This is a genomic window from Stenotrophomonas thermophila (genome assembly GCF_001499715.1).
Taxonomy (GTDB): domain Bacteria; phylum Pseudomonadota; class Gammaproteobacteria; order Xanthomonadales; family Xanthomonadaceae; genus Stenotrophomonas; species Stenotrophomonas hibiscicola.
The window spans coordinates 1-51,815 of the sequence record NZ_CVIW01000022.1 but is presented as its reverse complement, the minus strand read 5'-3'; the positions used below and the strand labels follow the sequence as shown (position 1 = coordinate 51,815).

General features: G+C 66.8%; 40 protein-coding genes, 1 pseudogene and 1 riboswitch. Of the genes and pseudogenes, 22 read left to right on the top strand and 19 right to left on the bottom strand.

The window, feature by feature from the left end; translation table 11 throughout:
• Positions 1-22: 22 nt before the first annotated feature.
• The 5 genes from BN1263_RS11100 to prpB all read right to left on the bottom strand — a co-directional run bounded on the left by BN1263_RS11100 (position 23) and on the right by prpB (position 7,587).
• Complete coding sequence (locus BN1263_RS11100; RefSeq protein ID WP_058981169.1) at positions 23-1,483, bottom strand: bifunctional 2-methylcitrate dehydratase/aconitate hydratase; 1,461 nt, start codon at positions 1,481-1,483, stop codon at positions 23-25.
• Positions 1,484-1,554: 71 nt separating this feature from the next.
• The gene (prpF, locus tag BN1263_RS11095; RefSeq protein ID WP_058981167.1) at positions 1,555-2,733 is read right to left on the bottom strand and encodes a 2-methylaconitate cis-trans isomerase PrpF; all 1,179 of its coding nucleotides are present in this window, start codon (positions 2,731-2,733) and stop codon (positions 1,555-1,557) included.
• Positions 2,734-2,784: 51 nt separating this feature from the next.
• Positions 2,785-5,403, bottom strand: coding sequence for a Fe/S-dependent 2-methylisocitrate dehydratase AcnD (acnD, locus tag BN1263_RS11090; RefSeq protein WP_058981165.1), 2,619 nt, complete (start codon positions 5,401-5,403; stop codon positions 2,785-2,787).
• A gap of 97 nt (positions 5,404-5,500) precedes the next feature.
• A complete protein-coding gene (gene prpC / locus BN1263_RS11085; protein WP_005418357.1) occupies positions 5,501-6,658 on the bottom strand; it encodes a bifunctional 2-methylcitrate synthase/citrate synthase in 1,158 nt (385 codons plus the stop codon).
• A gap of 35 nt (positions 6,659-6,693) precedes the next feature.
• Positions 6,694-7,587: a methylisocitrate lyase gene (gene prpB / locus BN1263_RS11080; RefSeq protein WP_005418360.1), complete on the bottom strand. Its 894-nt coding sequence runs from the start codon at positions 7,585-7,587 to the stop codon at positions 6,694-6,696.
• A gap of 154 nt (positions 7,588-7,741) precedes the next feature.
• On the opposite strand from prpB, the gene prpR reads away from it, so the two are divergent.
• A complete protein-coding gene (gene prpR, locus BN1263_RS11075; RefSeq protein ID WP_058981164.1) occupies positions 7,742-9,325 on the top strand; it encodes a propionate catabolism operon regulatory protein PrpR in 1,584 nt (527 codons plus the stop codon).
• 185 nt (positions 9,326-9,510) lie between these two features.
• On the opposite strand, the pseudogene BN1263_RS11070 reads toward prpR, so the two are convergent.
• The 3 genes and pseudogenes from BN1263_RS11070 to pdxH form a co-directional block, all read right to left on the bottom strand.
• Positions 9,511-10,010, bottom strand: a pseudogene (locus tag BN1263_RS11070) (DoxX family protein).
• 158 nt (positions 10,011-10,168) lie between these two features.
• The gene (locus BN1263_RS11065) at positions 10,169-10,528 is read right to left on the bottom strand and encodes a YqfO family protein (RefSeq protein ID WP_058981162.1); all 360 of its coding nucleotides are present in this window, start codon (positions 10,526-10,528) and stop codon (positions 10,169-10,171) included.
• A gap of 9 nt (positions 10,529-10,537) precedes the next feature.
• On the bottom strand, positions 10,538-11,137 hold the full coding sequence (gene pdxH, locus BN1263_RS11060; protein ID WP_058981159.1) for a pyridoxamine 5'-phosphate oxidase: 600 nt from the start codon (positions 11,135-11,137) through the stop codon (positions 10,538-10,540).
• A 40-nt stretch (positions 11,138-11,177) separates the two neighbouring features.
• On the opposite strand from pdxH, the gene BN1263_RS11055 reads away from it, so the two are divergent.
• A complete protein-coding gene (locus BN1263_RS11055; RefSeq protein ID WP_058981158.1) occupies positions 11,178-12,005 on the top strand; it encodes a hypothetical protein in 828 nt (275 codons plus the stop codon).
• A gap of 6 nt (positions 12,006-12,011) precedes the next feature.
• Here BN1263_RS11055 and BN1263_RS11050 read toward each other — a convergent pair whose 3' ends face one another.
• Entirely contained in the window at positions 12,012-12,215 is a 204-nt protein-coding gene (locus tag BN1263_RS11050; protein ID WP_005410663.1) for a dodecin family protein, read from the bottom strand.
• 98 nt (positions 12,216-12,313) lie between these two features.
• Here BN1263_RS11050 and BN1263_RS11045 point away from each other — a divergent pair, with 98 nt between their 5' ends.
• The 5 genes from BN1263_RS11045 (at position 12,314) to mdtD (ending at position 16,986) form a co-directional block, all read left to right on the top strand.
• Complete coding sequence (locus BN1263_RS11045; RefSeq protein ID WP_058981156.1) at positions 12,314-12,856, top strand: shikimate kinase; 543 nt, start codon at positions 12,314-12,316, stop codon at positions 12,854-12,856.
• A complete protein-coding gene (aroB, locus tag BN1263_RS11040) occupies positions 12,853-13,965 on the top strand; it encodes a 3-dehydroquinate synthase (protein ID WP_058981154.1) in 1,113 nt (370 codons plus the stop codon). Before BN1263_RS11045 ends, aroB begins: the two co-directional genes overlap by 4 nt.
• A 170-nt stretch (positions 13,966-14,135) precedes the next feature.
• Positions 14,136-14,375 (top strand): WGR domain-containing protein, encoded by a 240-nt coding sequence (locus tag BN1263_RS11035; protein ID WP_014038141.1) that lies wholly within the window; start codon positions 14,136-14,138, stop codon positions 14,373-14,375.
• Between the two features lie 26 nt (positions 14,376-14,401).
• Positions 14,402-15,484: a uroporphyrinogen decarboxylase gene (gene hemE, locus BN1263_RS11030; protein ID WP_058981152.1), complete on the top strand. Its 1,083-nt coding sequence runs from the start codon at positions 14,402-14,404 to the stop codon at positions 15,482-15,484.
• A gap of 92 nt (positions 15,485-15,576) precedes the next feature.
• Positions 15,577-16,986 carry a multidrug transporter subunit MdtD gene (mdtD, locus tag BN1263_RS11025; protein ID WP_058981150.1) on the top strand — a complete coding sequence of 470 codons (1,410 nt, stop codon included), beginning with the start codon at positions 15,577-15,579 and terminating at the stop codon, positions 16,984-16,986.
• Positions 16,987-17,501: 515 nt separating this feature from the next.
• Here mdtD and BN1263_RS11020 read toward each other — a convergent pair.
• Positions 17,502-21,029, bottom strand: a complete 3,528-nt coding sequence (locus BN1263_RS11020; protein ID WP_058981148.1) for a hybrid sensor histidine kinase/response regulator — start codon at positions 21,027-21,029, stop codon at positions 17,502-17,504.
• A gap of 96 nt (positions 21,030-21,125) precedes the next feature.
• Positions 21,126-24,671, bottom strand: a complete 3,546-nt coding sequence (locus BN1263_RS11015; protein WP_058981146.1) for a hybrid sensor histidine kinase/response regulator — start codon at positions 24,669-24,671, stop codon at positions 21,126-21,128.
• Between the two features lie 164 nt (positions 24,672-24,835).
• Between BN1263_RS11015 and BN1263_RS11010 the strand changes: the two genes are divergently transcribed.
• From BN1263_RS11010 to BN1263_RS11000, 3 genes are read left to right on the top strand one after another with little or no spacing between them, the layout of a single operon-like run.
• The gene (locus BN1263_RS11010; RefSeq protein WP_058981144.1) at positions 24,836-25,468 is read left to right on the top strand and encodes a YceI family protein; all 633 of its coding nucleotides are present in this window, start codon (positions 24,836-24,838) and stop codon (positions 25,466-25,468) included.
• Between the two features lie 10 nt (positions 25,469-25,478).
• The gene (locus tag BN1263_RS11005) at positions 25,479-26,051 is read left to right on the top strand and encodes a cytochrome b (RefSeq protein ID WP_005410672.1); all 573 of its coding nucleotides are present in this window, start codon (positions 25,479-25,481) and stop codon (positions 26,049-26,051) included.
• A 3-nt stretch (positions 26,052-26,054) separates the two neighbouring features.
• Positions 26,055-26,627, top strand: coding sequence for a YceI family protein (locus BN1263_RS11000; RefSeq protein WP_021202032.1), 573 nt, complete (start codon positions 26,055-26,057; stop codon positions 26,625-26,627).
• A 71-nt stretch (positions 26,628-26,698) separates the two neighbouring features.
• Here BN1263_RS11000 and BN1263_RS10995 read toward each other — a convergent pair whose 3' ends face one another.
• Positions 26,699-26,929 carry a glutaredoxin family protein gene (locus tag BN1263_RS10995; protein WP_058981142.1) on the bottom strand — a complete coding sequence of 77 codons (231 nt, stop codon included), beginning with the start codon at positions 26,927-26,929 and terminating at the stop codon, positions 26,699-26,701.
• 100 nt (positions 26,930-27,029) lie between these two features.
• On the opposite strand from BN1263_RS10995, the gene BN1263_RS10990 reads away from it, so the two are divergent.
• Both BN1263_RS10990 and BN1263_RS10985 read left to right on the top strand, forming a co-directional pair.
• Positions 27,030-28,412 carry an L-serine ammonia-lyase gene (locus tag BN1263_RS10990; RefSeq protein WP_021202030.1) on the top strand — a complete coding sequence of 461 codons (1,383 nt, stop codon included), beginning with the start codon at positions 27,030-27,032 and terminating at the stop codon, positions 28,410-28,412.
• Positions 28,413-28,630: 218 nt separating this feature from the next.
• Complete coding sequence (locus BN1263_RS10985; RefSeq protein WP_058981140.1) at positions 28,631-29,626, top strand: alpha/beta fold hydrolase; 996 nt, start codon at positions 28,631-28,633, stop codon at positions 29,624-29,626.
• 105 nt (positions 29,627-29,731) lie between these two features.
• Here the strand turns inward: BN1263_RS10985 and BN1263_RS10980 are convergent, their stop codons facing one another.
• From BN1263_RS10980 to metX, 3 genes are read right to left on the bottom strand one after another with little or no spacing between them, the layout of a single operon-like run.
• Entirely contained in the window at positions 29,732-30,799 is a 1,068-nt protein-coding gene (locus tag BN1263_RS10980; RefSeq protein ID WP_058981138.1) for a homoserine dehydrogenase family protein, read from the bottom strand.
• Entirely contained in the window at positions 30,796-32,031 is a 1,236-nt protein-coding gene (locus BN1263_RS10975; RefSeq protein WP_058981136.1) for an O-succinylhomoserine (thiol)-lyase, read from the bottom strand. Before BN1263_RS10975 ends, BN1263_RS10980 begins: the two co-directional genes overlap by 4 nt.
• Positions 32,028-33,059 (bottom strand): homoserine O-succinyltransferase MetX, encoded by a 1,032-nt coding sequence (metX, locus tag BN1263_RS10970; RefSeq protein ID WP_058981134.1) that lies wholly within the window; start codon positions 33,057-33,059, stop codon positions 32,028-32,030. The genes BN1263_RS10975 and metX overlap by 4 nt, the downstream gene beginning before the upstream one ends.
• 76 nt (positions 33,060-33,135) lie before the next feature.
• Positions 33,136-33,254: riboswitch (SAM riboswitch) on the bottom strand.
• Between the two features lie 147 nt (positions 33,255-33,401).
• Here metX and BN1263_RS10965 point away from each other — a divergent pair.
• The 4 genes from BN1263_RS10965 to BN1263_RS10950 all read left to right on the top strand — a co-directional run bounded on the left by BN1263_RS10965 (position 33,402) and on the right by BN1263_RS10950 (position 38,805).
• Positions 33,402-34,286, top strand: a complete 885-nt coding sequence (locus BN1263_RS10965) for a M23 family metallopeptidase (RefSeq protein WP_058981133.1) — start codon at positions 33,402-33,404, stop codon at positions 34,284-34,286.
• 66 nt (positions 34,287-34,352) lie between these two features.
• Positions 34,353-35,957: a peptide chain release factor 3 gene (locus tag BN1263_RS10960; protein ID WP_019660067.1), complete on the top strand. Its 1,605-nt coding sequence runs from the start codon at positions 34,353-34,355 to the stop codon at positions 35,955-35,957.
• Between the two features lie 152 nt (positions 35,958-36,109).
• Positions 36,110-36,748 carry a PAQR family membrane homeostasis protein TrhA gene (gene trhA / locus BN1263_RS10955; protein ID WP_019660068.1) on the top strand — a complete coding sequence of 213 codons (639 nt, stop codon included), beginning with the start codon at positions 36,110-36,112 and terminating at the stop codon, positions 36,746-36,748.
• Between the two features lie 83 nt (positions 36,749-36,831).
• Positions 36,832-38,805: an AsmA family protein gene (locus BN1263_RS10950; RefSeq protein ID WP_058981132.1), complete on the top strand. Its 1,974-nt coding sequence runs from the start codon at positions 36,832-36,834 to the stop codon at positions 38,803-38,805.
• A 502-nt stretch (positions 38,806-39,307) separates the two neighbouring features.
• On the opposite strand, the gene BN1263_RS10945 is transcribed toward BN1263_RS10950, so the two are convergent.
• From BN1263_RS10945 to mtgA, 3 genes are read right to left on the bottom strand one after another with little or no spacing between them, the layout of a single operon-like run.
• Positions 39,308-39,739: a CBS domain-containing protein gene (locus BN1263_RS10945; RefSeq protein ID WP_019660070.1), complete on the bottom strand. Its 432-nt coding sequence runs from the start codon at positions 39,737-39,739 to the stop codon at positions 39,308-39,310.
• Positions 39,699-40,718 carry a glycosyltransferase family 2 protein gene (locus BN1263_RS10940; protein ID WP_058981130.1) on the bottom strand — a complete coding sequence of 340 codons (1,020 nt, stop codon included), beginning with the start codon at positions 40,716-40,718 and terminating at the stop codon, positions 39,699-39,701. The genes BN1263_RS10945 and BN1263_RS10940 overlap by 41 nt, the downstream gene beginning before the upstream one ends.
• 46 nt (positions 40,719-40,764) lie before the next feature.
• A complete protein-coding gene (gene mtgA, locus BN1263_RS10935) occupies positions 40,765-41,514 on the bottom strand; it encodes a monofunctional biosynthetic peptidoglycan transglycosylase (protein ID WP_058981128.1) in 750 nt (249 codons plus the stop codon).
• Between the two features lie 77 nt (positions 41,515-41,591).
• Between mtgA and hslO the strand changes: the two genes are divergently transcribed.
• The 3 genes from hslO (at position 41,592) to BN1263_RS10920 (ending at position 46,598) form a co-directional block, all read left to right on the top strand.
• Positions 41,592-42,485, top strand: a complete 894-nt coding sequence (gene hslO, locus BN1263_RS10930) for an Hsp33 family molecular chaperone HslO (RefSeq protein ID WP_021204702.1) — start codon at positions 41,592-41,594, stop codon at positions 42,483-42,485.
• A 116-nt stretch (positions 42,486-42,601) separates the two neighbouring features.
• Positions 42,602-43,450, top strand: a complete 849-nt coding sequence (locus BN1263_RS10925) for an XOO1806 family protein (protein WP_058981125.1) — start codon at positions 42,602-42,604, stop codon at positions 43,448-43,450.
• 385 nt (positions 43,451-43,835) lie between these two features.
• Entirely contained in the window at positions 43,836-46,598 is a 2,763-nt protein-coding gene (locus BN1263_RS10920) for a TonB-dependent receptor plug domain-containing protein (protein ID WP_058981124.1), read from the top strand.
• Between the two features lie 139 nt (positions 46,599-46,737).
• Here BN1263_RS10920 and BN1263_RS10915 read toward each other — a convergent pair whose 3' ends face one another.
• Complete coding sequence (locus BN1263_RS10915) at positions 46,738-47,340, bottom strand: TetR/AcrR family transcriptional regulator (protein ID WP_058981123.1); 603 nt, start codon at positions 47,338-47,340, stop codon at positions 46,738-46,740.
• A gap of 142 nt (positions 47,341-47,482) precedes the next feature.
• Here BN1263_RS10915 and BN1263_RS10910 point away from each other — a divergent pair, with 142 nt between their 5' ends.
• From BN1263_RS10910 to BN1263_RS10900, 3 genes are all read left to right on the top strand, one after another.
• Positions 47,483-48,400, top strand: coding sequence for an alpha/beta fold hydrolase (locus tag BN1263_RS10910; RefSeq protein WP_021204705.1), 918 nt, complete (start codon positions 47,483-47,485; stop codon positions 48,398-48,400).
• A complete protein-coding gene (locus BN1263_RS10905) occupies positions 48,397-50,874 on the top strand; it encodes an acyl-CoA dehydrogenase (RefSeq protein ID WP_021204706.1) in 2,478 nt (825 codons plus the stop codon). The genes BN1263_RS10910 and BN1263_RS10905 overlap by 4 nt, the downstream gene beginning before the upstream one ends.
• 75 nt (positions 50,875-50,949) lie before the next feature.
• The gene (locus BN1263_RS10900; protein ID WP_019660078.1) at positions 50,950-51,417 is read left to right on the top strand and encodes a hotdog fold domain-containing protein; all 468 of its coding nucleotides are present in this window, start codon (positions 50,950-50,952) and stop codon (positions 51,415-51,417) included.
• Positions 51,418-51,815 lie beyond the last annotated feature (398 nt).

Genomic DNA, 51,815 nt, shown 5'->3' with positions numbered 1-51,815 from the left:
AGGGCCGGCACTACCGATCGCCCTAGCCCGGCAGATACAGGTCCACGTAGTCGGTCACCGGCATTGCCGCCAGGGCCACCGGGTTCAGCGATGCGGCCAGGATGCGCTGCTGCTGGCTGGGCGGGGAGCGGCGGGCCAAGTGCCGGCGGAACTTGTCCATCAGCAACGGAATGCCTTCCTCGCGACGGCGCGCGTGGCCCAGCGGGCACTCCACCAGCACCTCCGGCAGCGCGGTGCCATCGGTGAAGCGCACGCTCAGGCCATTGGCGATGCTGCGCTTTTCCGGGTCCAGGTAATCGGCGCTGAGCTGCGGGTCTTCATGGCAGGTCATCTTCGCGCGCAGCGCATCGATGCGCGGATCCGCCGCCACATCGTCCTCGTAGTCCTCGGCCGTCAACCGCCCGTGCAGCAGCGCGATCGCGACCATGTACTGCACGCAGTGGTCACGGTCAGCGGGATTGTGCAACGGGCCCTGCTTGTCGATGATGCGGATGCAGGCTTCTTGGGTCCGGATCGCGATGTGCGCGATGTCCTCGACCCGCCGCCCCATCGCACGCAACTGCTGGTGCAGCATGACCGCGGCCTCCACTGCGGTCTGGCCGTGGAACTCGGCCGGGTAGCTGATCTTGAACAGCACGTTCTCCATCACATAGCTGCCCAGCGGTCGCCCCAGCGTCAGTGCCTGACCGCGCATGGACACGGCCTCGAAGCCCCAGGTTGGCGCGCTCAGCACGCTGGGATAGCCCATCTCACCGCTGGCTGCCATCAAGGCCAGGCGCACGCCACGGCTGGTCGCATCGCCGGCCGCCCAGCTCTTGCGCGAGCCGGTGTTGGGTGCGTGCCGGTAGGTGCGCAGCGCTTGGCCATCGACCCAGGCCAGCGACAGCGCATTGAGCATGCGCTCGCGGTCCAGCCCGAGCAGTTGGGCGACCACGGCCGTGGTGGCCACCTTGACCAGCACCACGTGGTCGAGCCCCACCCGGTTGAAGGAGTTCTGCAGCGCCAGCACGCCCTGGATCTCGTGCGCCTTGATCATCGCCAGCAGCACGTCGTGCACCGTGGGCGCCGGGCGGCGCAGGGCCTGCGCGTTGCGCCCCAGCCAATCGCAGACGGCAAGGATGCCCCCCAGGTTGTCCGACGGGTGCCCCCATTCGGCCGCCAGCCAGGTATCGTTGAAATCCAACCAGCGCACCATCGCGCCGATGTTGAAGGCGGCCTGCACCGGGTCCAGCACGTAGTGCGTACCCGGAACGCGCGCGCCGTTGACCACGCTGATGCCCGGCACCAGTGGACCAAGCAGTTTGCTGCAGGCCGGGAAGGACAGCGCTTCCAGGCCGCAGCCCAGCGTGTCGAGCAGGCAGTGGTGCGCGGTCTGGAACGCCAGGGGTGAGTCGATGCGCGCGTCGCGCACGTAGTCGACGATGCCCACCAGCAGCGCATCCCACGCTGCACGCTCATTGGATGGGGTGTGGTTGTCGGACATCGTCGATCTCCTCGTTCCGGTGCACGGTTGCCCGTGCACCATGCCAACCAAGGTTGGCATCTACCAGAGCACTATTCGGCCGGCACCCGCACCTTGCCTTCCATCAGCACGCGGGCGCTGCGGCTCATGATGGCCTTGGTCACCGTCCACTGTCCGTCAACGAGACCGGCCTGCGCGCCCACGCGCAACGTGCCCGAGGGATGACCGAAGGTCACCGCTTCACGTTCGCCACCGCCGGCCGCGCGATTGACCAGCGTGCCCGGAATCGCTGCTGCGGTGCCGATCGCCACGGCAGCGGTACCCATCATCGCGTGGTGCAGCTTTCCCATCGACAACGCACGTGCATGCAGGTCGATCGCCGAGGCCGGAATGGCCTTGCCACTGGACGACACGTAATCCTGCGCCGGTGCCACGAAGGCCACCTTCGGCGTGTGCTGGCGCGTGGCCGCATCTTCCAGGTTCTTGATCAGCCCCATGCGCAAGGCGCCGTAGGCGCGGATCTTCTCGAAGCGCTCCAGCGCCCCCTTGTCCTCGTTGATCGCAGGCTGCAGTTCGGTGCCGGTGTAGCCCAGGTCGGTCGCATTGAGGAAGATGGTCGGAATGCCGGCGGTGATCATGGTCACCTCGAAACTGCCCACGCCCGGCACGTCCAGGGTGTCGACCAGGTTGCCGGTCGGGAACATCGCGCCCGCATCGCCGTCATCGGACGGATCGATGAACTCCAGCTGGATCTCGGCGGCCGGGAAGGTCACGCCATCCAGCTCGAAATCACCGGTCTCCTGCACTTCGCCGTCGCGCATCGGCACGTGGGCGATGATGGTCTTGCCGATGTTGGCCTGCCAGATGCGCACGGTGCACAGGCCATCGCGCGGCACGCGGGACGGATCGATCAGGCCGTTGGCGATCGCGAACGGACCTACCGCAGTGCTGAGGTTGCCGCAGTTGCCGCTCCAGTCGACGAAGGCGGTGTCGATCGAGACCTGGCCGTACAGGTAGTCCACATCGTGGTCCGGCACCGAGGCGGTGGAGATGATCACGCACTTGCTGGTGCTGGAGGTGGCGCCACCCATGCCGTCAGTCTGCTTGCCATACGGATCGGGCGAGCCGATCACGCGCATCAGCAGCGCATCGCGTGCGGCGCCCGGCACCTGCGCGGCTTCGGGCAGGTCCTGCAGGCGGAAGAACACGCCCTTGCTGGTGCCGCCGCGCATGTAGGTGGCGGGAATACGGAGTTGCGGGAGGAAGGTCATGGATGTGTTCCTTGCAAAGAAAGACGGCCCGTTGCCGGGCCGTCGGATGTCTTACGCCACCTTGGCGCCTTCCAGGAAGTCCTGGGCGAAGCGCTGCAGCACGCCACCGGCTTCGTAGATCGCCACTTCCTCGTCGCTGTCCAGGCGGCAGGTCACTGGCACGATCACGTCCTGGCCGTCGCGGCGGTGGATGACCAGCGTCAGGTCGGCGCGCGGGGTGCGCTCGCCGATCACGTCGAAGGTCTCGGTGCCGTCGATGCCCAGGGTCAGGCGGGTGGTGCCCGGCTTGAACTCCAGCGGCAGCACACCCATGCCGATCAGGTTGGTGCGGTGGATGCGTTCAAAGCCTTCGGCCACGATCGCTTCCACACCTGCCAGGCGCACGCCCTTGGCGGCCCAGTCACGCGAGCTGCCCTGGCCGTAGTCGGCACCGGCGATGATGATCAGCGGCTGCTTGCGCGCCATGTAGGTCTCGATCGCTTCCCACATGCGCATCACCTTGCCTTCCGGCTCCACGCGCGCCAGCGAACCCTGCTTCACGCTGCCATCGTCGTTGCGCACCATTTCGTTGAACAGCTTCGGGTTGGCGAAGGTGGCGCGCTGTGCGGTCAGGTGGTCACCGCGGTGGGTAGCGTAGGAATTGAAGTCCTCTTCCGGCAGGCCCATCTTCGCCAGGTATTCGCCGGCGGCACTGGACGCCAGGATCGCGTTGGACGGCGACAGGTGATCGGTGGTGATGTTGTCCGGCAGCACCGCCAGCGCGCGCATGCCTGCCAGCGTGCGCTCGCCGGCCAGTGCGCCCTCCCAGTACGGAGGACGACGGATGTAGGTGCTCTGCGGGCGCCAGTCGTACAGCGGGCTGACTGCGGCACCGTTCTCCACGCGCACGTTGAACATCGGGTTGTAGACCTTGCGGAACTGCTCGGGCTTCACCGAGGCCTTCACCACCGCGTCGATCTCGGCATCGCTCGGCCAGATATCCTTCAGGCGCACCTCGTTGCCATCGGCGTCCACGCCCAGCACGTCCTTCTCGATATCGAAGCGCACGGTGCCGGCGATGGCATAGGCGATCACCAGCGGCGGCGAGGCCAGGAAGGCCTGCTTGGCGTACGGGTGGATGCGGCCATCGAAGTTGCGGTTACCCGACAGCACAGCCGTTGCGTACAGGTCACGGTCGATGATTTCCTGCTGGATCTTCGGGTCCAGCGCACCACTCATGCCATTGCAGGTAGTGCACGCGAAGGCGACGATGCCGAAGCCGAGCTGTTCCAGGTCCGGCAGCAGACCGGATTCTTCCAGGTACAGCTGCACGGCCTTGGAACCCGGCGCCAGCGAGGACTTCACCCACGGCTTGCGCAGCAGGCCACGTTCGTTGGCCTTGCGCGCCAACAGTGCTGCGGCGATCACGTTGCGCGGGTTGGAGGTGTTGGTGCAGCTGGTGATGGCGGCGATGATCACCGCGCCATCGGGCATCAGGCCCTGCGCCTGCTCGGCCTTGCCCGCTGCCAGCTTGGCCTCGTCGGCGATGCCGCGCTCGGCCAGCTCGGCGGTCGCCACGCGCTTGTGCGGGTTGGACGGGCCGGCCATGTTGCGCACTACGCTGGACAGGTCGAAGCGCAGCACGCGCTCGTACTGCGCGGTGGCCAGGTCGTCAGCCCACAGGCCAGTGGTGCGGGCGTAGTTCTCCACCAGCGCCACCTGCGATTCCTCGCGGCCGGTCAGGCGCAGGTAATCGATGGTCTGCCCGTCGATGTAGAACATCGCGGCGGTCGCGCCGTATTCGGGGCACATGTTGGAGATGGTGGCGCGGTCACCGATGGTCAGTGCCGCCGCCCCCTCGCCGAAGAATTCAAGATACGCGCCGACCACGCGCTCCCTGCGCAGGAATTCGGTCAGCGCCAGCACCACGTCGGTGGCGGTGATGCCCGGCTGCGGCCTGCCGGTCAGCTCGACGCCGATGATGTCCGGCAGCCGCATCCACGAGGCACGACCGAGCATCACGTTCTCCGCTTCCAGGCCGCCCACACCGATGGCGATCACACCCAGCGCATCCACGTGCGGGGTGTGGCTGTCGGTGCCCACGCAGGTGTCGGGGAAGGCCACGCCGTCCTGCACGTAGATCACCGGCGACATCTTCTCCAGGTTGATCTGGTGCATGATGCCGTTGCCCGGCGGAATCACGTCCACGTTCTGGAACGCCTGCTTGGTCCAGTCGATGAAGTGGAAACGGTCTTCGTTGCGGCGATCCTCGATGGCGCGGTTCTTCTCGAAGGCCTGCGGATCGTAGCCACCGCATTCCACCGCCAGCGAGTGATCGACGATCAACTGCACCGGCACCACCGGATTGACCTTGGCCGGGTCACCGCCCTTGTCAGCAATCGCATCACGCAGGCCGGCCAGGTCCACCAGAGCAGTCTGGCCGAGGATGTCGTGGCAGACCACGCGTGCGGGGAACCATGGGAAATCGAGGTCGCGGCGGCGCTCGATCAGCTGCTTCAGCGAATCGCCGAGCGTGGCCGGATCGCAGCGGCGCACCAGGTTCTCGGCCAGCACGCGCGAGGTGTACGGCAGAGTGGCGTAGGCGCCGGGCTGGATCGCATCGACGGCGGCACGCGCGTCGAAATAGTCCAGCGCGCTGCCGGGGAGGTTCTTGCGGTAATCGGTATTCATGGGCTGGCGGAATGCTTGGGGCGGGCCGGGTGCCGGCGGTGCGGCGGCGAAAGCATCCGGCCGGCACGCGGCCGGCCGGATGAGTACAGCAGGTGGATCAGACGCGCTTGTCGATGGCGACGAAGTCGCGGTCTTCCGGACCGATGTAATTGGCGCTCGGGCGGATGATCTTACCGTCGATGCGCTGCTCGATGATGTGCGCGCTCCAGCCGGCGGTGCGGGCGATCACGAACAGCGGAGTGAACATCGCGGTCGGCACGCCCATCATGTGGTAGCTGACGGCGCTGAACCAGTCCAGGTTCGGGAACATCTTCTTGATGTCCCACATCACCGATTCCAGGCGCTCGGCGATGTCGTACATCTTCATGCTCGACTGCTCTTCAGACAGCTCGCGGGCCACGTCCTTGATCACCTTGTTGCGCGGGTCGGACACGGTATAGACCGGGTGGCCGAAGCCGATCACCACTTCCTTGCGCTCGACGCGGGCCTTGATGTCTTCCTCGGCTTCATCCGGGTTGTCGTAGCGCTTCTGCACTTCGAACGCCACTTCGTTGGCACCGCCATGCTTGGGACCGCGCAGCGCGCCGATGCCACCGCAAATCGCGCTGTACATGTCGCTGCCGGTGCCGGCGATGACCCGGCAGGTGAACGTCGAGGCGTTGAACTCGTGCTCGGCGTACAGGATCAGCGAGGTGTGCATCGCCTTCACCCACGAGTCCTGCGGCTTCTCGCCGTGCAGCAGGTGCAGGAAGTGGCCACCGATCGAGTCATCGTCGGTTTCCACGTCGATGGCACGGCCGTTGTGGCTCCAGTGGTACCAGTACAGCAGCATCGAGCCGAGGCAGGCCATCAGCTTGTCGGCAATGTCGCGCGCGCCCGGGTGGTTGTGGTCGTCCTTCTCCGGCGCCACGCAGCCGAGCACGGAGACACCAGTGCGCATCACGTCCATCGGGTGTGCCGACGGCGGCAGTTCTTCCAGCGCGGCCTTCACCGCCGCCGGGATGCCACGCAGCGACTTCAGCTTGGCCTTGTACGAAACCAGCTCGGCGCGGGTCGGCAGCTTGCCGTGCACCAGCAGGTAGGCGATCTCCTCGAATTCGCTGGTGTTGGCCAGGTCCAGGATGTCATAGCCACGGTAGTGCAGGTCGTTGCCGCTGCGGCCCACGCTGCACAGCGCGGTGTTGCCGGCAGCGGTGCCGGACAGGGCGACGGACTTCTTCGGCTTGAAGGTGGGGGTTGCGGTCGTATCGTTCATGTTTCCCTCCGAAACTTGATGGTGCAGGGTACTGCTTATTTCTTGGCGGCGAACAGCGCATCGAGCTGCTGCTCGAAGGCGTGATAGCCGATGCGGTCGTACAGCTCTTCGCGGGTCTGCATGGTCTCCACCACGTTGCGCTGATGGCCATCGCGGCGCACCGCCTGGTACACGTTCTCGGCCGCCTTGTTGGCCGCGCGGAACGCCGACAGCGGGAACAGCTGGATGGCGACGCCGGCCGAGGCCAGTTCATCGCGACTGAACAGCGGGGTGGCACCGAATTCGGTGATGTTGGCGAGCACCGGCACCTTCACCGCGTCCACGAAGCGGCGGTAGGTGTCCAGATCGTAGGCGGCCTCGGCGAAGATGCCGTCGGCACCGGCCTCGACGCAGGCGATGGCGCGCTCGATCGCCTTGTCCACGCCGTCCACCTGGATGGCATCGGTACGCGCGATCAGGAAGAAGTCCGGGTCGGTCTTGGCATCGGCAGCGGCCTTCACACGGTCCACCATTTCGCCCTGAGAGACGATTTCCTTGCCCGGACGGTGACCGCAGCGCTTGGCGCCAACCTGGTCTTCGATGTGGCAGGCGGCCGCGCCTGCCTTGATCAGCGACTTCACGGTGCGCGCGATGTTGAACGCGCTCGGGCCGAAGCCGGTGTCGATGTCGACCATCAACGGCAGGTCGCAGACATCGGTGATGCGGCGCACGTCCACCAGCACGTCTTCCAGGGTGTTGATGCCCAGGTCCGGCAGGCCCAGCGAGCCGGCGGCAACACCGCCACCAGACAGGTAGATGGCGCGGAAGCCGGCGCGCTTGGCCAGCAGGGCGTGGTTGGCGTTGATCGCGCCGATCACCTGCAACGGCGATTCGGCAGCCAGCGCCTCACGGAAGCGAGCACCGGCGGAGAAAGGAGCGGAAGCGGTCATGCGGCGATCCAGGTTGAAGTACGGGACAGAGGGCGCAAGCCCCGTGCCAAGCTGCAAGCCTTTGATTTCACAGACATGACCACCCCGCAACAGTGAAACATATGAAACATTGAAACGGATGTATCATGAAACATTCCGACCAATTGCTGCCGTCATGTACCTGCCCCGCACCCCGCTGCGCCACGCCGATGCCGACCCCGGCCGTCCGGTGATCTGGACCGTCAGCGTTTCGCGCCTGACCGGCCTGCTCGGCGACGTCATCCCCGAGTTCGACCGCCGTGCGCGCATCGAGCAGATCAACCTCGGCTTCGAGGAAGCCGTGGACGTGATCGGCAAACGCCTGCGCCGTGAGCATTGCGACGTAGTGATCGCCGGCGGCTCCAATGCCGCCTGGCTACGCGGGCGGCTGGAGCTGCCACTGGTGCCGATCCAGGCCAACGGCTTCGACCTGATGGAAGCGCTGGCCCGTGCCCGCCGCATAGCCAGCCGCATCGGCCTGGTCACCCACGCCAGCGACGTGCCGGTGTTCAGCAACTTCCAGCAGAGTTTCGGCCTGGATATCGAGCATCGCCGCTTCGTCACCCGCGAGGACGCGCGCGACTGCATCGCCGACCTGCGCGCCAATGGCATCGAGGTGATCGTCGGCACCGGCATGGCCATCGACCATGCCGAGCAGGCCGGCCTGCCCGGCGTGCTGCTGTACTCCGCCGATTCGGTACGGCAGGCGTTCGAACACGCCCTCGAACTGACCCAGACCCTGGCACGTTCCGGCAGCAACCGCGCTGCACCGCGCCGGCGCCCGGCAGTGCGCAGCGACGCGCACGAACTGCTCGGCGACAGCGACTTGATGGCGCAGGTACGCGCTCAAATCGCGCTCTACGCACCGCATGACAGCACCGTGCTGGTCACCGGCGAAACCGGCACCGGCAAGGAACTGGTGGCGCGCCAACTGCACGCCGCCAGCGGCCGTCGCGGGCGCTTCGTGGCGCTGAACTGCGGCGCCATCAGCGAATCGCTACTGGAAGCGGAGCTGTTCGGCTACAGCGATGGCGCCTTCACCGGCGCACGTCGTGGCGGCCGCGTTGGCCTGGTCGAGGCCGCTGACGGCGGCACCCTGTTCCTGGATGAAATCGGCGAACTTCCGCTGCCACTGCAGACCCGCCTGCTGCGGGTGCTGGAAGAACGCGAGGTACTGCGTGTCGGCGCCACCGAACCGACCCCGGTCGACCTTCGCGTGGTGGCCGCGACCCTGCAGTCGCTCGAGCAGCGCGTGGCGGCCGGCAGCTTCCGCCGCGACCTGTATTACCGCCTGGCCGCGCTGCGCATCGCCCTGCCCGCACTGCGTGCCCGGCGCGGTGACATCCCGCTGCTGGCGCAGCATTTCTTCCGCCAGCTGCGTGGTATCGACGCGCCACTGGATGCGGAGGCGCTGGCGGTGCTGACCACCGCAGAGTGGCCCGGAAATGTGCGCGAATTGCGCAATCTGGTGGATCGGCTGCGCATCCATTGGCAACCTGGTGAAGGGCTGATTGATGCGGCGCGACTGCTGCAGCTGGCACCCGAGCTGGTGAATGAGGGCGCCGCTGCGCTACCAGTGGAAAGCAACGGCAAGCGCCCGCCGCGTGCGCAGTTGGAAACGCTGTTGCAGGAACACCGCAATGACCGCGAGGGGATGGCGCAGGCGCTGGGCGTGTCACGCACCACACTCTGGCGCTGGCTGCGCGCGGAGGGATTGTAACGTCCTGCCATCTGGCTGGTGCACACCGATCTCTGGCCGGGGCGAACCGATGCCGATGTCTGTTGAGGGCAACCCGATGCCTGGGCGGTGCGAAGCGATCCCCAGTGGGTGCGAACCTTGGTTCGCACCGCTTTTCCCAATCACCCCATCCACGCATGGCGTGGATCTACTGGAGCGTCCAGGCGCTACAGCACGCTCGTCGGTCGGGCGCGGAATAAAGTGCAACAGCGTGCCCAACGCGCTTCTATCGCGAACCGTCCACTCCCAACTGCGGCAATCCACAACAGCAACACACCCAGCGGCACCTCGCTCAGGTAGAAGAACCAGCTCAACCAATTCGGTACGCTCAGTCCCGCAGGAATGCGCGCGATGCCATCGGTCAGCGCCGCCACCGCACAGATCCCCGCCAGCAGCAGGGCCGAATGCCGGCTGAGCAGGCCCAGCACCAGCAGGCCGCCCGCAATCCATTCAGTGCCGCCGAGCACCGGCGCACTGAACACCGGGAACGGAATCCCCGCATCGACCAGCGTATGCACCATGCGTTCGCGGCCCGCATCGGTGAACACCTTGTTCAGCCGGACACGCAGAACATCATCCCGGCCACGACGCGGGCGATCAACAGCAGGAACGCTTCCACGCCGCGACGCGGCGGCGGCACCGCAAACAGGTAACGCCAGGAGGGCATGGCAACTCCGGAAGTCGAGAACACCCGTCGGAGTGTGCCGGCTAAGGGCCTGCTCGCAGATGAAGCAAGCCGGTCCATTTGCGACGGCCTGCTCTTGTGGAGTCGAGCCCTGCTCGACTGCCTCATGCGTCGGAGCAGCAGCCGAGCATGGCACGGCTCTACAACCGCCGTGCGTCGGCCAGCAGAAGCTCGATTTCCTCCACCTGCACCACCGGCACCTGCCACGGGTGATGCGGCGCGATGCCCTGTTCGAAGATGCGCTGCAGTCGCTGCGGATCGCGCGGCAGGCAGAATTCCAGGCGTACGCTGTCGACCACTTCGGTGCGCCCCGCCTCACCCTGTACGGGCGACGCACCCACGCGCGGGCGGAACTGTTCGAAGCCCGGCGCCGACCACCACATGCCGTGCTCGTAGTCGCCGGCCACCAGCGCATCCACCGCGAGGATGCCCTGCTTCACCGCGTCCAGGGCTGCCGGCGGCACGAACACCACCACGCGGTACAGCGGCAGGCGTTGCACCGGCCATCCTTACGGATACAGCAGGCGCTTGCTCCAGCGCCCTTCGGCACCGGCTTCATAGCACCAGCGCTCGTGCAGGCGGAACTGCGCGCCGTACCAGAATTCGATACGGTCAGGCACTACCCGCAGACCACTCCAGCCGTCCGGACGCGGCACGTCCTTGCCGTCGAAACGTGCCTCGACCTCCGCCACGCGGGCATCGAACTCCTCACGCGTCGCCAGCGTCTTCGACTGCTGCGAGGCCCACGCGCCGATCTGGCTCATGCGCGGGCGGCTGGCGAAATAGGCGTCGGCCTCAGCATCGGCGACCTGCTCGACACGGCCCTCGATGCGTACCTGGATGCCGGCCTCGCGCAGGCTGCGCCACAGGAACAACAGCGCGGCCTGCGGATTGGCGTGCAGCTCACGGCCCTTGTGGCTGTCCAGGTGCGTGTAGAAGACGAAGCCGCGCTCGTCGAAGGCCTTCAGCAGCACGGTGCGCGCCGACGGGCGCCCCTGCGCATCTGCAGTCGCCACGGTCATCGCGTTGGGCTCGACCTCGCGGCTCTGTTTGGCCTCCTCGAACAGGCGGGCAAACGTGGACAGGGCTTCGGCGTACAGGTCGCTCATGATGGCGTTGTTCTCACACGGTTTGGGCTATTGTGGCTGCATGGCCGCTGCTGCGTATATGCCCCAGGTGAAAGGATTCCCCGAAACATTGGCCGAACAGGTGCTGGATGATGCACTGGGCAACGCTGCAGCGGTTCCAGTATTGGCGATCAGCGGCCTGCAGGGGAGCGGCAAATCGACGCTGGCCGCGCAGGTGGTGGCGCGCGCCCAGTCGCGCGGCCTGAACGCCGCCACGCTGTCCATCGATGATGTCTACCTGACCCGCGCACAGCGGCAGCGGCTGGCCCGCCAGGTGCATCCGCTGCTGATCACGCGCGGCCCGCCGGGCACCCACGACCTGACGCTGGCCCACGCGGTGCTCGACGCCGTAACCGCACGCCAGCCTTTGGCGATGCCCCGCTTCGACAAGCTGGCCGACGAACGCGTGCACGAAGCGCAATGGCCGCGTATCGAGCAGCCCCTCGATCTGCTGGTGTTCGAAGGCTGGTTCCTGGGCACGCCGGCGCAGGATGACGCCGCGCTGGACAGCCCGTTGAACGCACTGGAGCGCGAAGCCGACGCCGATGGTCGCTGGCGGCGCTGGTGCAACCAGGCGCTCGCCCGCGACTACCCGGCGCTGTGGCAGCGCTGCGACCGCCTGTGGTTCCTGCAGCCGCCGGATTTCTCGGTGGTACCGCGCTGGCGCTGGCAGCAGGAGCAGAATCTGCAGGCCGCGCAGCCGGGCCGGCACGGCATGAGCCGGCCACAGCTGGAGCGCTTCGTGCAGTACTACGAGCGGGTCAGCCGCCAGGCGCTGCATGCCCTGCCCGCCCTGGCCGACCACGTGGTGGTGCTGGGCGGCCAGCGACAGGTGCAGGACGTGCGCTGAGCGCGCCTATTCCACCAGGAAGGTCACCCGCAGGTTGACCCGCCATTCGGTGATTTCGCCGCTGCCATTGGTCACCACCTTGGTCTCGTTCACCCAGGCGCCCTGGATGCCCTTGACCGTCTCGGAGACCTTCTTCAGACCGCTGCGCACGGCGTCCTCCACGCTCTTCGGCGAGGAGGCGGTGATTTCGATGACCTTGGCGACCGTCATGGCCTGTACTCCGGTTGGCGCGGGAAACCCCGCAGAAACGCCTACCCTGACGTGAAGGACGTAAAGGCCAGGGCACGGAGGTGTTAGCATCAGAGGGCATGAATCCTGCTCCGAACCTGATCCTGATCGGCCCGATGGGCGCCGGCAAAACCTGCATCGGCCGCCGCCTGGCCGAGCGTTTCACGCTGGACTTCGTCGATGTCGACCAGGCCATCGTCGACGCCGCCGGCGCCAGCATCCCGACCATTTTCGAGCACGCCGGCGAAGCCGGCTTCCGCAGCCATGAGCGGCAGGCCTTGGCCCGCGTGCTGGAAGGCCGAGGCCAACTGGTCTCCACCGGCGGCGGAGCGGTGCTGGATCCGGGCAACCGCGCATTGATTGCCCGGCGCGGCTTCGTGGTCTACCTGCGGGTCGGCGTGGCCGCGCAGCTGGAACGCCTGGCCCGCGACAAGGGCCGGCCGCTGCTGCAGCGCCCGGACCGCGAGCAGGTGCTGCATGATCTGGCCGCACAGCGCGATCCGCTGTACCGAGAACTGGCCGACCTCACGCTCGATACCGACCCGTATACCGCTGCCGACGCGACTGCCCAACTGGTAGTCAAGCTGGCCACGCAATGGCAGCGCCAGGACATGACCACATGATTTCCCCCGCCTTGCTGCAGGTCGCCGTTGGCGGCGATCGCCCCTACTCCATCACCATCGGCGCCGGTGCCCTGGCCGATGGCGCTGCACTGGTTTCACACGTGCGCGGCCGCCATGTGCTGCTGCTCAGCGACAGCGAAGTGGCTCCGCGCTATCTGGCGTCGGCCAAGCAGACGCTGTTGGCCGCACGCCCCGACCTGATCGTCGGCGAGCACGTGCTGGCCGCCGGCGAAGCCTCCAAGACGCTGGCCGAATTCGGCCGTGCCATCGAAGCGCTGGCTGCGCTCGGCGCCACCCGCGATGCCTGCGTGTTCGCGCTGGGCGGCGGCGTGGTCGGTGATCTCGCCGGCTTCGCCGCGGCCTGCTGGATGCGGGGCGTGGACTGCGTGCAGCTGCCCACCACCCTGCTGGCGATGGTCGATTCGTCTGTCGGTGGCAAGACCGCGGTCGACATTCCCGCCGGCAAGAACCTGGTCGGCGCCTTCCATCCACCGCGCGCGGTCATCGCCGATACCCGCGTGCTGGCCAGCCTGCCAGCGCGCGAGCTGCGTGCCGGCCTGGCCGAAGTGGTGAAGTACGGCGCGCTGGGCGATGCCGTGTTCTTCGAATGGCTGCAGCAGCATGCCGATGCGCTGCTGGCCGGCGAGGATGCCACGCTGGCCGAAGCCATCGCGCGCAGCTGCCGGCACAAGGCCGCCATCGTCGAGCGCGATCCATTCGAGAAGGGCGAGCGTGCCCTGCTCAACCTCGGCCACACCTTCGGCCATGCCATCGAAACCGAGCAGGGCTACTCCGCGCCCGGCCGCGATGCGCTGAACCATGGCGAGGCGGTGGCGGTGGGCATGGTGCTGGCGGCGAAGCTGTCCACCGACCTGGGCCTGGCCGACGATGCCGACCGCGCGCGCCTGCAGGCACTGCTGGAACGCCTGGGCCTGCCGGTGGCAATCCCGGCCGGGCTCGACCCGCAGGCCCTGCTCGGCCGCATGCGCCTGGACAAGAAGAACGTGGCCGGCCGCCTGCGCCTGGTGCTGTGGCGCGGCATGGGGCGTGCCGAAGTGGTGCCGGACGTGGATGAGGCGGCGGTGCTGAAGGTGCTGTCGGGCCGGTAGAGCCGAGATGCGCGAGGGGATTGCCGGCCAGCGGCCGGCACTACCGGGATGCGCGGGAGGATTGCCAGCCAGCGGCCGGCACGACCGGGCTGCGCGGCAGGATTGCCGGCCAGCGACCGGCACGGCCGCGTTGCGGCCGGGGTCACTCTGGCCCCGCTACAATCGTCGGCATGCACGTCTACCTGCAACATCCCGACGCCGGCGCGCAGGCACCGCGCTTCCTGCGCCTGAGCCTGCTGCCGGACCTGTTCGGCGGCTGGGAGCTGCTGCGCGAGAGCGGTCGCGTCGGCAGCCGCTCGCAGTTGCGGCGCGAGCTGTTCCTGCAGGCTGACGAAGCCCGCCACGCCTTTGAGAAGGCCCGCGATGCCGAACTGCATCGCGGTTTCCAGATCCTCTCGCACGGCGACTGACGCCGCTGCCAACTTTCGTCCAAGGAATGCCCATCGTGACCAGCCCTCTCCGCAACGATCGCCTGCTGCGCGCCCTGCGCCGCGAACCGGTGGACTGCACCCCTGTCTGGCTGATGCGCCAGGCCGGCCGCTATCTGCCGGAGTACCGCGCGACCCGGGCCAAGGCCGGCAGCTTCCTGGCCATGGCCAAGACCCCGGAGATTGCCTGCGAAGTCACCCTGCAGCCGCTGCGCCGCTTCCCGCTGGATGCGGCCATTCTGTTCTCGGACATCCTCACCATTCCCGATGCGATGGGCCTGGAGCTGTACTTCGTCGAAGGCGAAGGCCCGAAGTTCCGCCACCCGGTGCGTGACGAAGCCGCCATCGCCCGGCTGGCGGTGCCGGACATGGAACAGGACCTGGGCTACGTGATGGATGCGGTGCGCCTGATCCGCCGCGAACTGGACGGCCAGGTGCCGCTGATCGGCTTCTCCGGCAGCCCGTGGACACTGGCCTGCTACATGGTGGAAGGCGGTGGCAGCAAGGACTTTGCGCGCATCAAGGCCATGGCACTGAACCACCCGCAGGCCCTGCACCGCCTGCTGGAGGTCACCACCGACGCCGTGATCGCCTACCTCGGCGCGCAGCGCGCCGCCGGTGCGCAGGCGCTGCAGGTGTTCGACACCTGGGGCGGCGTGCTGTCGCCGGCAATGTACCGCGAGTTCTCGCTGCGCTACCTGCAGCGCATCGCCGAAGGCCTGGACCGTGGCCAAGGCAGCGAACGCACGCCGCTGATCCTGTTCGGCAAGGGCACCGGCCTGCACCTGGAAGCACTGTCGCAGACTGGCGCCGACGCGCTGGGCCTGGACTGGACGCTGGACCTGGATGAGGCCATGCGCCGCACCGGCGGCCGCGTCGCCCTGCAGGGCAACCTCGACCCGACCACGCTGTACGCCTCGCCGGATGCGATCGCCGCCGCTGCCGCGCGCGTGCTCGACACCTATGCCGCCGGCAACGGCGGCTCGCGCGAGGGCCATGTGTTCAACCTCGGCCATGGCATGTCGCCAGACATGGACCCGGCGCATGTACAGGTGCTGGTCGACGCAGTGCACGCGCACAGCCAACGCTGAGCATTCCGCATGCAGGTACGGCGCGACCTTGATCGCGCCGTGACCCGCAGTGCGCGATCATGGCGGCCCCCACGCTGCACCGACCGCACCCCATGTCCACATCGCCATCGACCTACAACCGCCAGCGTCCCCTGCTGTGGCTGGTGTCCTTGGCGATCTTCATGCAGATGCTGGACTCGACCATCGTCAACACGGCGTTGCCGGCGATGGCGGCCAGCCTGGGCGAGAGCCCGCTGCAGATGCAGTCGGTGGTGTTCAGCTATGCGCTGGCGGTGGCCACCTTCATTCCCGCCTCGGGCTGGATCGCCGACCGCTATGGCACCCGGCGCACCTTCCTGGTGGCGATCATCCTGTTCACCCTCGGCTCGCTGGCCTGCGCGTTGGCCCAGCACCTGCACCAGCTGGTCGGTGCGCGCGTGCTGCAGGGCATCGGCGGTGCGATGCTGCTGCCGGTCGGCCGGCTGGCGGTGATGCGCTCGGTGCCACGCGAGGATTTCCTGCGCGCGATGAGCTTCATCGCCATCCCCGCGCTGGTCGGCCCGCTGATCGGCCCCACGCTGGGCGGCTGGCTGGTCGAGATCGCCTCATGGCACTGGGTGTTCCTGATCAACCTGCCGATCGGCGTGATCGGTTTCATCGTCGCGATGAAGATCATGCCCGACCATTACGCCAGCCATCGCACCCGCTTCGACCTGCGCGGCTACGTCATGCTGGCCTTTGCGATGGTGGTGCTGTCGCTGGCACTGGACGGCATCTCCGGGCTCGGCACGCCACACGCACTGGTGATGCTGATGACCGTGGCCGGCCTGGCGGCGCTGGTGGGCTACTGGCTGCACGCCGCCAACTCCACCGCGCCGTTGTTCTCGCTGGCGCTGTTCCGCGTGCCCAGCTACCGCATCGGCATCCTCGGCAACCTGTTCTCGCGCATCGGCAGCAGCGCCATGCCGATGCTGATCCCGTTGCTGTTGCAGGTCGGCCTGGGCCTGGGCCCGATGAACGCCGGCCTGATGATGGTGCCGGTGGCGGCGGCCGGCATGGTGTCGAAGAAGCTGGCGGTAAAGCTGGTCGAGCGCTACGGCTACCGCCGCGTACTGATGGTCAACACCGTGCTGGTGGGCCTGGCGATGGCCAGCTTCATCCTGATGACACCGGGCCAGCACCTGGCCTGGCGCCTGCTGCAGCTGGCGTTCTTCGGTGCGGTCAATTCGCTGCAGTTCACCGTGATGAACACCGTAACCCTGCGCGACCTGGACCGCGAATTCGCCAGTTCCGGCAACAGCCTGCTGTCGATGGTGATGATGCTCGCCGCTGGTTTCGGTGCCGCCGCTGCGGGCAGCCTGCTGGCCGCGTTCGGCAACCACTTGGACAGCAACAGCGCGACCGCCGCGCTGCATGCCACGTTCCTGTGCGTAGGCGCGATCACGCTGACTTCGACGATGATCTTCTGGCAGCTACCCGATACCAAGCCGGAGCCACGGCAGGTCGAGCACGTGGCGGAGTGAGGGTGGTTCGGCAGGGCCTGCGGCCCTGCACCTGCAGAGGCTTCAAGCCAAGGCAACAGCAACAGCAACAGCTGGCGTCCTGCGGGATGGCGGGGTGGATCCGTTTGCGGGAGACGCCGTAAACCCATCCCTGGGGGCTTGGCCGCGGCATCCATGCCGCAGACACTCCCGCAACCGGACCCACCCCGCCTTCGACAGAATTCTGCGATCTGCAGTAGATCCACGCCATGCGTGGATGCTTTTCGATCTCAATTCGACATATTCGATCTCGATAGAGATTCATCCACGCATGGCGTGGATCTACCCGATCGCGAAAATCTGTCAGAGGTGGGGCGGTGTGGGCTTGCAGGACCGTTGGCGCCATGGATGGCGCCATCGAGCCCCCATGGACGGGTTTACGGCGTGTCCTGCAAGCCCACACCGCCCCACCACCCACGGAATGCCTGCTTTTGCCGTTGCTGTTGCCTTGGCTTGAAGCCTCTGCAGGTGCAGGGCTGCAAGCCCTGCAATAAACCCTACCTGCCCATCGCCCTGGCGATCGCTTCCAGCAGCAGTTCACCGGTCACCGGCTTGCGCAGGAAACCGCCGATGCCGGCCGCTTCCACCTGCTGCTGCAGGTCCGGATCGGTCCGCGCGGTCACGGCAAGCAGCGGCAGCATGTAGCCCTGGTTGCGCAGGTGCTGGGCCAGTTCGAAACCGCTCAGGCCCGGCAGGTCCAGGTCCAGCAGGCCGACGTCGAAATCGCCGGCACTGATCTCGCGCAGCGCCGCCAGCGCATGGCCTGCATGCACCACCTCATGCCCACGCGCACTCAGCAGCCCGCGTATCACATCGGCCACGGTCGCGTCGTCTTCCACCAGCAGTACCCGCAATGGCGGCATGTTGGCCGCTTCCTGGCGGTGCGTATCACCCTCTGCCTCGGCATGGGCATCGACCACCATCGGCAACGGCAACGTCACGCCGAAGCAGGTGCCACGACCGAGCTGGCTCTCCACCTGGATCCGCCCTTGCATGGCATGCGCCAGTTCGCGGCAGATTGCCAGGCCCAGGCCACTGCCACCGTACTGTGCAGCGGTGCGTGCGCCATCGGCCTGCTCGAAGCGGCGGAAAAGGCGCTGCTGTTGTTCCTGGCTGATGCCCGGGCCGGTGTCGCGCACTTCGAAATGCAGCGATCGCAGTTCGGCGTCGCTGCGGGCGTGCAGGGTGATGGTGCCGCGGCTGGTGAACTTGACCGCATTCGAGAGCAGGTTCAACAGGATCTGCCGTACCCGCATTGCATCGCCGTTGGCCTGCAGGCCGGCGGGCAGCTGGTTGTCGAGCGTGAAACGCAGACCCTTCTGCGCCGCCAACGGCCCCATCAGCGCGGCCAGGTCCTGCAGCAGGCTGCCCAGTGCGAACGGCTTGTGCTGCAGCTCCAGGCGGCCCGATTCGATCCGCGCCAGGTCCAGCGCATCGTTGACCAGATGCAGCAGGTGCTCGCCGGCATGGCGGATCGATTGTGTATAGCCACGCTGCTGCGGATCCAGCGGCGAGGCCAGCAGCAGCTCGCTCATACCCAGCACACCGGTCATCGGTGTACGTATCTCGTGGCCAAGATTGGCCAGGAAGCGGGTCTTGGCCGCCGACGCCTGTTCGGCCAGTTCCTGCTTGTGCAGCGCAAGCTGGTAGGCGTGGCGACGTTGCAGGCGCCGACGGTAAAGCCAGGCAAACCAGCTGGTCAGCAGCAGCGCGAACGAGGCAAGCATCAACAGGCCGGACAAGCTGCGCCACCACGGTGGCTGCACGCGGAATTCCAGGCTCTGCACACGTGACCAGACATGGTCAGCCGACCGCGCCTGCACTTCCAGCCGATAGCTGCCCGGTGCCAGCCGCGAGAACAAGCGCTCACCGGCCGGCCCCACTTCCACCCAGTCCGGGTCATAGCCGGCCAAGCGGTAACGATAGGTGTTGGACGCCGAATCGGCGAACGACAACAGGCGCGCGACGATGCGCAGATCGCGGTCGCCGTCGGCGATCTGCAACGGCGCGTCGTGGGTGAGGTCCAGCACCTGCTCGTTGCGGCGCACCTCCACCCGCTCGATCACCAGCGGCGCACGCCGCATCGACGGACGTACCTGCTTCGGGTCGAACACCACCACACCGGCCGGTGTACCTGCCACCAGATGACCGTCTGCCGACATCACCAGCGTGTGTTCGCGGAATTCCTGGCTCGGCAGGCCATCGTGCACGCCATACAGGCGCACACTCTGGCCGTCGGCCCCGATGCGCACCAGGCCACGCGCACTGGTTGCCCACGCCACCCCCTGCGCATCGACCACCAGCCCCGAGGCGGAGATCGCCGGGTAGCCCTGCTCTGCACCGATCACGGCCTGCCGCTCCAGCCGGCCCTGGCTCCAGCGGTAGCGCGACAGGCGGCCATCTTCGGACAGCCAGACCTGGCCATCGGTGCCCACGTGCAGTGCATGGATCGCGGTCGCCGGCGCACCCGGCACCGGCTGGAAACGCTCGCTTTCCGGCAGCCACTGCAGCAGGCCACGGCTGCTTGCCAGCCAGATATGGTCCTGTGGCCCGCATTCCACGTCCAGATTGAGCTGGCCCTGCTGCAATCCACGCTGGCCATTATCCAGTTGGCGCCGCAGGCGCCCATCAAGATCGCGTTGCTGAAGCCCCGACGGCAGCATCAGCCAGAGACTGTCACCATCACAGGTCATCATGGATTCGATGACCCCTTCCATGGTCGCGTCGGCGCCGGCATCCCGGCCCCAGCGGCGCAGATCACGCCGCTTCGGGTCATAGCGCAGCAGTGCGTCGTTGGAACCGATCCAGACCTGGCCGCGGCGATCCTCGCGCACCGAGGTCAGCCAGTGCATGCCGTTGACCCAGGTACGGTGCTGTTCGATGCTGCCGGTCTTCGGATCGAAACGGTCCAGCGCGCCGTGGCTGCCGACCGTCCAGATGCCGCCATTGCTGGAGGGGCTGGTGCCCAGCACGAAGGCATTGCGCAGCGAGCGGGGGTCGTCCTCCAGCCGCGACAGCACCGAGAACTGCCACCAGCGCGGCAACAGGTGCCACAGGCCGGCATTCGTGCTGGCCAACCAGATGCCGCCCTCGCGATCCTCGTAGGCGCCTGTCCAGTTCGGGCGCACCGGGCCACGTGCCACCGCGCTGTACAGGGGCACGGCCTGGTACTGGCCATCGACCGCCCGGCCGAGTCCGGTGCGGGTGTCCAGCCAGTGCCCGCCCTGCTCGTCGCGCAGCATCATGCCCAGCACCTGCTCGCCTTCGGGCAGCTTCCAGGACGGTGCCTCGAAACGACCATCGGGACGGCGCACCATGGCACCGGCCATCGTGCTGATCCAAAGGCTGCCATCGGATTCGGCCGTCAAGCCATTGATCAGCAGGCTGGGAATGATGCCGGCCCCGACCCGCTCAAAGTCCGTGCCGGTCCAGCGCGCGACGCCATGCTTGGTGCCGATCCACAGGCTGCCGTCAGCCAGGGTGGCCAGGTACGGCACCGATGCCGCCGGCAGGCTGCGCGGGTTGTTCGCTTCAGGCAGGAAGCGCTGCAACCGGTCCTGGTTGTCCAGGCGGTACAGACCACCTTCGTGGGTGCCGAACCAGACCGAACCATCCGGCGTGGTGGCCAGGCTCCAGACCGTGTTGGTGCCCATCAACGGCTGGCTGCTGCGGTCGTAGAAGTGCAGCTGGCGGCGATCGGCCGACATCCGTACAAGGCCGGCGTTCTCGGTGCCGATCCAGAGCTGGTTGCGGGCATCGACCAGCACCGTCCAGATGCGGTTGTCGCGCAGGCCGTCTTCCGAGCGCCAGATCCGGTAGTTGCGCCCGTCGTAGCGGGCCAGGCCGTCGTTGGTCGCGATCCAGAGGTAACCGTAACGATCCTCGGCCATGCGGTTCACGGTGTTGGACGGCAAGCCGTCGAACACCGTCACCTGGCGCGGGTTCGGTGGCACCGGCTGCGCCGCAGCGGGTGACAGGCCGCACAGGAGGACCAGCAGCAGCATCGCCGCCCGCAGATACACCACCGATTGCCTCCTCACGCTGCTTCTGATGATTCCCGCACTACGGGCGTCGGCATGGTAAACCGAAAGTCGCGACGTTCACGCCCGGCGCTGGCGCATTCAAAGGGCGGTTTGTCGTTTTGCGCGCGCCTGGGCAATGGCAGTCACCAGCATGTCACCGGTCACCGGCTTGCGCAGGAAGCCATCGAACCCAGCCGCCAGGACCTGGGTCTCGGCGTAGGCGTCGGACCGTGCAGTGACCGCCACCAGGGGAAGTTCATAGCCCATGGTGCGCAGCTGCCGGGCGATGGCGGTGCCGTCCAGCGCCGGCAGATCCAGATCAAGCAGGCCCACGTCAAAGCCATCGGTGGCGATCTCCGATAGCGCGCCCAAACCATGCAGCACGTGCACCACGTCGTGGCCACGGCCACGCAGCAGGCCGGCGATGACCTCGGCCACGGTCGCGTCATCCTCCACCAGCAGGATGCGTAGTGACGGCAGCATCGGCAGTACCGGCAATTCGCCCGGCGCATTGGCGGCCTGCCGGTTCCAGGGCAGCGGCAGCCATACCCGGAAGCGGGCGCCCTTGCCCGGCTGGCTGTCCACTTCAATCCGCCCGTTCATGGCCACGGCCAGCTCCTGGCAGATCGCCAGGCCCAACCCGCTGCCTCCATAGCGCGACGCGGTGCGCGGGCCATCGGCCTGTTCGAAGCGATGGAACAGGCGGTCCTGCTGCTCGGCGTTGATGCCCGGGCCGGTGTCATGCACTTCGAAGCAGAGTCCACCACCGTTGTCTTCCAGCCGCACGGCCAGGCCGACGTGCCCGCGCTCGGTGAACTTGATTGCATTGCCCAGCAGATTGAGCAGGATCTGCCGCACGCGCATCTCGTCGCCACTGACGCTGATCGGCCCAGGTGGAATGTCCCCACGGCGGAACTCCAGATTGCGCTGCGTTGCCATCGGCTGCATCAACGCCTGCACCTGGTCGAGCAGGCTGGCCAGATCGAACGGGCGCAGGTCCAGCTCCAGCCGGCCGGCCTCGATGCGGGCCAGATCCAGCGCGTCATTGACCAGCCGCAGCAGGTGGCTGCCCGCCTGCTGGATCGAGCCTGCATAGCTGCGCTGCACTGGATCCAGCGGGGTGGCCAGCAGCAGTTCGCTCATGCCGAGCACGCCGGTCATCGGCGTGCGCACCTCATGGCCCAGCGTGGCCAGGAACCGGCTCTTGGCCTGTGATGCCTGCTCCGCCAGCTGCTGCTTGTGCACGGTCAACTGCCATTGCTGGCGGCGGCGCAGCCGCGCACGGATCGACCACACCACGATGAGCAGCAGCAACGAGCCGATCAGCAGGTAGCCGAAGATCGCCATGCCGCTGCGCCACCAGGGTGGCAAAACCTTTACCTGCAGCCGCTGCGAAGGTGTCCAGGCGCCACTGGCTGTCGCCGCCTGGACTTCAATGACGTAGCTGCCGGTCGGCAGCCGCGACAGCGTGCGTTGGCCGTCACCGCCCTGCTCCACCCAGTTCTGGTCGTAGCCCTGCACCCGGAAGCGGTAGCGGTTGCCCTGCGGGTTGGCATAGGAAAGCAGCCGCGCATCAATCTGCAGGTCACGGTCATCCGGCCCCAGCAACAACGTGCCGCTGGTCGGCAGCGGTTGCCAGCCACGGGCATCATCGCGCCGCACGCGGACCTCGGCGATCACCAGTGACGAAGGCGGCAGCGTGGTATCGGCGGCATTCACATCGAACTCGACCAGGCCGGTCTGGGCCACCGCCAGCACGCGACCGTCGGCATTCACCGCCGGCGGCCGACTGGTGAACTCGGCGTCCGGCAGGCCATCGCGTTCGTTGAACTGCTGCAGGCGGCGCGCTTTCGGATCCCATCGCAGCAGGCCACGTGGCGTGGTCGCCCACAGGCGGCCGTCTTCGGCCAACGCCAGCCCCCCCATGCTCACCGGCGGCACGCCCGCACTGCCATCGATGCGCTGGATCAGGCGCAGGCTCATGCCATCCCACTGATAGCGCTCGAGCGCACCTTGCCGGGCCAGCCACAGCTGCTGCGGATCGACCCACACCAGGTCATAGATCAGCCCGCGCGAAACGCCCGGCACCGCTTCGAAGCGCCCGGCCTGTTCACGCCAGATCCCCATGTCGCCCATCACCCAGGCCTTGCCCTGGGCATCGAAGCGGATCTGCTCAATCGGTGAATCGGCCGTCTTGCGGAAATCCTCCAGCGGGTAGCTGCGCAGTATGCGGCCGTCGGCACTGCGTTGCTGCAGGCCGAGGTTCATCACCGACAGCCAGACCGTGCCATCGGGGGCCTGCCGCATCAGATCGACGCGCTGGCGCAGGTCCGCGCCCCCGTCGATACGCCAATCGTGCAACGCGCCGGTGGCCGGGTCGTACACGCTGATGCGGCCGGCACGCCCCAGCCACAGGCGCCCGTCCGGCCGCGGCAGCACCGACCACACCGCCCCGCTGCCAATCTCGCGATCGCTGGCCAGCAACCGCAGGGTTCCCTGCGCATCCAGCTGGTACACGCCATGTGCCGAGCCAACGTAGTACTTCTGGCCATCGCTGGCTGCACTCAACAGGTACTGGCTGTCCAGCGGCTTGCCGTCAAGCTGGTTCCAGATCGAAAACCGGCGCCAGTCCGGGGGCAGGTAGGCCAGGCCCTGGGTCAGCAGCGCCACCCACAATCCGCCCTCGTGGTCCTGCAGCAGATCGAGCACACCACTCTGGGCAGTGAGGAAACCACTGCCGCGGTCGCCATCGAGCCGCCACAGCATGCTGGCATCTCCGCGCAACAGGCCATCGGAGGTGCCTGCCCAGTAACCGCCCTGGCGATCAGCCAGCACCAGCGCCGAACGCAGGCGCGCACTGTCGGCCCAGCGTGGACGACTGACCCGGTCCTGCGGGTCGATACGGTAGAGGCCGTCATTCTGGCTGCCGGCCCAGATCGAGCCGTCGGGGTCGCGGCTCAGGCGCAACACGCTCAGCGCCCCCAGTTCGCGCGGCGCGACAGCCTCGAACCCAGTCCCGTTCCAGCGCGCAATGCCCGCCTCGGTGCCGATCCAAAGGCGTCCCTGCGCATCGACCAGGCTGCTGTAGATGGTATTGCTGGGCAACCCCTCGGGACGGGCCGGATCATGCTCGAAGAAGCGCAGGCTGCCATCTTCACCGAAACGGCAGACGCCATGGCCGCTGGTGCCGATCCACAGTGCATCCTCGGCGTAGGCCAGCGTCCAGAACTGGCTCATGCAGGGGCCGTTGACGGTATCAAAGGTCTTGAAGCGTTCGCGGTCGGCATCCAGCCGGGCCACGCCCTTGCCATTGATGCCGACCCAGACGCGGTCCAGGGGATCGACCAGCAGGGTCTCGATTTCGTTGCCGGGCAGCGAGCCCGGCTGCTCCGGATCATGTTCCCACACCCGCAGGTTGCCACCGTCATAGCGCACCAGGCCACCATCGGTGGCGGCCCAGACATGGCCCTGGCGATCCTCGGCCAGCGCCAGCACCATGCGCGAGGGCATGCCTTCGGCGGCACCGAAACGGCGCAGCCGCGGTGTCTCGGCCATGTCCGGGGCCGCAGCCGCCGTGGCAAATGCCATCAGCAGCAGCCCCATTCCCGCGATGCCCCGGCGCCACAGGCGCCAACCGCTCGTCATCCTGAACCCCCTGTCCTGCCCCGATTGTCACACAGCGCCGGGTTCATGGCTGCAACAGGCTGTTTCCACCGGCGGACCCACCACGAACTGTTGCAGCCATGCACGCAACGTTGGCGGGGGGCTGTGCGTATGATCGCAACGTCCCCTTCCGGAGCCCGCCATCGATGCGTCCCTGCCTGGCCCTGCTGCCGATGCTGCTCGCCACCGCTCCCGCCTGGGCCGATGCGGATACCTATCGCCTCGATCCGGTGCATACCCGTGTGCTGTTCACCATCGACCACGCCGGTTACTCGCAGGCGATGGGCACGGTCTCCGGCAGTGAAGGGCGCCTGCAGTTCGATCCCGACAACTGGCGCGAAGCCACACTGGACGTGGAGGTTCCCATATCGCGATTGGACCTTGGTGATGCCAAATGGAACCAGGCCACGCTGGCGCGCAGCCTGCTGGATGGTGAGCGCTTCCCGAAGGCACACTTCGTCTCCAGCCGGGTCGAACCGATCGATGCCAGGCGCGCCCACGTGATCGGCACCCTGACCCTGCGCGGGGTCAGCCAGGAGATCACGCTGGACGTGACCCTCAACGCCATCAAGCGCTACCCCCTGCCCCCATTCCGACGCACCGCCGGTTTCTCGGCCAGCACCACGCTGAGCCGGCGCGCGTTCGGCATCACCGCTTGGCCGGGCGTCATCGGTGATGCAGTGCTGTTGAGGATCGAGGCTGAAGCCACCCTCGACCGCAGCGACGCCCCGGGAACTCCCGCTCCCGTTCCGCACTCCGACCCCAAGATGGCCCGCTAGAGGACCTTTCATGACCGCCAAGAACACCCCCGCCGCCTGGGGGAGTGTCAGCCAGATCCTGCATTGGTTGATCGCACTGCTGATCCTCGCCCTGGGCGTGGTCGGCCTGACCATGGGCGAGCTGCCCAAGACCCCCAAGTATTTCTGGGTCTATACCGCACACAAGTCGATCGGCATCACGGTGCTGGCGCTGGTGCTGTTCCGCCTGGGCTGGCGCCTGTATGCCGGTGCGCCGAAGCCGGTGCCGGGCGTGCCCAGCTGGCAGGAACGCATCGCCAGCGCCACCCACGTGCTGCTGTACGTGCTGATGTTCGCCATCCCCCTGTCGGGCTGGCTGTACGACTCGGCCAGCGGCCTGCGCCCGTTCCGCTGGTTCGGCCTGGTGGATGTGCCCAAGCTGAGCGGACCCGACCCGCAGGTTGTCGCGGTGTCACATGCCATCCACGAATACGGCTTCTGGCTCTTGATCGCGGTGGTACTGGCCCATGCCGGTGCCGCCTTCTACCACCACCTGTTCCAGCGCGATGCGACCCTGTCCCGCATGTTGCCGCGCGGCTGGCTTGCCTCCCCTCAGAAGGACTGACCGATGAACCTGAAACTGACCACTCCGGCCGCCGTGGCCGCCGCCCTGGCCGGCATGCTGGCTACCGCCCCGGCGCTCGCTGCCGACTATGCGCAGGCCCCCGGCGCCGGCTCGATCCTGGTGTTCGCGACCAAGTACGACGGCGAGGTGTTCACCGGCAGCTTCCCGGGCTTCGCCACCAAGCTCAGCTTCGACCCGGCCAATCCGGCCGCCGGCTCGCTGGACGTGGTGATCCCGCTGGCCGGTGCCAAGAGTGGCAACAGCGACCGCGACTCGACCCTGCAGGGTGCCGACTTCTTCAACGTCGGCAAGTTCGCCACTGCGCGCTACACCGCCAAAGGCTTCCGCGCGGTCGGCAACGACCAGTTCGCCGCCGATGGCACCCTCGAGCTGCGTGGCGTCAGCAAGCCGGTCACCCTCACCTTCACCTGGAAGCCGGGCACCCAGCCGGTGCTGACCGGCAAGGCCACGGTCAAGCGCCTGGACTTCGGCGTCGGCGGTGGTGACTGGGCCGATACCAAGACCATCCCGGATGAGACCGCGATCAGCACGATCGTGAAGTTCGACGCGAAATAACACGCCTCCGGTAGTGCCGGCCGCTGGCCGGCATCACCGGGAACAGAGGGGTTGCCGGCCAGCGGCCGGCACTACCGATCGACGGCCAGCCAGGCCTGCACCGTGGCCGCGTCGAACGGCCAGTCCAGCTCGCGGTCATCGCGCTCGTCGCGGAGCACCGGCACCCGCGCGCCGTAGCGCGATTCCAGCGCCGGCTGGTCATCCAGGAACACCGATTCGAACTCCGGCGCCCGCGCCTTGGCCAGTTCGGCCAGGGCCATGTCGCACAGGTGGCAATCGTCACGCTGGAACAGAGTCAACACCGGTTTTGCTCCCTCTGCCGAAATGCTGCGCCGCAGCCATGGAAGTGCGGCGTGAGCCGCTAGAATAGCGGTCTCTTCCGGTACCCGCAGTACGGCATCCATGGCTGTCAGCACGTTCGACGTTTTCAAGATCGGCATTGGCCCGAGTTCCTCGCACACCGTCGGGCCGATGAAGGCCGCCGAGCGATTCATCCATCGCTGGCTGCTCGATCCGGGCCGCCTGCCCGAGGTCGCGCGCATCCGCGCCGATGTCTATGGCTCGCTGGCGCTGACCGGCCGGGGCCACGGCACCGACAAGGCGATCCTGCTCGGCCTGGAAGGCCAGCGCCCGAACCTGATCGACCCGGACATCATTCCGGCTACGCTCGAGCGCATCCGCAGCAGCAAGCGCATCCAGCTGATGGGCCAGCACGAGATCGCTTTCGACGAGAAGCGCGACCTGGGCATGAACAAGCGCCAGAAGCTGCCGTACCACACCAACGGCATGCGCTTCACCGCCTACAACGCCGAGGACGAAGTAATCGCTACCCGCGATTACTACTCCGTCGGCGGCGGCTTCGTGGTCAACCAGGACGACGCGGCCGACGACCGGATCGTGCCCGATGAGACCCCGTTGCCCTACCCGTTCAAGAGCGGCGACGAGCTGCTGGCGCAGACCGCACGCAGCGGCCTGAGCATTGCCCAGCTGATGTTCGAGAACGAGAAGTGCTGGCGCAGCGAAGACGAGATTCGTGCCCAGCTGCGCGAGATCTGGAGCGCAATGCAGTCTTGCGTGGCGCGCGGTATCCGCGAGGAAGGCGTGCTGCCGGGTGGCCTGAAGGTGGGCCGTCGTGCGCCGGCGCTGTACCGCGAGCTGTCGTCGAAGCCGGAAGCGGCAATGCGCGACCCGCTGACCACGCTGGACTGGGTCAATCTGTACGCGCTGGCGGTGAACGAAGAAAATGCCGCCGGTGGCCGTGTGGTAACCGCGCCGACCAACGGTGCCGCCGGCGTGCTGCCGGCGGTGCTGCATTACTTCGACCGTTTCTGCCCCGGCGCCAATGAGCAGCGCGTATTCGACTTCCTGCTGACCTCGGCAGCGATCGGCATCCTGTACAAGGAAAACGCCTCGATCTCCGGCGCCGAAGTGGGTTGCCAGGGCGAAGTGGGCGTGGCCTGCTCGATGGCGGCCGGTGGCCTGGTCGCGGCGCTGGGTGGCAACCCGAGCCAGATCGAGAATGCCGCGGAAATCGGCATGGAACACAACCTCGGCCTGACCTGCGACCCGATTGGCGGCCTGGTGCAGATCCCCTGCATCGAACGCAACGCGATGGGTGCGGTGAAGGCGATCAATGCCTCGCGCATGGCGATGCGCGGCGACGGCAAGCACAAGGTGTCGCTGGACAAGGTGATCAAGACCATGCGCGATACCGGCCGCGACATGCAGGACAAGTACAAGGAAACCAGCCGCGGTGGCCTGGCGGTGAACGTCATCGAGTGTTGAGGTCGACCGGGCCCGGCGCGATGGCGCCGGGCCGCAGGTAGAGTCGACCGTTGGTCGACTATCGCGCGCAGCGCGGGATTTTCGCTCGTTGTGGGGAAGGTAGTCGACTAACAGTCGACTCTACCCAGTAGACTCTACCCCGTTGTCCCTGGCCGGTCGGACGACACCATCACTGCGTTGCGGTTAGGCTCGGGGTTCCCCCTGGCGAGGACTGCCCCATGCGCGTGATCGCTACCGCCCTGCTTGCCTGCCTTCCGCTGTCCGCCCTCGCCGCGCCCAGCTATGGGCCGCGCCTGGAGGGCTTCGACTACGGCTATCCGGTGAAGACCTTCGCGCTGGAATCGCAGCGACAGCCGCTGGAAATGGCCTACATCGACATAGCCCCGAAGAAGGCGCCCATCGGCGTGGTGGTGCTGCTGCATGGCAAGAATTTCTGCGCGGCCACCTGGAAGGAATCGATCAAGCCCCTGGTTGCCGCCGGCTACCGGGTGATCGCCCCGGACCAGGTGGGTTTCTGCAAATCCAGCAAGCCCGAGCGCTACCAGTACAGCTTCGCGCAGCTGGCCGCCAACACCCATGCGTTGCTGCAGCAACTGCAGCTGGGTGATGTGCCGGTGCACCTGGTCGGTCATTCGATGGGTGGCATGCTGGCAGTGCGCTACGCGCTGATGTACCCGCAGGACCTGCGCAGCCTGTCGCTGGTCAACCCGATCGGGCTGGAGGACTGGAAGGCGCTGGGCGTGCCGTGGCGCAGCGTGGACGCGTGGTACGCCGGCGAAATGAACATCAGCTATGACAGCATCCGCCGCTACCAGCTGGACGTGTACTACGACGGCAAATGGAAGCCGGCCTACGAGCCGTGGGCGCGGATGCAGTCAGGCATGTATGAAGGGCCGGGCAAGCAGGCCGTTGCATGGAGCCAGGCGCTGGCCTCGGACATGGTGTTCAACCAGCCGGTGGTGTACGAGCTGAAGAACCTGCAGGTACCCACCACGTTGTTCATCGGCCAGAAGGACCGCACCGCGATCGGCCGCGACCTGGCGCCGCCGACGGTGAAGGCGACGCTGGGCAACTATCCGGCTCTCGGCAGAGCGGCAGCCGCGGCGATTCCGGGCGCGACGCTGATCGAGTTCGCCGAACTGGGCCATTCGCCGCAGGTGCAGGACGCGAAGCAGTTCAACGCGGCGTTGCTGAAGGCATTGAAGGCGCATTGAACGGCAGCCCTCCCCTGTAGAGTCGCGCCATGCTCGGCTTATCCGGCAAGAGGGATCTCGCCAGTAGCAGCCGAGCATGGGCTCGGCTCTACAGAAGCAGTGCGATCAGCCGACGATCCGCAACACATCATCCAGCAGCGCGGCCGCGGTCACTTCCGCACCCGCGCCCGGCCCCTGGATCAACAGCGGCTGCCGGCGATAGCGATCACTATGGATGGCGACGCGGTTGTCGGTGCCCGCGCCCTGCGCCAAGGGATGGTCGGCCGGAAGCTCACGCAGGCCCACCTGTGCACCCTCGGCATCAACACGGCCAACGAAACGCAGCACACGACCATTGTCGCGCGCCTGCTGCCAGCGTGCCCGCAAAGGCGCATCCAGCTGCTCCAATGCCGCCACTGCATCCTCCAGCGGCAACGCCGCCAGCGCTTCAGGCACCAGTGAATCCACCTGCACCTGCGAGGCGTCCAGCGCCAGCCCGCTGCTGCGGGCCAGGATCAGCAGCTTGCGCCGCACGTCCTCGCCGGACAGGTCAAGTCGCGGATCCGGCTCGGTGTAGCCGGCCGCCAGCGCCTCGCGCACCGCCGCCGAGAACGGCGACTTGCCGTCATAGCGATGGAACAGCCACGCCAGCGAACCGGACAGCACGCCCTCGATGGCATGGATGTGATCACCACCGGCCAGCAGCGCACGCAGGCTGCTCAACAGCGGCAGGCCGGCGCCGACGGTAGCGCTGTCGCCGTAGCGCGCACCCGTGTCTGCGCAACGCTCGGCAATGGCCTGCGCGCGTGCCAGCTGCGCACCACGCCCCAGCTTGTTGGCGGTGACCACGTGCACGCCGCGCGCCAGCCACTGTACGTGGCGCGCGGCTACGTCTTCGCTGGCGGTGGCGTCGACCACCACGTCGCCACGCTCCAGTCCTTCGGCACTCGCCCACGGTGGCGAACTCTGGCCATCGCGCGGTGCACGCCGTGCCAGTTCCAGCGGCACCGCCAGGTCACGATCGATCTCCAACGCAGTGCGTGAATTGGCCAGCCACTGCACGCTGGGCAGTTCCAGCCCACGTGCCTGCAACGCCTGGTAGCGCTGTACGAAGGCCGAGCCGACCGTGCCGGTGCCAAGCAGCGCCAGTCGTCCCACGCCCAGCGCCGGAATTTCAGCAGCGAGTGCGCTCATGCATCCACCACCTGTTTGCGGCGTGCGGCCGCATCGATCACGACTTCGGCGCGCTGCAGCGCGGCACCGAGATCGGCCAGCAGGTCGCGCTCGGCCTCGATGCCGACCGACAGGCGCAGCAGCCCTTCGCTGATGCCAGCGGCGGCACGTGCTTCTGCGGTCATCGCCGCATGGGTCATGGTCGCCGGATGCGCGATCAGGCTTTCGACGCCGCCCAGCGATTCGGCCAGGGTGAAGCAGCGCAGGCCATCCACGAATGCGCGCACTGCCGCGTGCGGATCTTCACCAGCGCAGTGCGCAAGCTCGAACGACAGCATCGCACCGAAGCCATTCTGCTGGCGTGCGGCGACGGCATGGCCGGGATGTTCGGCCAGGCCCGGGTAGTACACCGCGCCGACCGCCGGATGCTGGTCCAGCAGGGCAACGATCGACGCCGTGTTTTCCTGGTGCACGCGCAGGCGCGCATCCAGCGTGCGCAGGCCGCGCAGGGTCAGGAAGGCATCGAACGGTGAACCCGTCAGGCCCAGCGCGTTGCCCCACCACACCAGCTGCTCATGCAGTGCCGGATCGCGCGCGACCACCGCACCGCCGACCACATCGCTGTGGCCGTTGATGTACTTGGTGGTGGAATGCAGCACCAGGTCTGCACCAAACGACAGCGGCTGCTGCAGCGCCGGCGACAGGAAGGTATTGTCGACCACCACGAGTGCACCGGCCTTGTGCGCGGCATCGATGACGAAGCGCAGGTCGGTGATGCGCAGCAGCGGGTTGGACGGCGTTTCCACCAGCACCAGCTTCGGCTGGGTGGCCAGCGCCTGTGCCAGCGCTCGCGGATCGGTCAGGTCGGCGGTGACCAGTTCGAAGTGGCCCTTCTTCGCCAGCGCATTGAACAGCCGCCAGCTGCCACCGTAGGCATCGTGCGGCACGACCAGGGTATCGCCCGGCTGCAGCAGCGCATTCAGCACCAGGTTGATCGCCCCCATTCCGGTCGCCGTGATGACGCCACCGGCGCCGCCCTCCAGTTCCGCCAGCGCCTCGCCCAGCAGGTCGCGGGTCGGGTTGCCACTGCGCGTGTAGTCGTACTGGCGCTTGTTGCCGAAACCTTCAAAGCTGAAGTTCGACGACAGCACGATCGGCGGCGTGACCGCGCCATGCGCAGTGTCCCGATCGATGCCGGCACGGACAGCGGCAGTGGTGCGGCTACAGGACGGCTCGTTGGCGTGCAGGCTCATGCGGACTCTCCAGAAGTACGGAAGGCGGTGGCGAGGATCGCGTCAATGCGATCGGTTTCTTTGAGGAAGGCGTCGTGGCCATAGGGCGAGCGCAGAACGCGCAGGCTGCCGCGCGGGCCCAGCCCTTCGACCAGGCCGACCAGGTCGGCCAGCGGCACCAGGCGGTCGCCCTCCACGGCCACCACCACGGTCGGCGGCAGGATCGCGGCCGGGTCGACGCGGTGCAGATCGATCGATTCGGATAGGCGCAGGTAAGCGGTCACCGGCGTGCGCGCGACGTACTGCGCGCCGGCCGCGTCGAGGTAGTCTTCGGCGGCCACGCGCACGCGGCCATTGATGACCTCCGGGGCAGCGTCGAAGCGCTCGCCGAATTCTTCCGGGGTGCGGTAGCTGAGCATGGCGAACTGCCGGGCCAGGGCCAGGCCATGGTCTTCGCCGCACTGCAGCTGGCCGAGGGCGACGGCGCGGCGCTGCAGCGCGCGCCAGGCGGCGGCATACGGATGCGGGCGGTGCGCGCCGCTGGCCAGCACCAGCTGGCGCACGCGGGCGCGGTGGCGGATCGCGAACTGCTGGCCGACCAGCGCACCATACGAATAGCCGACGAAGGCCTTCAGCGCGCGGATGCCGAGATGGTCCAGCAGCAGAGCCAGCGCATCAGCCTGGTCGGCGGTATCGATCGGCACATCCAGCGCACCGTCGGCACCGATGAAGTCGAAGGCCAGCACGCGCAGTTGCTGCGGATCCAGCGCGCGGCCGCTACCCACAAGCGCTTCGGCCCAGCCCTTCTCGCTGAACTGTGCGTTGGACGCCACGTGGCGATGGGCGGAAATGCCACCGGCCAGCACCACCACCGGCGCGTTGGCCGGGCCGACCCACTCATAGCGCAGGCGCACCGGGCTGGGGCCTGCATGACGCATCGACAGCACCGCGGCGAACTCACCGCGCTCGGCGTGCACGCGGTCTGCGACCGGCACGCTGACGGGGACAAAGGGTTCGGGGCGAATGGCGGTACTGGCAGCGAAGCTCATGGCGGGATCCGGTTGGGGAATCGGCCATCGAGCCTTCGCGGGCCCGCGTTCGAGATGCACGTGGGGTGCATGGTTCGAACCATCTTTCGGTGGACGCCACGGTCCCCGCAGGATTTGGCACCTACGCAGACGCTTGCGCGCCTGCGGGCTGCCCCGGCTTCAAAGGGCCTGTCCCTCTGCCGGTCTCGATGGTGGAGTCACGATGCCAGCCCTTTCCGGCACTGTCAATCCCTTCATGCGGATAAAGCGATAGATATTTTCAGGGTCACTCTGCGAGGGCCGTCCCGGTCGCCCCGTTCAGGATCGGGTACAGTCCCGGCGGTCCTCTCGCTGGAAACGCCGATGCCGCGTCTGCCCCTGTCCTGCCTGCTGTTGCCTCTGCTGGCGAGCGCGACCGCACACGCCGGCGACTGGCGCCAGGGCTGGGGACTGGCTCCCCCTTCCGCCCGTGCCACCCGCACAGGCAGTGCCGAGGGCGCCGCCCCCATGGCCCAGTTGCGCCTGCAGCCGGTCGGTACGCAATGGCAGGCGCGGATCGACAACGGGCTGGCAGGGCCGCTGCAGATCCAGCTGCGCGCCGCCCCCGGACACCCGGTCGAAGGCCTCCCGGTCGAGTCGCTGATCCAGGGCGACAGCAGCCTGGTGGTCGGCCACCTGCCCGCCCCGATCGATGGCCGCATGCTGGATCTGCGACTGCAGTCGGTGCCGGGCAACCCGGCCGCACAGGCCGAAGATGTCGCCTATCGCCTGCCGTTCGATGCGGCCCGCCTGCGTGTGGACCAAGCGCCGCAGGGGCGATTCAGCCATGACGACGAGGAGAACCGCGACGCGGTCGACTTCGCACTGCCGGAGGGCACCCTGGTGCTGGCCGCGCGCGAGGGCACGGTGATGCAGATCCAGGATGGCTTCCGTGGCAATGGCCAGGACCGCGAGCGCGATGGTGCCCGTGCCAATTTCATCCGCGTGCTGCACAGCGACGGCAGCATGGCCCTGTACGGCCACCTCCAGGACGGCGGCATGCGCGTGCGCCGCGGCCAGGCGGTGGGAGCCGGGCAACCGATCGGCCTGTCCGGCAACAGCGGCTACAGCACTGCGCCGCACCTGCACTTCGTGGTGCAGGTCAACCGCGGCATGGGCCTGCGCTCGGTGCCGGTGCGCATCTTCGCCGAGCAGGGACAGCTGCAGTTCGCCCGCCAGGGCGAAGCAGACGGCGGTACCGGGCGCTGACCGGCCCCGGCCGGTATAATCGGGCGCTTATCTCTTTGAATAGCGCCCCGGGCGGGCGCCACTGCCATGTCCGAAGTCGCCAACGAAGCGTCGCGTCGCCGCACCTTCGCCATCATTTCCCACCCTGACGCCGGCAAGACCACGCTGACCGAAAAGCTGCTGCTGTTCGGAGGCGCGATCCAGATGGCCGGTTCGGTCAAGGGCCGCAAGGCCGCCCGCCACGCCACCTCCGACTGGATGGCACTGGAAAAGGAGCGCGGCATCTCGGTCACCTCCTCGGTGATGCAGTTCCCGTACGAAGGCAAGATCGTCAACCTGCTCGACACCCCCGGCCACGCCGACTTCGGCGAGGACACCTACCGCGTGCTGACTGCGGTGGACTCGGCGCTGATGGTGATCGACGTGGCCAAGGGCGTGGAAGAGCGCACCATCAAGCTGATGGAAGTCTGCCGACTGCGCGACACCCCGATCATGACCTTCATCAACAAGCTCGACCGCGAGGGCAAGGACCCGATCGAGCTGCTGGATGAAGTGGAAACCGTGCTGGGCATCCAGTGCGCCCCGGTCACCTGGCCCATCGGCATGGGCCAGCGCCTGAAGGGCGTGGTGCACCTGCTGACCGGCGAAGTGCACCTGTATGAGCCGGGCCGCAACTTCACCCGCCAGGACTCCACCATCTTCCCGTCCATCGACGCCCCCGGCCTGGCCGAGAAGATCGGTGCACAGATGCTGGCCGACCTGCGCGACGAGCTGGAACTGGTGCAGGGCGCCAGCCACCCGTTCGACCTGGACGCCTACCGCGCCGGCAAGCAGACCCCGGTGTTCTTCGGCTCGGGCGTGAACAACTTCGGCGTGCAGCCGCTGCTGGACTTCTTCGTCGAGCACGCGCCATCGCCGCAGGCGCGCTCCACCACCGGCCGCCAGATCGCACCGGAAGAGAACAAGCTGACCGGCTTTGTGTTCAAGATCCAGGCCAACATGGACCCGCAGCACCGTGACCGCGTGGCCTTCATGCGGGTCTGCTCGGGCCGTTTCAGCGCCGGCATGAAGACCTTCCACGTGCGCACCGGCAAGGAAATGAAGCTGGCCAACGCGTTGACCTTCATGGCCAGCGATCGCGAGATCGCGGCCGAGGCGTGGCCGGGCGATGTGATCGGCATCCACAACCACGGCACCATCTCCATCGGCGATACCTTCACCGAAGGCGAAGCGGTCACCTTCACCGGCATTCCCAACTTCGCCCCGGAACTGTTCCGTCGCGCACGCCTGCGCGATCCGCTCAAGCTCAAGCAGCTGCAGAAGGGCCTGGCCCAGCTGTCCGAGGAAGGCGCAACCCAGTTCTTCCGCCCCCTCACCAGCAACGACCTGATCCTGGGTGCGGTGGGTGTGCTGCAGTTCGACGTGGCCGCCTACCGCCTGAAGGACGAGTACGGCGTGGAAGCCACCTTCGAGCCGGTCAGTGTGACCACCGCGCGCTGGGTCCACTGCAGCAACGAGAAGAAGCTGGAAGAATTCCGCGAGAAGAACGCGCTGAACCTGGCCCTGGATGCGGCCGGGCACCTTGTCTACCTGGCGCCGACCCGGGTCAACCTGCAGCTGGCGCAGGAACGCTCGCCGGACGTGCGCTTCTCGGCCACCCGCGAAGCGGCGCATACCGTTTCGGTGGGCTGATGCCACGGAGGCGGATCCGCGCCTGGTAGATCCACGCCATGCGTGGATAGGCGCGGATTCATCCCCCATACGGTGACGGGCGTGCACATGGCGGCCATCGCGGCGATGATAGGGGGACGCGGGTCCCCTCCCCGCGAACAACGCCCATGCCCATGTCCACGACGTCCATTGCTTCGATCCGTGAAGAAATCGCCAGCGCCCTGACCCATGGCCTGGGCGCGGTATTCGCCCTGGCCGCCAGTGCGGTGTTGATCACCCTGGCTGCGATCTACGGCGACGGCTGGCAGCTGGCCAGCGCGATCGTATTCGGTATCGCGCTGCTGCTTCTGTACACCGCCTCCACCCTGTATCACGCCATCCAGCATCCGGTCGCCAAGGGCCGGCTGAAGGTGTTCGACCACTGCGCGATCTACGTGCTGATCGCGGGCACCTATACCCCGTTCACCCTGATCGGCCTGCGCGGTCCGTGGGGCTGGGGCCTGTTCACTGCGATCTGGGCGCTGGCGCTGGCGGGTGTGGTGTTCAAGCTGTTCTACACCGGCCGCTTCAAGGTGCTCTCCACGGTGATCTACATCGCCATGGGCTGGCTGGTAATCGTGGCGATCAAGCCGATGTGGGCCTCGATCGACGGTGGCACCCTCGCCTGGCTGTTTGCCGGCGGCCTGTCGTACACGCTGGGCACCTATTTCTACCACCGTGAATCGATCCCGTACTCGCATGCGATCTGGCACCTGTTCGTGATCGGCGGCAGTGTCTGCCACTTTGTCGCGGTCACCATGCAGGTGTTGTAAACGACCGCTCGAACGCAGCGCGTGCACGCCATGCACATGGACGCTTCGCGCCCTGTCCACGAAGAGGGGGCAACCATGGCAGCGTGAATGCTGCCGCCTCCCCTGCTGCAAAGCGCACACACCGCTGGCGCCTCCGCCGTCCCGGCCCACGTGGCCGGCGCTGGCTGACGATCCTGGTCTTCATGCTGGCGGCAGTACTGGTGCTGTTCGCGTTGTGGGACTGGAACTGGTTCAAGGGGCCCGTGGAGCGTGCGGTGCAGGCACGCACCGGCCGCGCACTGCACATCGGGAACCTGGATGTCGACCTCGGCCGCACCAGCACGATCCGCGCCGATGCCATCACCTTCGCCAATGCCAGCTGGGCAAAACAGCCCGCCATGGCCACGGCGGACCGCGTCGAGATCGATGTGCGGGTGTGGCCCCTGCTGCGCGGCAGCGTGCAGCTGCCCGAAGTACGCCTGACCCGGCCGGATGTGCTGCTGGAAACCGCACCGCGCAAGGGAGACCCGGGCAACTGGGATTTCCTCGGCGGCAGCACCGGCGGGGCAAGCCCCCAACTCAAGCGGCTGCGCATCGACGACGGTCGCCTGCAGTTCCTCGACCCGCTGGGCCGCACCGACATCCTCGTGGACGTGCGCAGCGGCCAACCGAAGCAGGCCGACGCTGCGCCACCGCTGCTGGTGCAGGGTAAAGGCCGCTGGCAGGGCAATCCGTTCACGCTGCGCGGCGGCACTGAATCCCCCCTGGAACTGACCGACAGCGACCACCCGTTCCGCATCCATCTCGATGGCCGGGCCGGCGCCACTCACGCAGTCGCCAGTGGCACGCTGACCAACCCCTTCCAGCTGCGCGTGTTCGACCTGCAGTTCGCGCTCAGCGGCCAGGACCTGGCCGATCTCTATCCTCTGCTCGGCATCGCCATCCCGCCCTCACCGCCCTATGCGTTGAACGGACGCCTCAAACGCGACCACGGCGTCTGGCGTTACGACAGCTTCGCTGGCAAGGTCGGCGACAGCGACCTGGGGGGCAACCTGCAGTTCGAGGTGGGACGCGATCGTCCACGGCTGACCGCCACGCTGCAATCCAGGCGCCTGGACTTTGATGACCTTGCCGGCTTCGTCGGCGCCCCGCCAAAAACCGGCGGCGGCGAAACGGCCAACGCAGAGCAGAAGGCCGAGGCCGCACGGATTGCCGCCCGTGCGCGGGTGCTGCCCGACACGCCCTACAACCTGGGCAAGCTGCGCGCCATGGATGCGGACGTGCGCTGGAAGGCCCACCGCATCAACGCCCCTTCGTTGCCGCTGGACGACATGGATGCGCACCTGTTGCTGAATGACGGCGTGCTGCGGTTGGACCCGCTGAACTTCGGCGTCGCCGGCGGCGACATCCGCAGTACGATCCGCATGGACGCGCGCCGTCCGCAGATCAGCACCGCGCTGAAGGCCAGCGTGCGCGGCGTGCAGCTGGGCCAGTTGTTCCCCGACGCCAAGCTGGCTGAACAGGCCAAGGGTGGCATCGGCGGCGAGGTGGACCTGAGCGGCCACGGCAACTCGGTCGCCGCAATGCTCGGCAGCAGCAGTGGCAAGGTCGGCCTGGCGATGGGCCGCGGCCATGTCGGCAACCTGGTAATGGAACTGGCGGGGCTGGACATCACCGAATCGCTGAAATTCCTGGTGACCGGCGACAAGCAGATCCCCCTGCGCTGCGCCTTCGCCGACTTCGGCGTGCGCGACGGCCTGATGACCAGCCAGGCGATGGCGGTGGACACCACCGACACGATCCTCATCGGCGAAGGCACGGTGAGCCTGCGCGACGAGACCCTGGACCTGCTGCTGAAGCCACGCCCGAAGGACAGGAGCATTCTGGTACTTCGTTCTCCGCTGCACATCAGTGGCACCTTCAAGGACCCGTCATTCCGGCCCGACTTCAAGGCGTTGGGTATTCGTGGCGCCGTGGCCCTGGCGCTGGGCAGCATCGCGCCGCCGGCGGCGTTGCTGGCGACGATCGAACTGGGGCCGGGGAAGGATGCCGACTGCGGTGGGCAGTATGCGAAGTAGGTTTACAGCGTTGTTCGCGGCGCCTCTTTTTCCCGCGCGTAGAGCCAGAGCAAGGCGACAGGCAGGACACGCCGTAAATACGTCCCTGTAGGCTCGGTCGGCGCATCCATGCGCCTCACGGTCCTGCCTGCCGCCGTGCTCCGGCTCCCGACAGTTTCCTGCGCGCGCGGAACGAGAGCGGAAATTCAAATTCAATGAAAAAGCAAAGTCAAAAGCTGCTGCCAACCAAGGTTGGCAGCTACCAAAGGCGAGGCACCGCGCACGTAAACACCGCGCTCACAGAAATGTATCCAGAGGCGGAGGGTGCGGCTGGGCAGGACCGTTGGCGCCATGGATGGCGCCACCGAGCCCCCATGGATGGGTTTACGGCGTGTCCTGCCCAGCCGCACCCTCCGCCTCCCAACGTATCAGGAAGGCGCTGCTTTGGCTTTGGCTTTGGCTTTGGCTGTGGCTCTGGCTTCAAAAAGCGGGCCGGCGGGCCGCAGGCCCGCCAGCGACACCCTCACCCGGCGACGATGTACTGCTGCAGCTGGTCCAGCTCGCGCCGCTGCGCATCAATCACCGACTTCACCAGGTCGCCGATCGAGATCACCCCCAGCACCTGCGCGCCTTCCACCACCGGCAGGTGGCGGATGCGGTAGTCGGTCACCAGCTGCAGGCAGTGCTCCACCTGCTCGCCCGGCGAGACCGTCACCACCTGTGCGGTCATGATCTCGGCCACCGCCGTATCACGTGAGGAACGATCACGCAGCACGATCTTGCGCGCGTAATCGCGCTCGGAAAGAATGCCGACCAGCCGCGGCCCCTCCATCACCAGCACCGCACCAATACCCTTTTCCGCCATCAGCCGGATCGCATCGATCACCGCCGCCTCCGGCGCGACCGCATGCACTTCAGGAGACTTGCCGTCCAACAGTTGCCGTACCGTGGTCATCTGCCTGCCCTCCAAGGGTGGGTTGCAGGGCAGAGTCTGCCACGGCGGATGCTAGCCACGTGTCAACCAGGTACAACGGCCGCTGCTTGGACTCTTCGTACAGCCGCCCCAGGTACTCACCGATCAGGCCCAGCGCGATCAGCTGCACCCCGCCCAGGAACAGGATCACCGCCATCATCGTCGGCCAGCCCGCCACCCGGTCGCCATACAGCGCCGCCTTGATGATCACCCACACACCGAATACGAAGGCCACCGCCGCCGTTGCCAGCCCCAGGTAGGTCGCCGCCCGCAACGGCACGGTGGAGAAGCCGGTAATGCCCTCCAGCGCGAAGTTCCACAGCCGCCACAGGCTGAACTTGCTGGTGCCGGCCACGCGCGCATGGCGGTGATAGGGGACCGCGATCCGCTTGAAACCCACCCAACTGAAGAGCCCCTTCATGAAGCGGTGGCGCTCACGCATCTCGCGCAGCGCGCTCAGCGCACGCGGCGACAGCAGGCGGAAATCACCGGTATCGGCCGGGATCGGCGTGCGTGACAGACGACCGATCACCCGGTAGAACATCGCCGCCGTGGCGCGCTTGATCCAGGCCTCGCCGTCGCGGGCCATGCGCGTGCCATACACGTTGTCATGGCCCTCACGCCAGCGCGCGACGAACTGCGGCACCAGTTCCGGCGGATCCTGGCCGTCGGCGTCGAGGATCATCGCCGCGCCTTCGCGCACCAGGTCCAGCCCGGCGGTCAGCGCTGCCTCCTTGCCAAAGTTGCGCGAAAGCCGCAGCGCCGAAATACGCGCATCGCCCTGGGCCAGCCCGGCGATCACCTCCCAGGTGTCGTCGTGGCTGCCGTCGTCCACATAGAGGATGTGGCCGTCGAGTTCGGGCATGCCGTCGAGCACCGCGCACAACCGCGGATGCAGCAACGGCAATGCCAGGGCCTCGTTGTAGGCGGCGATGACGAAAGTAAGCCGTTCGCGGGTCATGCCCGGATTGTACGTTGCCGCCGCCCGCAGATCAGGCAGCGCGCGCTCACTCTTCCGAAAGGTACGCGGCCCCACCCAGCTGCCGTGCCTGGCGCTGGATCCAGGCCGCACGCCGCTGCACGTACGGCCCTGGCTTTGCCGCGTTGTAGCGCCGCGGCGCCGGCAACACCGCCGCCAGCCGCGCGCTCTCGGCCGGGCTCAACCGCGCCGCATCCTTGCCCCAGAATGTCTGTGCCGCTGCCTGCGCGCCATATACACCATCGCCGAACTCGGCAATGTTGGCGTACATCTCAAGGATGCGTTCCTTCGGCCACAGTGCTTCGATCAGCATCGTGTACCAGACTTCCAGGCCCTTGCGGATCCAGCTGCGGCCCTGCCAGAGGAACAGGTTCTTGGCTACCTGCTGGCTGATCGTGCTGGCCCCCCGCAGGCGCCCGCCCTTGGCGTTGTGGTCGCGGGCCTTCTCGATGGCCTGCAGGTCGAAGCCATTGTGGACGGGGAAGCGCTGGTCTTCGGCCGCCACCAGCGAGATCGGCAGGCTCGGCGCCATCTGGTCCAGGTCGCGCCACTGGTAATGCAGTCGATACGACCAGTCAGCCTCTCCCAAAGCCTCGCCATAGCGCCACAGCATGACCGTGGATACCGGCGGGTCGATGAACCGCAGCACCAGCACCTGCAGGCAGCTGAAGGCCGCCAGCAACACCGGCAGCCACAGCAGCCGTTTCCAGCGCCAGCGCCTGCGGCGCGGGAGGTCCGCGGCCGCCTCCACCTTGTGCTGCTCTCCCCCTGCCCCCATTACTGGTGCATCCTTCTTCTATCTGGTTGTCGGCGCATTATCCGGCAACCGCCCCCGTTTACGCGCGATGTGAGCCGATGACCGCCAACCCCGATTCCCTGATCCGCTTCCTGCTGCCCGACGCTGGCGTCCGTGGCGTCCACGTGCGCCTGCAGGCCACCTGGCAGGAAATCCTGTCCCACGCCGCGTACCCGGACACCGCTGCCGAACTGCTCGGCGAGGCCTGTGTTGCCTCGGCGCTGTTCACTGGCCATACCAAGATCGATGGGCGCCTGTCGATCCAGCTGCGTAGCAGCACCGCCCTGCGCACCCTGTTCGCCGAATGCACCGCCGCCGGTACCCTGCGCGGCATCGCCCAGCTCAGCGAGGGGGCCGATGCGCCGCGCGACCTGTCCAGCCTGGGTGATGACGCCCTTCTCGCGATCACCATCGAAAACCCGGGCCTGGACCCGCGCGAGCCGCAGCGCTACCAGAGCCTGGTCGCACTGACCGCACCGGAGCTGGACGAGGCCTTCGAGGACTACTTCCGCCAGTCCGAGCAGCTGCCGACGCGCCTGCTGCTGGCCGCCGACCGCAATGGCGCCGCCGGCCTGCTGCTGCAGAAGCTGCCAGGCGATGAGGGTGACGAGGACGGCTGGGCGCGTGCCAGCGCCCTGTTCGAGACCCTGGGCAAGGCCGAACTGCTGGCCACCCCGGCCGAGCAGCTGCTGCACCGCCTGTTCCACGAGGAGAAGCCGGAACTGATGGGCGACAAGCCGCTGTCCTTCGCCTGCTCCTGTTCCCGCGAGCGGGTCGCATCGATGCTGCAGTCGCTGGGCGAGGACGAGGCCCGTGCTGCGGCCGCGGACACCGGCGCCGTCGAGGTCCGTTGCGAATTCTGCGGGCGGGAGTATCACTTTCCTTTGACGGAGTTCGGCATACTGTTCCACGGTGCCGAGGGGACTGTACCGGCGCCCGAACGGCTTCAGTGAACAGCTTGTCTTGCATCTGGGGGGATCAAGGCTTGTTAAGAATTCATAAACACCCTACGATCAAGTTCCCGTCTCTACGGGAACTTCCGTTGTCCGTCCTTGTCTGAACTGGTCCGATGCGTACCTTCCTGCGTCTACCGCTGGCCCTGCTGATCGCCCTTGGCGCGGTCACGGGCGCGCACGCACAGAGCAAGGACACCCGGACCGTGCTGCCGGTATGGAACAAGGGCAGCGGCAAGGTCGAGGCATTGCTGTACCTGGAGCCCACCGGTGAACAGGCTGCCGGCGCCCGCTGGCACTTCGGCCGCAACTCGCTGGATGCGGCCTTCGGCCTGTCCTCCGGCGATTCGCTGGGCCTGCTCTGCAACAGCAGCAGCGGGACCAGCATGAGCGGCCTGGCCAGTCACTGCATGCTGGCCAGCCTGGGTGACGATGACGACCTCAACAGCCGCCGCTTCACCGGGACTGCCGCGCTGAACCGCGGCAGCGGCCGCCTCGGCATCACCGCGGGCACGGGCCGTGAAACCTTGCCGGCGTGGCTGTCCGGCCCGAACAAGACACCCTCGCTGCGCGCCGAGCAGAACGATCTGACCGTGTTCGCGCAGAAGAACATCGGCCGCGAGGGTTTTGTCTCGATTGCCGGTACCTACGCCAAGGCGCGGCTGGTACCGTTGGCCGACGCAGCGCCGTCCATCGCCGACCGCTGGGACAGCAAAAGCCTGAGCATCGGCGCCGGGTACGGCAATTTCACCGGCAGCATCATCGGCCGCGTGATCGACGTGCCGGGCAAGCCTGGCAAGTGGGAAGGCCTGGGCATCGGCCTGACCTGGCGCACCCCGTGGTCCGGCCAGCTGACCGTTGGCGCCGAGAACGTGATCAGCCGGGGCAAGAATCCGTTCTCCCCGCGCAATGAAAGCAATGACGACGGCACCGTGCCGTACGTGCGTTACGAACAGGATCTTTGACCCGGCCCACGTGGGTCTTCACTGCAATGACTTCTTCCGGGCGCCGAAAGGCGCCCGTTGCATGCGCGCGCTCGTGATACACGCAGCGCGCTTTTCGGCGTACTGGATACCGCGCAACGCATGCCGACACACTGCGATACACATCAACGAGAACTTTTTTCGTCACTTTGCTCTAACAAACGAGACATCGTCAGCGCACGTGCACTTCAACCCTTTGATTTCCAGTGTGAAATTTCATTTTTACTAAAATCACAGGCTTGATTAACGCAGCTTTAATTCTTGGCCAACGCCCGCTACTATCGGTTCAGCCCTCGCGATTTGGGAGCGCTTTTCGCTCCCCCGCCGGGCATTAACCCAGCCAAGATTTCTTGGAGAGAGAGAGCCAATGAATTTCCAGTCCAACAAGCTGCGCGACGCCGTTCTGGTCGCGCTCGTTGCCGGTGTGGCGTCCACAGCCACCGCCCAGGCTCAGGAAGCGACCAACCTTGACCGCATCTCGGTCACCGGTTCGCGCATCAAGAGCACCGACATCGAAACCTCGCAGCCGGTCCTGAGCCTGACCCGCGCCGACATCGAAAAGCAGGGCGTGACCTCGGTCGCCGACATCCTGCAGCGCGTCGCCGCCAACGGCGCCGCGCTGAACCGTACGTTTAACAACGGCGGTGATGGCTCGGCCGGCATCAGCCTGCGCAACCTGGGTTCTGCGCGTACCCTGGTGCTGGTCAATGGCCGTCGCTGGACCACCGGTCTGGATGGCAGCGTCGACCTGAACACCATCCCGACCGCGATGATCGAGCGTATCGACGTCCTCAAGGACGGCGCGTCGACCATCTACGGTTCGGACGCGATCGCCGGCGTGGTGAACATCATCACCAAGCAGAACTTCGATGGCGCGGAAGCCAACTTCTACAAGGGCCAGTACAGCGCTGGTGACGGCGAACGCGAAGCAGCCGACTTCACCATCGGCACCACCACCGATCGCGCGTCGCTGATGCTGGGTGTCTCCTACGTGAAGGAAGACAAGGTCATGGCTGGTGATCGCAAGATCTCCGCCGGCGGCCCTCCGTTCTTCGACGGCCAGAGCAGCACCGGCATGCCGGGTTCCTACCTGCGCAATGACGAGCGCTATGTCCTGATCAACGGCGTGGAAACGCCGTTCAATGCCAACGTCCACGGCTACAACACCGCACCGGACAACTACCTGCTGACCCCGCAGGAGCGCACCTCGCTGTTCGCATCGGGCTCGTACAACATCACCGACAACGTCACCTTCCGCACCGAGGCGATGTACAACGAGCGCAAGTCCGAACAGCTGCTGGCCGCCATGCCCGTCACCGGCATGCGCCTGAGCAAGGACAGCATGTACAACCCGACCGGTGAGGACCTGACCGGCGTCAACCGTCGCTTCAACGAGAGTGGCGGCCGTTCGTTCAACCAGAACGTCAAGAACTGGCACTTCTACGGTGGCTTCGAAGGCTTCTTCGAGTTCGCCGATCGCAACTTTGACTGGGACGTCGGCTACCGCTACGACAAGACTGACCAGAACGACCTGACCTATGGCCTGTTCAACCTGGCCAACCTGCGCAACGCCTATGGTCCGTCCGAGCTTCGTGGTGGCGTGCCCGTGTGCGTTACCGCTCCGGGTGGCGACATCATCCAGGGTTGCGTGCCGGTCAATGCGCTGGGCCCGGAAGGCTCGATCAGCCAGGGTGCCATCGACTACACCTCGTTCACCGCCCACGACTCTTCCAACCTGGTGTCCAAGGGCTACTACGCCAACATCTCCGGTGAAATCGCCCAGCTGCCGGCAGGTGCCCTGGCGTTCGCCGCAGGCTACGAGTACCGCAAGGAATCCGGCCAGTTCGATCCGGACGCCTTCATTGCTGCGGGCCTGAGCACCGGCAACGGCGCCAAGCCGACCAAGGGCAGCTATGATCTGGACGAGTTCTTCCTGGAACTGTCGATCCCTGTCCTGGCCGATCTGCCGGGCGCCAAGCTGCTGGACTTCAGCGCGGCAACCCGCTACTCGAAGTACAGCAACTTCGGCAACACTACCAACAACAAGTTCGGCTTCCGCTGGAAGCCGATCGACGACCTGATGATCCGCGGCAACTACTCGGAAGGCTTCCGCGCGCCGAGCATCAGCAACCTGTTCGCAGGTGATGGCGATTCGTTCGAAACCTACGCCGATCCGTGCGCGGCCGCCAATGGCCCGACCGGTGCAGTGCTGGCGCAGTGTATTGCCCAGGGTGTTCCGGCTGGCTTCGTGCAGCCCAATACCCGCGACGATGATGGCGTGCCGCAGTCCGGTGCCGCCCAGACCGCCGAGCCGTTCACCTGGAAGTCCAACCCGAACCTGAAGCCGGAAACCTCGACCAGCAAGACGCTGGGTCTGGTGTGGAGCCCGAGCTTCGTGACCGGCCTGAACGTCACCCTGGACTGGTGGCAGATCAAGATCGATGATGCCATCACCCGTCCGGCAATCCAGGACATCATGAACTACTGCTACGGCGGCTCGCCGGCTGAGCAGGCAGCCTACTGCGGCCTGATCACCCGTGACCCGACCTACGGCACTGCCGCCGAGCGCTACACCATCACCAACGTCGACATGCCGCTGCAGAACCTGGCGTCGTACAAGGTGGAAGGCTGGGATCTGGGCATCCTGTATCGCCTGCCGGAAACCTCGATCGGCCAGTTCACCATTACCCTCGACAGCACCTACCTGAGCAAGTGGGAAACCAAGGCCACCGAAGACTCGCAGGTCGAAGGTCGCCAGGGACGTTACCTCGATCAGGATCCGTACTGGCGCATCCGTTCCAACCTGTACGTCGACTGGTCCTATGGTGATTTCGGCGTCAACTACGGCCTGCGTTACAAGTCGGGGATGACCGAGTCCTGCCTGCTGGGTGGTTCGCTGCGCAACTACTGCTCGGATCCCGAGAACCGCGAGAACCACATGGGCGCGACCACCTACCACGACATCCAGTTCCGTTACAACACGCCGTGGAAGGGCACCATCATGGTCGGCCTGAACAACGTGTGGGACAAGGATCCGCCGGTCTCGTACTCGACCTCGTACAACATGTTCGACCCGCAGTACGACCTGCCGGGCCGCTACATGTACATGCAGTACAAGCAGAAGTTCTGATCGATCCACTGATCGGCTGATGCAGCAACGGCCCCGCAAGGGGCCGTTGTTTTTTTGTGCATTCCAGGTTGCGGCAGCACCCAACGAAAAAGGCCGCGGCAATTGCCGCGGCCTTCTGCACTCAACGAAGCAACAACGCTCAACCGTTCGGAATCAGCGTCTCGATCAGGTGCTCCACATAGGCTTCGAAATCCTCGCGCGCCTGCTTCGGCTGCTGCAGCTGCAACGACAACTGCAGGAAGCCGACATAGGCGGCGTAGGCCAGGCGTGCGCGATGGCGTGCATCGGTCGAGCTGAGCCCTGCCTGGCGGAACGAGGCAACCAGATAGTCGAGGCGACGCTGCGAAACCCGGTCGATCACCGGCCGCACCATCGGATGGTCCAGCGCCTTCAGCAGCTCGCTGTAGATGATGTGCGGCTGCACTTCATGCGCCACCATCTGGAACAGCTGGCGCAGGCGCACGCGCGGATCCGGTACGTCTTCCAGGCTGCCGAACACCTGTTCCTGTTCGAACAGTTCCCAGCGCTCCAGCGCCGCCTGCAGCAATGCATCGCGCGAAGGGAAATGCCAGTAGAAACTGCCCTTGGTCACGCCGAGTCGCCGCGCCAGCGGTTCCACCGCAACGGCGCCTACGCCTTGTTCAGCAATCAGGTCGAGGGCCGCCTGGGCCCAGTCTTCGGCACTCAGGCGGCTGTTGCGGGCGGCGCGCGGTTCGCCGGCGGAAGCGTCAGGTTGATTCATGGACTGATTTAACCATACGCCGGGGTTCGTTGCAGTACGCCGTTGCAGGCGAAACCGTCAAAGCCCTCCCCCCTGGAGCCTACCGCAACGCACCATACGATGCAGTATTGACTTCCCCCGCAAGCAATCCATACTAGCAAGTATGGTTATGTCCCCTACTCCCGCTGCGTTCCATGACCTGCGCCTGGAGGCCGCCCATGGCGCCCGCCTCGCGGCCACGGCCAGCGAGCACGGTCGTCGTGGTCGCGTGCTGTTCGCGCACGGCTTCGGCCAGACCCGCCACGCCTGGAACGCCACCGCACGCGCCCTGTCTGCGGCCGGCCTGCAGACGCTCGCTTACGACGCGCGCGGCCATGGCGATTCGGACTGGAATGCCACCGACCTGCCCTATCACGGCGAACAGTTCGCTGATGACCTGATCGTGCTGGCCGGTGAACAGCCGCGTGCGCCGGTGCTCGTTGCAGCGTCGATGGGCGGGCTGTTCGGCCTGCTGGCTGAGTCGCGCTGGCCCGGCCTGTTCTCGGCGATGGTACTGGTCGACATCACGCCGCGCTGGGATATCGCCGGCGTCGAACGCATCCTCGCCTTCATGACCGCCCATCCCGACGGCTTTGCCTCGCTGGCCCAGGCCGCCGATGTGATCTCGGCCTACATGCCTCACCGCCCGCGCAAATCCGAGCAGTCGCTGCGTGCCTTGCTACGCGAAGACGGACACGGCCGCTGGCGCTGGCATTGGGACCCGCGCCTGGTGGCCGAACTGGCCCGCGACAGCGAGCAGCACCAGGACGCACTGGCCGAGGCCGCGCGCCAGGTGAAGTGCCCGCTGCTGCTGGTCAGCGGCGGCCGCAGCGATCTGGTCACGCCGCAGACCGTGGCCGAATTCCTGGCGTTGGCGCCGCACGCGCGCCATGTGCAGCTGCCGCAGGCCACGCATATGGTCGCAGGCGATGACAACGACGCCTTTACCGCTACTGTGTTGGACTATCTGGACGTGTTGCCCGCAGCGGATGCTGCGGCTTCGTCCGCCACAAACGAGCACGTCACCGGAGCACGCTCATGAGCATCGTTCTTCCCTTCCTCGCCCTGCTGCTGGCAGGCGCGTTCGTCGCCTACCACCGCATGCGGCTGGTTACCTGGACGCTGATCAGCGTGGCCCTGCTGGTCGCCTGCTGGTTCATCCCCTACGTCAACCAGACCGCCACGATCGTGGCGGCCGCCGTGTTGGCCGTCATCGCCGTGCCGCTGCTGCTGCCGTTCATCCGCAAGCCGCTGCTGACCGGCCCGATGATGAAGGTGTTCCGCAAGGTGCTGCCGCCGCTGTCGCAGACCGAGCGCATCGCGCTGGAAACCGGTTCGGTCGGATTCGAGGGCGAACTGTTCACCGGTGATCCGGACTGGAACATCCTGCTCAACTACCCCAAGCCGCAGCTGACTGCCGAAGAACAGGCCTTCCTTGATGGCCCCGTCGAAGAGTTGTGCGCGATGGTCAACGACTGGGAAATCACCCACGTCCATGCCGACCTGCCGCCGGAGCTGTGGGCCTTCATCAAGAAGAACAAGTTCTTCGGCATGATCATCCCGAAGGAATATGGCGGCCTGGGCTTCTCCGCGCTGGCCCACCACAAGGTGATCCAGAAGCTGGCCTCGGTGTCCTCGGTGGTCAGCTCCACCGTCGGCGTACCCAACTCGCTGGGCCCGGGTGAACTGCTGGTGCATTACGGCACCCAGGAACAGAAGGACCAGTACCTGCCGCGCCTGGCCGATGGCCGTGAAGTGCCCTGCTTCGGCCTGACCGGTCCGTTCGCCGGTTCCGACGCCACCTCGATTCCCGATTACGGCATCGTCTGCAAGGGCGAGTGGAACGGCGAGCAGGTGCTCGGCGTCAAGCTGACCTTCGACAAGCGCTACATCACCCTGGCACCGGTCGCCTCGCTGATCGGCCTGGCCTTCCGGATGTACGATCCCGATGGCCTGATCGGCGATACCCGCGATATCGGCATCACCCTGGGCCTGCTGCCGCGCGACACAGCCGGCGTGGAGATCGGTCGTCGCCACTTCCCGCTGAACTCGACCTTCCAGAACGGTCCGATCCGGGGCAAGGATGTGTTCATCCCGCTGACCCAGCTGATCGGTGGCGCGGCCATGGCCGGCAAGGGCTGGAACATGCTCAACGAGTGCCTGGCCGTAGGCCGCTCGATCACCCTGCCGTCCACCGCCAGCGGTGGTGCCAAGGCCGGTGCGGCCGTCACCGGCGCCTATGCACGCATCCGCAAGCAGTTCGGCCTGTCGGTCGGCCGCTTCGAGGGCGTCGAGGAGGCGCTGGCCCGCATCGGTGGCAAGGCCTACAAGATCAGCGCACTGTCGCAGGCCACCGCCGCGGCGGTCGACCGCGGTGACGTGCCGTCGGTGCCGTCGGCCATCGCCAAGTATCACTGCACCACCATGAGCCGCGAAGTGATCTCGGACATGATGGACGTGATCGGCGGCAAGGGCATCATCCTGGGGCCGCGCAACTTCGCCGGCCGCAGCTGGCAGGCCGCGCCGATCGCGATCACCGTGGAAGGCGCCAACATCATGACCCGCAGCCTGCTGATCTTCGGCCAGGGTGCGATCCTCTGCCACCCATGGGTGCTGAAGGAGATGAAGGCGGCGCAGGATCCGGACACCCGTGCCGGCCTGCAGGAGTTCGACCGCAGCCTGTTCGGCCACATCCGCTACGGCATCTCCAACGCCGTGCGTTCGTTCTGGTTCGGCCTGACCGGCGCGCGCTTCGGCGCCGCTCCGGGTGACGCCTACACCCGCCGCTACTTCCGCAAGCTGGACCGTTACTCGGCCAACCTGGCCCTGATGGCCGACATCTCGATGATGACCCTCGGCGGCAAGCTGAAGTTCAAGGAATCGCTGTCCGGCCGCCTGGGCGACGTGCTGAGCCACGTCTACATGACCAGCGCCATGCTCAAGCGCTACCACGACGAAGGCGCACCGCAGGCCGACCAGCCGCTGCTGGCCTGGGCCTTCCATGACAGCGTGCACAAGATCGAAGAATCGCTGTCGGCCGCACTGCGCAACTTCCCGATCCGTCCGATCGGCTGGCTGATGTGGGCACTGATCTTCCCGCTGGGCCGTCGTGCCGAGGCGCCGGGCGATCGCCTGAGCCGCCGTGTCGCCGCCCTGCTGATGGCGCCGAACGAAGCCCGCGACCGCCTGGCCAGTGGCGTGTTCCTGACCCCGTGCGAGAACAACCCGGGTGGCCGCATCAACAGCTACCTGAGCAAGGCGATCATGGCCGAGCCGGTGGAGCGCAAGTTCCTCAAGGCGCTGAAGAGCAAGGGCATCGAAGCGCTGGATTTCAAGAGCCAGCTGGACGAGGCCGTGGCCGAGGGCGTGATCACCCAGGACGAGCGCAGCCTGCTGGAAGAGCTGCGTACGCTGACCCTGGACACGATCACCGTGGACGACTTCGACACCCATGAACTGCGCGCGGCCAGCTACTACGACCGCCAGCACAAGGACCCGCATTCGCAGGCGGCCTGATCGCCCGCGACACGCGTTGCCTTCGACGGCGGGCCTGGGCCCGCCGTCGCTTTATCCGCCGAACGGGATTCCACCATGTCCACGCCCCTGCTCTCGCTCTACAACCGCCTGCAGCGCTGGCCTGCTGGCAACTGGCTTTTCTCGCGCGCGGTGTGTTTCAAGGCGCCCTACTTCGCCAGCATCGCGCCGTGCATTACCCGCCTGGAACACGGCCGCTGCGAAGGGACGCTGGCCGACCGCCGCAGGGTACGCAACCACATCGGCACGGTGCATGCGATCGCGATGTGCAACCTGGCCGAACTGACCGCCGGGTTGATGGTCGATGCATCGCTGCCGAAGGGCATGCGCTGGATCCCGAAGGGGATGCAGGTGCAGTACCTGGCCAAGGCACGAGGCACGCTGCAGGCGGTGGCGCTGCCGGCACAGCCGATTGTCGTCGCGGCCGAGGGCTATGCGCTGCCGGTGACGGTCAGCGTGCGCGACCGGGCGGGGACGGAAGTGTTCAGCGCGGTCATCGACATGTGGATGTCGCCGGCGAAGTAAGTACCCGCGAACGGCGCAGCCCTCGTGGGTGGACGCGGGATGCGGTTTATCGGTTGGGCCGGAGGGGCGGGGCCAGGCGGGGACGCCGCAAGTACGTCCCTGTAGGCTTAGCCGCGCCATCCATGGCGCGGATACCCCGCCCGGCCCCACCCCTCCGGCCTCGGACGGATCTCTGCGGCATCCACCCACGCAGGAAAAAAGAAGAGCAAAAGCAAAAGCGGCCACCGGCCGCTTTTTTTCATGCGCACAGAACCCACGAGCACAGCGACCCGCTGTTGCTCTTGATCTTCTTTTTTCTTCTCCGTGGGCTGGCCGGGCCCTGAAACTGTCAGGGGCCGGGCGGGTTGGGTTCGCGGGGGTGTCCGCGGCATGGATGCCGCGGCCAAGCCTACAGGGAC

What these genes read in the sequence shown, in the direction of transcription:
- hslO (WP_021204702.1), top strand. Translation starts at nt 41,592, where the DNA reads ATGACCGCCAACCCCGATTCCCTGATCCGCTTCCTGCTGCCCGACGCT.
- metX (WP_058981134.1), bottom strand. Translation starts at nt 33,059, where the DNA reads ATGAGCTTCGCTGCCAGTACCGCCATTCGCCCCGAACCCTTTGTCCCC.
- BN1263_RS10910 (WP_021204705.1), top strand. Translation starts at nt 47,483, where the DNA reads ATGGTTATGTCCCCTACTCCCGCTGCGTTCCATGACCTGCGCCTGGAG.
- aroB (WP_058981154.1), top strand. Translation starts at nt 12,853, where the DNA reads ATGATTTCCCCCGCCTTGCTGCAGGTCGCCGTTGGCGGCGATCGCCCC.
- prpB (WP_005418360.1), bottom strand. Translation starts at nt 7,587, where the DNA reads ATGACCGCTTCCGCTCCTTTCTCCGCCGGTGCTCGCTTCCGTGAGGCG.
- BN1263_RS11055 (WP_058981158.1), top strand. Translation starts at nt 11,178, where the DNA reads ATGGCCGCTGCTGCGTATATGCCCCAGGTGAAAGGATTCCCCGAAACA.
- BN1263_RS11015 (WP_058981146.1), bottom strand. Translation starts at nt 24,671, where the DNA reads ATGACGAGCGGTTGGCGCCTGTGGCGCCGGGGCATCGCGGGAATGGGG.
- BN1263_RS11000 (WP_021202032.1), top strand. Translation starts at nt 26,055, where the DNA reads ATGAACCTGAAACTGACCACTCCGGCCGCCGTGGCCGCCGCCCTGGCC.
- mtgA (WP_058981128.1), bottom strand. Translation starts at nt 41,514, where the DNA reads ATGGGGGCAGGGGGAGAGCAGCACAAGGTGGAGGCGGCCGCGGACCTC.
- BN1263_RS10975 (WP_058981136.1), bottom strand. Translation starts at nt 32,031, where the DNA reads ATGAGCCTGCACGCCAACGAGCCGTCCTGTAGCCGCACCACTGCCGCT.
- BN1263_RS10945 (WP_019660070.1), bottom strand. Translation starts at nt 39,739, where the DNA reads ATGACCACGGTACGGCAACTGTTGGACGGCAAGTCTCCTGAAGTGCAT.
- BN1263_RS11100 (WP_058981169.1), bottom strand. Translation starts at nt 1,483, where the DNA reads ATGTCCGACAACCACACCCCATCCAATGAGCGTGCAGCGTGGGATGCG.
- BN1263_RS10990 (WP_021202030.1), top strand. Translation starts at nt 27,030, where the DNA reads ATGGCTGTCAGCACGTTCGACGTTTTCAAGATCGGCATTGGCCCGAGT.
- BN1263_RS11045 (WP_058981156.1), top strand. Translation starts at nt 12,314, where the DNA reads ATGAATCCTGCTCCGAACCTGATCCTGATCGGCCCGATGGGCGCCGGC.
- prpC (WP_005418357.1), bottom strand. Translation starts at nt 6,658, where the DNA reads ATGAACGATACGACCGCAACCCCCACCTTCAAGCCGAAGAAGTCCGTC.
- acnD (WP_058981165.1), bottom strand. Translation starts at nt 5,403, where the DNA reads ATGAATACCGATTACCGCAAGAACCTCCCCGGCAGCGCGCTGGACTAT.
- BN1263_RS10960 (WP_019660067.1), top strand. Translation starts at nt 34,353, where the DNA reads ATGTCCGAAGTCGCCAACGAAGCGTCGCGTCGCCGCACCTTCGCCATC.
- BN1263_RS10940 (WP_058981130.1), bottom strand. Translation starts at nt 40,718, where the DNA reads ATGACCCGCGAACGGCTTACTTTCGTCATCGCCGCCTACAACGAGGCC.
- trhA (WP_019660068.1), top strand. Translation starts at nt 36,110, where the DNA reads ATGTCCACGACGTCCATTGCTTCGATCCGTGAAGAAATCGCCAGCGCC.
- pdxH (WP_058981159.1), bottom strand. Translation starts at nt 11,137, where the DNA reads ATGAGCGACCTGTACGCCGAAGCCCTGTCCACGTTTGCCCGCCTGTTC.
- hemE (WP_058981152.1), top strand. Translation starts at nt 14,402, where the DNA reads ATGCCCATCGTGACCAGCCCTCTCCGCAACGATCGCCTGCTGCGCGCC.
- BN1263_RS10915 (WP_058981123.1), bottom strand. Translation starts at nt 47,340, where the DNA reads ATGAATCAACCTGACGCTTCCGCCGGCGAACCGCGCGCCGCCCGCAAC.
- BN1263_RS10925 (WP_058981125.1), top strand. Translation starts at nt 42,602, where the DNA reads ATGCGTACCTTCCTGCGTCTACCGCTGGCCCTGCTGATCGCCCTTGGC.
- prpR (WP_058981164.1), top strand. Translation starts at nt 7,742, where the DNA reads ATGTACCTGCCCCGCACCCCGCTGCGCCACGCCGATGCCGACCCCGGC.
- prpF (WP_058981167.1), bottom strand. Translation starts at nt 2,733, where the DNA reads ATGACCTTCCTCCCGCAACTCCGTATTCCCGCCACCTACATGCGCGGC.
- BN1263_RS10965 (WP_058981133.1), top strand. Translation starts at nt 33,402, where the DNA reads ATGCCGCGTCTGCCCCTGTCCTGCCTGCTGTTGCCTCTGCTGGCGAGC.
- BN1263_RS11010 (WP_058981144.1), top strand. Translation starts at nt 24,836, where the DNA reads ATGCGTCCCTGCCTGGCCCTGCTGCCGATGCTGCTCGCCACCGCTCCC.
- BN1263_RS10985 (WP_058981140.1), top strand. Translation starts at nt 28,631, where the DNA reads ATGCGCGTGATCGCTACCGCCCTGCTTGCCTGCCTTCCGCTGTCCGCC.
- mdtD (WP_058981150.1), top strand. Translation starts at nt 15,577, where the DNA reads ATGTCCACATCGCCATCGACCTACAACCGCCAGCGTCCCCTGCTGTGG.
- BN1263_RS10920 (WP_058981124.1), top strand. Translation starts at nt 43,836, where the DNA reads ATGAATTTCCAGTCCAACAAGCTGCGCGACGCCGTTCTGGTCGCGCTC.
- BN1263_RS11050 (WP_005410663.1), bottom strand. Translation starts at nt 12,215, where the DNA reads ATGACGGTCGCCAAGGTCATCGAAATCACCGCCTCCTCGCCGAAGAGC.
- BN1263_RS10980 (WP_058981138.1), bottom strand. Translation starts at nt 30,799, where the DNA reads ATGAGCGCACTCGCTGCTGAAATTCCGGCGCTGGGCGTGGGACGACTG.
- BN1263_RS10905 (WP_021204706.1), top strand. Translation starts at nt 48,397, where the DNA reads ATGAGCATCGTTCTTCCCTTCCTCGCCCTGCTGCTGGCAGGCGCGTTC.
- BN1263_RS11005 (WP_005410672.1), top strand. Translation starts at nt 25,479, where the DNA reads ATGACCGCCAAGAACACCCCCGCCGCCTGGGGGAGTGTCAGCCAGATC.
- BN1263_RS11035 (WP_014038141.1), top strand. Translation starts at nt 14,136, where the DNA reads ATGCACGTCTACCTGCAACATCCCGACGCCGGCGCGCAGGCACCGCGC.
- BN1263_RS10900 (WP_019660078.1), top strand. Translation starts at nt 50,950, where the DNA reads ATGTCCACGCCCCTGCTCTCGCTCTACAACCGCCTGCAGCGCTGGCCT.